At 63.2% G+C, this 55,337-nt stretch carries 55 protein-coding genes, 1 tRNA gene and 1 riboswitch (2 of these 57 running past the window's edge); of the genes, 14 read left to right on the forward strand and 42 right to left on the reverse strand.

The annotated features are described in order from the left end of the window. On the forward strand, positions 1-259 hold the 3' portion of the coding sequence (locus tag TM49_RS09825) for a RibD family protein (protein ID WP_045680912.1). It extends 503 nt beyond the left edge of the window; only the last 259 of its 762 coding nucleotides appear in the window; its start codon lies off the left edge, out of view; it ends in the stop codon at positions 257-259. Here the strand turns inward: TM49_RS09825 and TM49_RS09830 are convergent. Genes TM49_RS09830 through TM49_RS09845 form a run of 4 tightly spaced genes read right to left on the reverse strand, consistent with a single transcriptional unit; the run spans position 239 to position 3,464 of the window. Beyond that, entirely contained in the window at positions 239-1,024 is a 786-nt protein-coding gene (locus tag TM49_RS09830; protein ID WP_045680914.1) for a methyltransferase domain-containing protein, read from the reverse strand. The two genes, TM49_RS09825 and TM49_RS09830, sit on opposite strands and share 21 nt — an antisense overlap. Next, positions 1,021-2,058, reverse strand: a complete 1,038-nt coding sequence (locus TM49_RS09835) for a glycosyltransferase family 4 protein (protein WP_045680915.1) — start codon at positions 2,056-2,058, stop codon at positions 1,021-1,023. The genes TM49_RS09830 and TM49_RS09835 overlap by 4 nt, the downstream gene beginning before the upstream one ends. Continuing rightward, complete coding sequence (locus tag TM49_RS09840) at positions 2,055-2,453, reverse strand: 6-pyruvoyl trahydropterin synthase family protein (RefSeq protein ID WP_045680916.1); 399 nt, start codon at positions 2,451-2,453, stop codon at positions 2,055-2,057. Before TM49_RS09840 ends, TM49_RS09835 begins: the two co-directional genes overlap by 4 nt. A 12-nt stretch (positions 2,454-2,465) precedes the next feature. After that, on the reverse strand, positions 2,466-3,464 hold the full coding sequence (locus tag TM49_RS09845) for a zinc-dependent alcohol dehydrogenase (RefSeq protein ID WP_244464835.1): 999 nt from the start codon (positions 3,462-3,464) through the stop codon (positions 2,466-2,468). A 226-nt stretch (positions 3,465-3,690) separates the two neighbouring features. On the opposite strand from TM49_RS09845, the gene ribA reads away from it, so the two are divergent. Together ribA and TM49_RS09855 are read left to right on the forward strand one after the other, a co-directional pair. Further along, entirely contained in the window at positions 3,691-4,797 is a 1,107-nt protein-coding gene (gene ribA, locus TM49_RS09850; RefSeq protein WP_045680921.1) for a GTP cyclohydrolase II RibA, read from the forward strand. A 6-nt stretch (positions 4,798-4,803) separates the two neighbouring features. Next, complete coding sequence (locus tag TM49_RS09855; protein ID WP_082074694.1) at positions 4,804-5,619, forward strand: CDP-alcohol phosphatidyltransferase family protein; 816 nt, start codon at positions 4,804-4,806, stop codon at positions 5,617-5,619. Here TM49_RS09855 and TM49_RS09860 read toward each other — a convergent pair. Further along, complete coding sequence (locus TM49_RS09860; RefSeq protein ID WP_244464836.1) at positions 5,604-6,527, reverse strand: lysylphosphatidylglycerol synthase transmembrane domain-containing protein; 924 nt, start codon at positions 6,525-6,527, stop codon at positions 5,604-5,606. The two genes, TM49_RS09855 and TM49_RS09860, sit on opposite strands and share 16 nt — an antisense overlap. 55 nt (positions 6,528-6,582) lie before the next feature. On the opposite strand from TM49_RS09860, the gene TM49_RS09865 reads away from it, so the two are divergent. Then, positions 6,583-8,244 (forward strand): alkaline phosphatase family protein, encoded by a 1,662-nt coding sequence (locus tag TM49_RS09865; protein WP_244464837.1) that lies wholly within the window; start codon positions 6,583-6,585, stop codon positions 8,242-8,244. A gap of 53 nt (positions 8,245-8,297) precedes the next feature. Here TM49_RS09865 and TM49_RS09870 read toward each other — a convergent pair whose 3' ends face one another. From TM49_RS09870 to TM49_RS09885, 4 genes are all read right to left on the reverse strand, one after another. Beyond that, complete coding sequence (locus TM49_RS09870; RefSeq protein WP_244464862.1) at positions 8,298-9,110, reverse strand: carbohydrate ABC transporter permease; 813 nt, start codon at positions 9,108-9,110, stop codon at positions 8,298-8,300. Between the two features lie 79 nt (positions 9,111-9,189). After that, a complete protein-coding gene (locus TM49_RS09875) occupies positions 9,190-10,113 on the reverse strand; it encodes a carbohydrate ABC transporter permease (protein WP_045685081.1) in 924 nt (307 codons plus the stop codon). Between the two features lie 154 nt (positions 10,114-10,267). Next, positions 10,268-11,488 carry an ABC transporter substrate-binding protein gene (locus tag TM49_RS09880; protein WP_045680925.1) on the reverse strand — a complete coding sequence of 407 codons (1,221 nt, stop codon included), beginning with the start codon at positions 11,486-11,488 and terminating at the stop codon, positions 10,268-10,270. A 59-nt stretch (positions 11,489-11,547) separates the two neighbouring features. Beyond that, positions 11,548-12,864, reverse strand: a complete 1,317-nt coding sequence (locus TM49_RS09885) for an alpha-L-fucosidase (protein WP_045685082.1) — start codon at positions 12,862-12,864, stop codon at positions 11,548-11,550. Between the two features lie 284 nt (positions 12,865-13,148). Between TM49_RS09885 and TM49_RS09890 the strand changes: the two genes are divergently transcribed. Continuing rightward, positions 13,149-13,841 carry a FadR/GntR family transcriptional regulator gene (locus tag TM49_RS09890; RefSeq protein ID WP_045680926.1) on the forward strand — a complete coding sequence of 231 codons (693 nt, stop codon included), beginning with the start codon at positions 13,149-13,151 and terminating at the stop codon, positions 13,839-13,841. Between the two features lie 19 nt (positions 13,842-13,860). Here the strand turns inward: TM49_RS09890 and TM49_RS09895 are convergent, their stop codons facing one another. The 6 genes from TM49_RS09895 to TM49_RS09920 form a co-directional block, all read right to left on the reverse strand. Then, a complete protein-coding gene (locus TM49_RS09895; protein WP_045680929.1) occupies positions 13,861-14,886 on the reverse strand; it encodes a LacI family DNA-binding transcriptional regulator in 1,026 nt (341 codons plus the stop codon). Positions 14,887-14,897: 11 nt separating this feature from the next. After that, complete coding sequence (locus TM49_RS09900; protein ID WP_045680931.1) at positions 14,898-16,196, reverse strand: sulfatase family protein; 1,299 nt, start codon at positions 16,194-16,196, stop codon at positions 14,898-14,900. 16 nt (positions 16,197-16,212) lie between these two features. Next, on the reverse strand, positions 16,213-17,046 hold the full coding sequence (locus TM49_RS09905; RefSeq protein ID WP_045680934.1) for a carbohydrate ABC transporter permease: 834 nt from the start codon (positions 17,044-17,046) through the stop codon (positions 16,213-16,215). 7 nt (positions 17,047-17,053) lie between these two features. After that, the gene (locus TM49_RS09910; RefSeq protein WP_045680936.1) at positions 17,054-17,932 is read right to left on the reverse strand and encodes a carbohydrate ABC transporter permease; all 879 of its coding nucleotides are present in this window, start codon (positions 17,930-17,932) and stop codon (positions 17,054-17,056) included. Positions 17,933-18,016: 84 nt separating this feature from the next. Further along, complete coding sequence (locus TM49_RS09915; RefSeq protein ID WP_045680938.1) at positions 18,017-19,261, reverse strand: ABC transporter substrate-binding protein; 1,245 nt, start codon at positions 19,259-19,261, stop codon at positions 18,017-18,019. A gap of 26 nt (positions 19,262-19,287) precedes the next feature. Further along, a complete protein-coding gene (locus TM49_RS09920; RefSeq protein ID WP_045680940.1) occupies positions 19,288-20,349 on the reverse strand; it encodes an ABC transporter ATP-binding protein in 1,062 nt (353 codons plus the stop codon). Positions 20,350-20,618: 269 nt separating this feature from the next. On the opposite strand from TM49_RS09920, the gene TM49_RS09925 reads away from it, so the two are divergent. From TM49_RS09925 to TM49_RS09935, 3 genes are read left to right on the forward strand one after another with little or no spacing between them, the layout of a single operon-like run. Then, complete coding sequence (locus tag TM49_RS09925; protein ID WP_045680942.1) at positions 20,619-21,221, forward strand: superoxide dismutase; 603 nt, start codon at positions 20,619-20,621, stop codon at positions 21,219-21,221. A gap of 49 nt (positions 21,222-21,270) precedes the next feature. Next, positions 21,271-21,612 carry a ferredoxin FdxA gene (gene fdxA, locus TM49_RS09930; RefSeq protein WP_045685083.1) on the forward strand — a complete coding sequence of 114 codons (342 nt, stop codon included), beginning with the start codon at positions 21,271-21,273 and terminating at the stop codon, positions 21,610-21,612. Further along, positions 21,609-22,202, forward strand: coding sequence for a flavin reductase family protein (locus TM49_RS09935; RefSeq protein WP_052699798.1), 594 nt, complete (start codon positions 21,609-21,611; stop codon positions 22,200-22,202). Before fdxA ends, TM49_RS09935 begins: the two co-directional genes overlap by 4 nt. Before the next feature lie 7 nt (positions 22,203-22,209). Here the strand turns inward: TM49_RS09935 and TM49_RS09940 are convergent, their stop codons facing one another. Together TM49_RS09940 and TM49_RS09945 are read right to left on the reverse strand one after the other, a co-directional pair. Next, a complete protein-coding gene (locus tag TM49_RS09940) occupies positions 22,210-22,524 on the reverse strand; it encodes a tetratricopeptide repeat protein (protein WP_052699799.1) in 315 nt (104 codons plus the stop codon). A 4-nt stretch (positions 22,525-22,528) separates the two neighbouring features. Next, positions 22,529-23,185 carry a helix-turn-helix transcriptional regulator gene (locus tag TM49_RS09945; protein ID WP_045680943.1) on the reverse strand — a complete coding sequence of 219 codons (657 nt, stop codon included), beginning with the start codon at positions 23,183-23,185 and terminating at the stop codon, positions 22,529-22,531. A 157-nt stretch (positions 23,186-23,342) separates the two neighbouring features. Here TM49_RS09945 and TM49_RS09950 point away from each other — a divergent pair, with 157 nt between their 5' ends. Further along, entirely contained in the window at positions 23,343-24,518 is a 1,176-nt protein-coding gene (locus TM49_RS09950; protein ID WP_158498622.1) for an aminotransferase class V-fold PLP-dependent enzyme, read from the forward strand. Between the two features lie 12 nt (positions 24,519-24,530). Here TM49_RS09950 and TM49_RS09955 read toward each other — a convergent pair whose 3' ends face one another. From TM49_RS09955 to TM49_RS10005, 11 genes are all read right to left on the reverse strand, one after another. Then, positions 24,531-25,568 (reverse strand): Ldh family oxidoreductase, encoded by a 1,038-nt coding sequence (locus TM49_RS09955; RefSeq protein WP_045680947.1) that lies wholly within the window; start codon positions 25,566-25,568, stop codon positions 24,531-24,533. A 59-nt stretch (positions 25,569-25,627) separates the two neighbouring features. After that, positions 25,628-26,761, reverse strand: a complete 1,134-nt coding sequence (locus TM49_RS09960) for a M24 family metallopeptidase (protein ID WP_045680950.1) — start codon at positions 26,759-26,761, stop codon at positions 25,628-25,630. A gap of 20 nt (positions 26,762-26,781) precedes the next feature. Beyond that, on the reverse strand, positions 26,782-28,026 hold the full coding sequence (locus tag TM49_RS09965) for an NAD(P)/FAD-dependent oxidoreductase (RefSeq protein ID WP_244464838.1): 1,245 nt from the start codon (positions 28,024-28,026) through the stop codon (positions 26,782-26,784). 46 nt (positions 28,027-28,072) lie between these two features. Further along, complete coding sequence (locus TM49_RS09970) at positions 28,073-28,777, reverse strand: GntR family transcriptional regulator (RefSeq protein WP_045680954.1); 705 nt, start codon at positions 28,775-28,777, stop codon at positions 28,073-28,075. A gap of 72 nt (positions 28,778-28,849) precedes the next feature. Next, positions 28,850-29,821 carry a bile acid:sodium symporter family protein gene (locus TM49_RS09975; protein WP_045680956.1) on the reverse strand — a complete coding sequence of 324 codons (972 nt, stop codon included), beginning with the start codon at positions 29,819-29,821 and terminating at the stop codon, positions 28,850-28,852. A gap of 23 nt (positions 29,822-29,844) precedes the next feature. Beyond that, positions 29,845-30,720 carry an ABC transporter permease gene (locus TM49_RS09980; protein WP_162484898.1) on the reverse strand — a complete coding sequence of 292 codons (876 nt, stop codon included), beginning with the start codon at positions 30,718-30,720 and terminating at the stop codon, positions 29,845-29,847. A 12-nt stretch (positions 30,721-30,732) separates the two neighbouring features. Continuing rightward, entirely contained in the window at positions 30,733-31,674 is a 942-nt protein-coding gene (locus tag TM49_RS09985; protein ID WP_045680958.1) for an ABC transporter permease, read from the reverse strand. Beyond that, complete coding sequence (locus TM49_RS09990) at positions 31,671-32,759, reverse strand: ABC transporter ATP-binding protein (protein ID WP_045680960.1); 1,089 nt, start codon at positions 32,757-32,759, stop codon at positions 31,671-31,673. The genes TM49_RS09985 and TM49_RS09990 overlap by 4 nt, the downstream gene beginning before the upstream one ends. Further along, positions 32,756-33,781 carry an ABC transporter ATP-binding protein gene (locus TM49_RS09995; protein WP_045685090.1) on the reverse strand — a complete coding sequence of 342 codons (1,026 nt, stop codon included), beginning with the start codon at positions 33,779-33,781 and terminating at the stop codon, positions 32,756-32,758. Before TM49_RS09995 ends, TM49_RS09990 begins: the two co-directional genes overlap by 4 nt. Before the next feature lie 11 nt (positions 33,782-33,792). Continuing rightward, positions 33,793-35,307 (reverse strand): ABC transporter substrate-binding protein, encoded by a 1,515-nt coding sequence (locus tag TM49_RS10000; RefSeq protein WP_082074697.1) that lies wholly within the window; start codon positions 35,305-35,307, stop codon positions 33,793-33,795. Between the two features lie 88 nt (positions 35,308-35,395). Continuing rightward, positions 35,396-37,228 carry a gamma-glutamyltransferase family protein gene (locus tag TM49_RS10005; RefSeq protein WP_045680963.1) on the reverse strand — a complete coding sequence of 611 codons (1,833 nt, stop codon included), beginning with the start codon at positions 37,226-37,228 and terminating at the stop codon, positions 35,396-35,398. Positions 37,229-37,491: 263 nt separating this feature from the next. On the opposite strand from TM49_RS10005, the gene TM49_RS10010 reads away from it, so the two are divergent. Both TM49_RS10010 and TM49_RS10015 read left to right on the forward strand, forming a co-directional pair. Beyond that, positions 37,492-38,154 (forward strand): GntR family transcriptional regulator, encoded by a 663-nt coding sequence (locus TM49_RS10010; RefSeq protein ID WP_244464839.1) that lies wholly within the window; start codon positions 37,492-37,494, stop codon positions 38,152-38,154. Continuing rightward, on the forward strand, positions 38,151-38,525 hold the full coding sequence (locus TM49_RS10015) for a YybH family protein (RefSeq protein WP_045680966.1): 375 nt from the start codon (positions 38,151-38,153) through the stop codon (positions 38,523-38,525). The genes TM49_RS10010 and TM49_RS10015 overlap by 4 nt, the downstream gene beginning before the upstream one ends. 24 nt (positions 38,526-38,549) lie before the next feature. On the opposite strand, the gene TM49_RS10020 is transcribed toward TM49_RS10015, so the two are convergent. The 7 genes from TM49_RS10020 to TM49_RS10050 form a co-directional block, all read right to left on the reverse strand. Then, positions 38,550-41,177 (reverse strand): cation:proton antiporter domain-containing protein, encoded by a 2,628-nt coding sequence (locus tag TM49_RS10020; protein ID WP_082074698.1) that lies wholly within the window; start codon positions 41,175-41,177, stop codon positions 38,550-38,552. A 222-nt stretch (positions 41,178-41,399) separates the two neighbouring features. Beyond that, positions 41,400-42,095, reverse strand: a complete 696-nt coding sequence (locus TM49_RS10025; protein WP_045680968.1) for a TenA family protein — start codon at positions 42,093-42,095, stop codon at positions 41,400-41,402. A 6-nt stretch (positions 42,096-42,101) separates the two neighbouring features. Further along, a complete protein-coding gene (locus TM49_RS10030) occupies positions 42,102-43,076 on the reverse strand; it encodes an ABC transporter substrate-binding protein (RefSeq protein WP_425283288.1) in 975 nt (324 codons plus the stop codon). Between the two features lie 30 nt (positions 43,077-43,106). Continuing rightward, the gene (locus tag TM49_RS10035) at positions 43,107-43,865 is read right to left on the reverse strand and encodes an ABC transporter ATP-binding protein (RefSeq protein WP_045680972.1); all 759 of its coding nucleotides are present in this window, start codon (positions 43,863-43,865) and stop codon (positions 43,107-43,109) included. After that, positions 43,858-44,640: an ABC transporter permease gene (locus tag TM49_RS10040; RefSeq protein ID WP_425283281.1), complete on the reverse strand. Its 783-nt coding sequence runs from the start codon at positions 44,638-44,640 to the stop codon at positions 43,858-43,860. Before TM49_RS10040 ends, TM49_RS10035 begins: the two co-directional genes overlap by 8 nt. 19 nt (positions 44,641-44,659) lie before the next feature. Further along, positions 44,660-45,265, reverse strand: coding sequence for a YkoF family thiamine/hydroxymethylpyrimidine-binding protein (locus TM49_RS10045; RefSeq protein WP_045680975.1), 606 nt, complete (start codon positions 45,263-45,265; stop codon positions 44,660-44,662). Next, a riboswitch (TPP riboswitch) is annotated at positions 45,254-45,367 on the reverse strand. (Overlaps the previous gene by 12 nt.) 7 nt (positions 45,368-45,374) lie before the next feature. Then, positions 45,375-46,301: a helix-turn-helix domain-containing protein gene (locus TM49_RS10050; RefSeq protein WP_244464841.1), complete on the reverse strand. Its 927-nt coding sequence runs from the start codon at positions 46,299-46,301 to the stop codon at positions 45,375-45,377. A 100-nt stretch (positions 46,302-46,401) separates the two neighbouring features. Here TM49_RS10050 and TM49_RS10055 point away from each other — a divergent pair, with 100 nt between their 5' ends. After that, positions 46,402-48,402, forward strand: coding sequence for an aldo/keto reductase (locus TM49_RS10055; RefSeq protein WP_045680977.1), 2,001 nt, complete (start codon positions 46,402-46,404; stop codon positions 48,400-48,402). A gap of 59 nt (positions 48,403-48,461) precedes the next feature. On the opposite strand, the gene TM49_RS10060 is transcribed toward TM49_RS10055, so the two are convergent. Both TM49_RS10060 and TM49_RS10065 read right to left on the reverse strand, forming a co-directional pair. Beyond that, a complete protein-coding gene (locus TM49_RS10060; protein ID WP_045680981.1) occupies positions 48,462-49,145 on the reverse strand; it encodes an HAD family hydrolase in 684 nt (227 codons plus the stop codon). Then, a complete protein-coding gene (locus tag TM49_RS10065; RefSeq protein ID WP_045680982.1) occupies positions 49,142-50,098 on the reverse strand; it encodes a sugar-binding transcriptional regulator in 957 nt (318 codons plus the stop codon). Before TM49_RS10065 ends, TM49_RS10060 begins: the two co-directional genes overlap by 4 nt. 150 nt (positions 50,099-50,248) lie before the next feature. On the opposite strand from TM49_RS10065, the gene TM49_RS10070 reads away from it, so the two are divergent. Then, the gene (locus tag TM49_RS10070) at positions 50,249-51,343 is read left to right on the forward strand and encodes an alcohol dehydrogenase catalytic domain-containing protein (protein WP_045685096.1); all 1,095 of its coding nucleotides are present in this window, start codon (positions 50,249-50,251) and stop codon (positions 51,341-51,343) included. A 315-nt stretch (positions 51,344-51,658) separates the two neighbouring features. Here TM49_RS10070 and TM49_RS10075 read toward each other — a convergent pair whose 3' ends face one another. Next, positions 51,659-52,723: a porin gene (locus TM49_RS10075; protein WP_045680983.1), complete on the reverse strand. Its 1,065-nt coding sequence runs from the start codon at positions 52,721-52,723 to the stop codon at positions 51,659-51,661. A 578-nt stretch (positions 52,724-53,301) separates the two neighbouring features. Here TM49_RS10075 and TM49_RS10080 point away from each other — a divergent pair. Continuing rightward, positions 53,302-53,377: transfer RNA gene (locus TM49_RS10080), tRNA-Ala, on the forward strand. Positions 53,378-53,399: 22 nt separating this feature from the next. Here the strand turns inward: TM49_RS10080 and TM49_RS10085 are convergent. The 4 genes in view from TM49_RS10085 to TM49_RS10100 are tightly spaced (at most 36 nt apart) and all read right to left on the reverse strand, a layout consistent with a single transcriptional unit that may run on beyond the window. Then, positions 53,400-53,828, reverse strand: coding sequence for a DUF1178 family protein (locus tag TM49_RS10085; RefSeq protein WP_045680984.1), 429 nt, complete (start codon positions 53,826-53,828; stop codon positions 53,400-53,402). Between the two features lie 22 nt (positions 53,829-53,850). Then, positions 53,851-54,687 (reverse strand): carbon-nitrogen hydrolase family protein, encoded by an 837-nt coding sequence (locus tag TM49_RS10090; protein ID WP_045680986.1) that lies wholly within the window; start codon positions 54,685-54,687, stop codon positions 53,851-53,853. A 9-nt stretch (positions 54,688-54,696) separates the two neighbouring features. Next, the gene (grxC, locus tag TM49_RS10095) at positions 54,697-54,954 is read right to left on the reverse strand and encodes a glutaredoxin 3 (protein ID WP_045680987.1); all 258 of its coding nucleotides are present in this window, start codon (positions 54,952-54,954) and stop codon (positions 54,697-54,699) included. 36 nt (positions 54,955-54,990) lie between these two features. Continuing rightward, positions 54,991-55,337 carry the final stretch of a ComF family protein gene (locus TM49_RS10100; RefSeq protein WP_045680990.1) on the reverse strand. The gene runs 433 nt beyond the window's last position, so 347 of the gene's 780 nt are visible here — the last part of the coding sequence; the start codon falls outside the window, past its right edge; the stop codon is at positions 54,991-54,993.

Here is a 55,337-nt window from a genome sequence, read left to right on the forward strand (position 1 = left end):
CAAGGCGCTCACCTGTCGTGGCCTCAACCGTATTCTCGTGGAAGGTGGATCGCGCACCATTGCCCGTTTCATCGAGGAGGATGAGGTTGACCGGCTGCATGTCGCAATCTCGCCGCTGATCATCGGTGCGGGCCCGGCCGGTCTCAATCTTTCCCCGGTCTCACGGCTTGTCGAGGCACGGCGTCCATCGGCCGACATCTACAGTCTCGGCAGCGATATCCTTTTCGATTGCGCACTTTCAGGCGGGAAGCGCCAGTAGGTCGACATGGCCGACCGTGCAATGGCTGTCGGGCCTGTCGATCGCCGCAAGTCGAAAGGCGATCCAGTCCTCGATATCGACGGGCTCGCCGATCTCTAGCAATGGCTGGCGGAAACCCTCGATGAAGGCTTTCTGTAGCGCTTTATCTCGCCGGGATAGCTGCCAGGGACTGATCGCAGTTTCAACCTGGAAGCCATGGCCTCCGAAGAGTGTCGCAAGCCGCCCCGTCGCCGCCGGACCGAGCGCCACGCCGAACCCCTTGTCGGTCTGCTGGTGCCGGTTGAAGGCGGCGAGAATTGCGTCGTCAGCCGGGTGGGGCAGCGTCCATTCGATCCGACCGTCGTAGTTCAGCGCGGCATAAAGCCCGACGGACCGGTCGGCGAGCGTTTCGGCAAAGGCTCTCGCAAAGGCTTCCGAACAGAGATCGAAGAGCGCTGATGCGGTGACCATGGCGGCATTGTCGAGCGGCAGTTCGCCGAGATCATTGAGGTCGTGCTGCCGGAAGGTCACGGGCTCACCGGCGCCGCAGAGCCGCGCTGCCTCTTCAAGAAGAAGCGGATCATTGTCGAGCAGCAGCCATTCTGTAACGGAGCCGACGTCGCCCGAAAGGCTTCGAAGTGTCGATCCTGTTCCGCAACCGATGTCGATGATCAGCGGCGCGGCGTTTGCCGCAACACGCCGGGCGAATTTGTCGACCAGACCCCGGTCGCGTGCGGCTCGGTCGGCCGGTTCGCGCAGGGTCAGCCAGTCGGCGGCGAAGCTCATGCGATCCGTTCCAGCATTTGCGACACGATTTTTCCGGTCTCGCGCCAGTCGGGAAGCCTGGCGCCTGCGGCTCTCGCGCCTGCCGCCTTGCTTCGGCGCAAGTCATGGTCCGACAGAAGGCTTCTCAGCGCATCGGCGAAGGCTGAGACGTCATCCACTGGCACCAGCGTTCCGGCCGTCTGCGGAACAACGTCGGGCACGGCTCCTGCACGGCAGGCAACAATGGGCAGACCGCGGGCAAGTGCCTCGGCGAAGACCATGCCGTAACCCTCGTAACGGCTTGCAAGCGCGAAGACATCGGCGCCGGCATAAAGCGCGTCGGTATCTTCAACGGCGCCGACGAGCCTGACACGGCCGGAAAGACCTGCTTCCCCGATCTGTCGATCGAGCGCGGCGGCGGCTTTTGGATCGAGATCACGACTGCCGGCGATTGTTGCGGTCCAGTCGAGATCCTCGATCTGTTTCAATGCGGCAATGAGGATGTCATGGCCCTTGCGCCGGGTTAACGAGCCGATGGACAGGATGTGCGGCACTCCGCCCGATCCTGCGGCCTGCGGTGCGGGATCGGTCCCCGGTACGGCGACCGTGATCCTGTCACGGCCGACCCCGAAGCCGGTCTCAAGCTCACGGGCCGTCTCCGGCGAGGTCACGACGATATGGCGGACATGTTCGAGCGCGCGGGTCTCGCTCCTGCGCAGCGCCATCGCCTCGTCCGGGCCGAGCCCGGTCTCAAGCGCCAGCGGATGATGAACCAGGGCGACCAGTCTCAACCGTCCGGCTTCGCGCGCGGCGAAGTCGTCGAGCACGCCGAAGGCCAAGCCGTCGATCATCACGAGTTGGCCATCGGCAAGCGAGGAGAGGGCCTCTTCCGCCGCACGCCTTGTGGCATCGGTGGGGGCTGGAAAACCATCGCCGAGCGGCAGGAGGCGCACCTGCCAGCCCTCGGCCTCGAAGGTAGCGATCAAGCGCCGGTCATAGCCATAACCACCGGTGCGAAGCGAAAGATCGCCGGGATAGGCGAAAACGAGGTTCAAAGCTCGGCCTCATACCAGCCGCGGGCGGCGTGGGATTCGTGCAGGGTGACGCGGATCTTGCGAATCCTGCCGCTGCCTGGGCCCAGTCGGCTTTCGGATACGGCCCTAGCCAGTTGGTCGAAGATATATTTTGCAATCACCTCCGTCGTCGTCACCTTGCCCTTGAGGGCCTCGAGCTCATCGAGGTTCTGATAGTTGAGCGGTTTCAGGACCTCGCCCAGAACAGTGGTTGCCGCGCCGATATCGACTGCCAGCCCATCTTCATCCAGATCATTGGTGAAGAAGGCAGCATCGGTAACAAAGGTCGCGCCGTGCATGGCCTGCGCTGGGCCAAAGACCGGACGGGGAAGCGAATGGGCGATCATGATGTGATCGCGAACCTCGACTGCAAACATAAGTGTTTTTCCTCAGTAGCGTATGCGATGGCAGAGCGTGCCGGGAGACGACAGGATGCCGGGATAGGCCGTTTCAATTTCCTCGAACGAAGTGTCGCCCGAGATCAGTGCGTCAAGACGGGCATCGGCAAGAAGTTGCAGTGCCTTGGCCAGGCGCTTTGCGAAGGTCCAGCGGGCGCGGTGCGACGGCGGCAGCGAGCCGACCTGGGAACTGACGATCGAAAGCCGCATGGAATGAAACCGCCCGCCAAGCGGGATCGCGGTTTCTCCCGCCCCATGCCAGCTTGCTTCGACGATCCGCGCTTCCTTGCCGGCTGCCCCAATCGCGCTGGCAAGAGCCTGGTCCGATCCGGACGCATTCACCGCGACATCGAAGGGGCCTTCGTATCCGCCCCTGCTGAAGGCAAGCCCGAGCTTTTCAGCAAGGGCCGCACGACGATCATTGGGATCGATGAGCGTCGTTTCGGTTGCCGGTATCGAGGCTGCAAGAAAGGCGACCAGTGCACCGACCGTTCCTGCACCGAAGACGGCAACCCTATCGCCTGGCTGGATACCAGCATCCCAGACGATGTTGAGCGCAGTTTCCATGTTGGCCGCGAGAACGGCGCGCTCGGGCGGCAGGCCGTCGGGCAGCGGTGACAGCATTGCGGCGGGCACCACGAACCGGTCCTGATGGGGGTGGAGGCAGAAGACATGCCGGCCGATCAGGTCGTCCGGGCCTTCCGCAACCCGCCCGACAGCCGCATAGCCGTATTTCACGGGGAAGGAGAAATCTCCTGCCATGTTCGGCCCGCGCATCCGCTCCTGCTCGCTGTCCGGCACCTTGCCATGGAAGACAAGGTTCTCGGTGCCTCGGCTGATGCCGGAAAACAGCATCTCGACAAGCGCTTCGTCTTCCTGAGGACGATCGAGCATTTCGCTGCGCACGGCGCACCGGCCCGCCTCGGGAAACCACAATGCTCTTGCTTGAAGGCGCGCGCCCGAATCCGTCAACGGTGCTCGATCAGACACTCTTCTCTCCCCTGGCGCAGTGATCCGTGCATTCCTGAGACGCCAACGTTGCGACCTTTGTTCCGGATCACGCGAAGTTGCACTTCAATTCCTGTTTTTTCTGCAGCACACTGAACCACTTGGGAAGAGGAAACGTTCTCATTTGCAGAAACTAAAATGACCCGGATCGCCTTCTACCGCCGTTTAACGGCCTCAGAAGGGGTGCGCGCCGAGGAGGGATACCAACATGAAGAACGACGCTTCTTTCGACTTTCAATCCATTTCGCCGGAGATCGCTGTGGAGCGCGCAGTGGCCGAACTGCGTTTCGGCCGGCCTGTGGTGCTGCGTGAAGGCGGCCGACAGATCGTGACACTTGCGCTCGATTGCGTTTCACCCAGTGTTTTTGATCAGTTCGCCCGCGCTTGCGACGACCGCCACGGCCTCTACCTCACCGAGGAGCGCGCCGACCGCCTCGGTATCGACTCCAGCGGCGGCATAGCGGTGCCGCTTGCCGGCAGGAGCTTCGAAGAAGCGTCGCATCTTGCCTATACGCTTGGCGCGCAAAAGCCTGAGAGCTGGGCGCCGGCCGATCCGCTTGTGGCGGCCTCCACCGAAATTGCGCGGCTGGCGCTGCTGCTTCCCGCCATGGTCGCCTGTGAGATCGAAAGCGGAAACGGGCGTTTTTCGGCCTGCCAGGCCCTCGATATGGCGCAGCTGAAGGCGAGCAATGCCGCCCGCCAGCATTTTCGGCAGGTCGTGAGCACCCGTGTGCCGCTGAAGCAAATCGGTGATGCCGATTTCGCTGTCTTCCGTGGCGGCCTGGCGCAGAAGGATCAGATCGCCATCATCGTCGGCAAGCCGGACACGAGTGCGCCCGTACCCGTGCGGATCCATTCCTCCTGCCTGACCGGCGATCTTTGCGGTTCGCTCAAATGCGACTGCGGCGACCAGCTTCGCAACGGCCTGAAGCAATTGCAGGCTGCCGGAGGCGGCGTGCTTGTCTATCTCGACCAGGAAGGCCGTGGCACGGGGATCGGCGCGAAAATGCGCGCCTATGGTTATCAGCATCAGGGTCTCGATACCATCGACGCCGATGCGGAACTGGGCCTTGCCAGCGACCACCGACGCTACGAGGCCGCCGCCGCGATGCTGCGTCACCTCGGCATCGAGCAGGTGATTCTGCACACCAATAATCCGACAAAGATTGACGGGCTGCGCGTAAATGGCATTGATGTGACAGGACAGGTCGGCGTTACCGGCACGGTCACGCGCGAGAATGTCGATTATCTCCGGACCAAAACACTGAAGGCCGGTCACACCTTGGCGCTTGAGAACCTGATTGCGGCAGAATAGGACGAGATGAGCACGCTTGAACCGCCGACGACGGAGCGACGGCAACTAAAGCATATCGGTCTGCCCGCCGGCAGCGGCAGCGCAGGCCGGGATATCGCATGGCAGCGGCTGAGGAGCACGCTCTTCGTGCTCGCCGCGATCTACATCGTCTCGCTTGCGGCCTATGCCGCGCTTGCACGGAAGTTTGCCACGGGACCGACGACCCCGATCGTGGCAGCGCTCATGCTCATCGCGATTTTTGGGATTGTCGTTCGCGCCCTCGATGGCCACGAGCACCCGCGTTTCGGCTCCGCCAACGCGATCACCGCCGTTCGCGCGGCCATGGTCAGTTTCTTCGCAGGCGCGGTTCTCCTTGCCGAACTTGAAGGCGCGAATGGTTCGCTCCTGCCGGTGCTGATCATTCTCGTCGTCATCGCGCTGGTGCTTGATGGGTTGGACGGCCATCTTGCCCGGCGCACGGGGCTGCAGTCGTCGCTCGGGACGCGTTTCGACATGGAGGTCGACGCGTTGCTGATCCTGATGCTGTCGCTCGCCGCCTTTCTTTTCGGCAAGGCCGGGGGCTGGGTCCTGGCGATCGGGCTGATGCGCTACGGTTTCGTTCTCGCGCAGATCGTCCTGCCTTTTCTGAATGCGCCCCTGCCGCCATCCTTCCGGCGCAAGCTCATCTGCGTCGTTCAGGTGGGGGCCCTATGCCTGATACTGGCACCGATGATTGCGCCACCCGTCTCGACGACGATCGCCGCATCGGCCCTTCTCCTCATCACCTATTCATTCGGCGTTGATGTCATTTATCTCTTCCGAGAGCGTCACCGCTCCGCATGACCCCGACGGCGCGTCATGGCGGTTGCCAGGAACAGGAGGCCCTGCGGCGCCACGCCGCAAAGGCAAAGCATGCCGTAAAGCAGGCTTGCCGAAAGTCCTTCGGCGCTTGTGAGCCCGAGCAGTGGCCAAAGCGCCGCTGCAGCAGCCTCGCGCGTGCCCCAGCCGCCAATACCGGCCGGGATCAGCATCGTCATCAGGCAGAGCGGGATCACGGTGATGAGGGCAACCGCTGGCAAGGGTGCTCCTGTGGCATAGGCCGCGATCATGAATACGGCGATATAGGAAAGCACCGTGAACATGCTGAGCCCGAACTGGACGGCGAACGCACCGCGTCGCCAGAAGACGGCCGCCAGATCCGGCTTGAGGTTTTCAAATCGCGCCATCAGGCGCGTGCGGGCGACAATAAGGCCAAGAGAGGCGATGACCACCACTATGCCCACGCCGATGAGGACAAGCCCGGCGAAGCCGGGTGGCAGGTTTTCGGACAGCAGAAGCGGCCAGACGAAGAGCCCGGCGCCGGCCAGAAGGAAAAAGGCAAGCTGGCCGGAGAGCCGCTCCAGCACGATCGCCGCGGCCGGCCGTTTCCAGCCATCCTCCGCGCGGGCCCGATAGGCCCTGATCGCATCACCGGCCATGCCGCCCGGAAGGATCTGGTTGACGAAGCTGGCGATGTAATATTCCCGGATCGCAAGTCCGGCGGGTATCGTCTGGCCAAGGCGATCCGCAGTGAACCGCCACCGAAGCGCCGAAAGCACGACCTGAAGCTGGACGATGGCGAGGCCGGTGAGAACGGGACCCAAAGACACGTTCTCGAAGGCCGCCACGACATCGGCTGGGTCGACAACGGTGACCAGTGCGGCAATGATCGCCACACAGAAAGCCACCGTAAGGATACCATATGCCGACAACCGTTGCTCCTTCCAAGGCCACGCGGTCTGCGCAAGGCAGAAAAGGCAAGTCATGATGGCTGAGGAACTGTCTGGCAAGCGAAACCAGCGGGCAAGAACGTTTGGCGCGGCGCTGACCTTCTTCGTCATCGCCTTGTTCGTGCTCAACCTGCCCGACCATCCGCATGCCTTTTCCCTGAAGGCCTTCCTGCACCTGCCGGTGGAGATCCCGCTGCTTGGTCTTGCGCTTGTGCTTTTGCGGCCCCGGATCGCGCGCATTCTGGCGGCGCTCGCAACACTTGCGCTCGGCATCGTTCTGTTTCTGAGGCTTGGCGATATCGGGGTGCAATCGGCCTTTCAGCGGCCTTTCAATCCCTATCTCGACGTCAGGATCTTCGCTGATGGATGGAACGTCTTTTCCGGTGCTGTCGGTCCTGTTGCGGCAGCGCTGGCGGTAGCCTGCGCCATTCTTCTGTTCTGCGGCGTGCTCGCTCTTTTCTTCCTCGCAGCATCCAGTCTTGCGCGCGTCTCGGGCAAATCGGCAAACGGCGCTTTGCTCGGTTTCTCCGGCCTGCTGGCGGTGGGGCTTTTCCTCTGGCTCGCAGGCGCGGCGACGGGAACGCGGGTCTATGCGGATGCGGGCGGCTCCACCTATATCGTTGCCCGGGTGCGGGCGGTGGCCGCGGCGGTCAAGGACATGCAGGGCTTCGACCGGCAGCTTGTCGAAAACGATACCCGATCCGACACGGACGGGCTGTTTCAGGCAGTGCAGGGCCGCGATATCGTACTGATCTTCATCGAATCCTACGGCCGTAGCGCCATCGAGGATCCCCGCTACGCGCCGCTGATCGGCCCTCGGCTTGCGGATGTCCGAGACGAGCTCTCCAGGGCCGGCTTTGCTTCCGCCAGCGGCTGGAGCCGGTCACCGACCATGGGCGGGTTGAGCTGGCTTGCGCATGGCACATTCCTTTCGGGCCTCTGGGTCGACAACCAGGCCCGCTACGACAGGCTGATGATGAGCGATCGCAAGAGCCTGAACCGGCTGTTCCGGGAGAATGGCTGGCGCACGGCCGCCATCATGCCGGCGATCACCATGGATTGGCCCGAAGGCGCCTATTACGGCTATGACACGATCTTCGCCTCTGATGATCTCGGCTATCAGGGTAAGCCGTTCAACTGGGTGACCATGCCTGATCAATACACGCTGGCTGCCTTCGACAGGCTGGTCCGCCATGCCGATGACGAACGCCCGGTGATGGCCGAGATCGCCCTGATTTCCAGCCATGCACCCTGGATCCCGGTGCCGACGCTGATCGACTGGGCCGATGTCGGCAATGGCCGTGTTTTCGACGAGCAGGCAACAAGCGGCGATCCGCCCGCCGTGGTCTGGGCCGACAGGGAAAGGGTGCAGCGGCAATATATCGGGACGATCGATTATGCGCTGCAGACGGTCGGCGATTATATCGCCCATTTCGGTGAAGATGCGGTCTTCATCGTGCTCGGCGATCACCAGCCCGCACCGCTGATTACCGGGCCGGATGCCTCGCGCGATGTCCCCGTCCATGTCATCAGCCGCGACGCGGACCTGGTTGCGCGTTTCGAGGCCGAAGGGTTCACGTCGGGCATGATCCCCGCCACCGATGCGCCCGAGCGATCTATGGACGCCATGCGAGGCGAACTGATCCGGTTATTCTCGGGGGCCGACGGTGTATCTGAGCAAGTCAGCTACCCGCGTTGACCGTCAGGCAAAGAGCCATGTTTCCGCTGGCTCCGGCTGCAGGTCTCCTCGGTTCACCGGCCGCCGAAGCCGGAACTCATGGCGATGCCGCGATAGATGAGCTGCTGCAGGCCGATCGCGAGGATGATGCCGGGGATCATCGATAACGTCGCGCCGGCCATGATGAAATTCCAGGCGGTGCCCTGCTGGGTCTGGAACATGGTGAGGCCAAGCGGCAGCGTGGCATGGGCGGTGTCGTCGACCACGATCAGCGGCCAGAGAAAGTTGTTCCACTGACCGATGAAGGTGAACAGCGACAACAGCCCGATCGCCGGAAGCGAGACCGGGACGATGATGCTGACGAGAACTCGCAACCGCGAGGCGCCATCGATCAACGCTGCCTCCTCGAGTTCCTTCGGGATCGACAGGAAGAATTGCCGGAGCAGGAAGGCCCCGAAGGAGCTGAATGCCATGGGCAGGATCATGCCGAGATAGGTGTTGGTCAGCCCGGCGCGGCTGACGATCAGAAACAGGGGTATCACCAGCATGACCTGCGGGATCATCAGCGTGGCGAGATAGGTCGTCAGCAGGCCGCCACGGCCGGGAAAGCGCAACCGCGCAAAGGCATAGGCCGAAAGCGTGGACACCAGCACGGTGATGACTGTCACCGAGCCCGCGACGACGAAGCTGTTGATGAAGAAACGACCGAAGGGCAGCTCGTTCCAGGCTTTCGCGAAGGTGTCCCAGGCGTATTCCTCAGGCAGAAGCCGTGGCGGAACGGCCAGCACTTCCGCATTGGGGCGGATGGTGTTGGTGATCATCCAGAAGAACGGGAAGAGGAAGGCGAGGGCGACCAGTGTCAGCCCGCAGTAACTCACCACCGTCATGATGCGGTGGACCCGCTTGCGCCTGCGGCTTGTCTTCAGCCGCGCGGCCCTGTCTTTCTGGTGCGGGATCGTGGCCGGGCTAGCTATCATAGTGCACCCATTTGCGTTGCAGCCAGAATTGCAGGGCCGTCAGCGCCATGATGATGATGAACATCACCCAGGCGAGCGCGGAGGCATAACCCATCTGGTAGTTGGTAAATCCGTACTGGTAGATTGCGAAGCCGAGCGTGGCCGTCGCCGAGCCGGGGCCGCCGCGCGTGAGCACGAAGATCTGGTCGAAGACCTGAAGCGAGGTGATCGCGGTCATCACGACGCCGAAGAACAATGTCGGCGATATCAGCGGCAGCCTGATCTTCCAGAACCGTTGCCAGGGACCGGCGCCATCGATCTCGGCGGCATCGAGATAGCTTTGCGGCACAAGGTCGAGCGCCGCGTTGAACAGGATCAGGTTGTAGCCGACATTGCCCCAGAGCGTGACGATGACGATGACCTGCATGGCAAGATGCGGGTTGATCAGCAGGTTCGGAAAATGGACGCCAAGCGTCCTGAAGACCGCGTCGACCAGCCCGCCCGGCGTGAACATCAGCAGCCAGACCATCGAGACGGCAATGCTCGGCGTGAAGGTCGGCAGGAAGAAGACCACTCGGAACCAGCGCTGGGCGCGTTTCAGGCTGGCAATCCAGGTGGCGAGCCCGAGCGCCACCACGAGGTTTAGAATGACGTATTCGACCGTGAAGAACAGCGTGTTGCCCAGCACGTTGAAGAATGCCGGATCGACCGTCAGCAGCCTGATGTAGTTCGACAGTCCGACGAAGCGCGGTTCCGACAGAAGCGACCAGTTGGAAAAGCTGAGCGCCAGCGAGGCCGCAATCGGCAGGATCAGGAAGATCAGCAGGCCGAGGAAACTCGGCAGCAGGAACACCAGGGCGGTGTGCGCCTCGGTGTTGAAAAGCCGGTGCCTGCGCCGCCCGGCCGGACGGGTTCTAATCTCAGTCTGGGACATGAAGCTCCGCTCGCGTGGATCGCCCTTGCGCATTGCCGCACGAATGGCGATCGCGCATTCCGAAATTCGCTATCGTCAGGGCGATCGCCGGTTGTGGCCACGCCCTGCCGCAGGCCCGCCGACGAATGAACCACCGGCGGGCATGGGACGGCGCCTATTGCGCGGCCAGGCTCTGGATCGTCTGCATCACCTGTTCCGGCGACTGGTTGCCGGAGAAGGCGAGTGGGAAGTACTGGTTGAACAGGTTCTCGACCGCGTTGAAATTCGAGGTGATTTCGTAGGTCACGGAATGATCGAGCGCATAGGTGAGCGCGTCGCGTGCGCCATCAACATCGGCCGCGGCGACGTCGTACCAGTATTGCTGCTGTTCGGTGCGGGAGGGCAGGGCGCGGCCTTCCTTGCCGAGATAGGTCAGCGCTTCCGGACCGGTCAGCACCTCGATTGCCTTCAGTGCCTCCGCCTTGTGCTCGCTCTTTGCCGAGATGCCGAAGCCGGAACCGGCGGTGACGGCCTCAAGTTCGCCCTCGCCGCGCGGTAGCGAGGTCATGCCGAGGTTGAACTTGACGTTGGTCTTCTTCGTCAGCATCACCCACGGTCCGTCGACATACATGCCGAGATTGCCGGCATCGAACCGGCCCGAAATGAGCGAGCCCGGATCGCCGGACGAGGCGACGAGCGGTGCGACCTTGTCCGTGGTGACAAGATTCGTCAGCTTGGTCGCCGCGTCGATTGCTTCGGGGCTGACAAGGTCGAGCTTGCCATCGGCGTCGAGATAATGGTCGCCGAGGGCAGCGGCCATCACAGAATAGTTCTGCGGGAACACGCCGGCGCCGTAATTGTCGCCCGAGGTCATCTTCTTGGCCGCTTCGACAAACTGATCCCAGGTCCAGCCGGGTTCGGGCAGGTCGGCGCCAGCGGCCTCGAACATGTCCTTGTTGTAGTAGATCATCCACGGCCCGACGTCATAGGGAAGCGCGAACAGCGTTCCATCATAGGAGAGCCCGCCGAGAATCGATTGATCGAAAACGGAGAGGTCGAAGCCCTCGCTCGTCAGCATATCGTCGAGTGGTTCGAGCACTGTCGGGAAGTTCGGCATGCGCAGCGACTGCATGGCGATGATGTCGCCAGCCTGGCCGGAGGCCACGCGCACCGGCAGTTTCGTCCAGTAGTCGCCCCAGGACGAGGTTTTCAGCTCGACGGTGATGTCCGGATATTTTTCATGTACCATGTCGGCAAGGTGTTGCCAGATGGCGGTTTCAGCATCGTTGCTCGACCACATGTTCCAGGTGAGCGTGACGGGGTCGGCGGCAAGCGTCGAACCGGCGGAAACGGTCACAAGCGCTGCGCCGGCGATCATTGATCTCAGGCTGAACATCGTATTCTCCTCCCATGACGATGTTCCGGACAGGGCCTCCCAACCCCGGCCGGTTCGGTTTAGTCCTTCAAGATGAGTTCGACCACGGGAACCGTGACGTTCGGCTTCTTGACCGGCAGTTCCAGGGTGATCATGCCTTCGGGTACGGTGACGCCGACATTGGAATCGACATCCTTCGAATGCGTCAGCCACTTCACTTCGCTACCGTCATGCAGGAAGCGGGCGAATTCGAGTTTGCCGTCCATAGCGTCGATATGGATGTGCCGGAACGGCCAGCTGAAGATGTGGAGGAACAGGCGATTGCCCTTCTGGGTGTAGCGGCAGTCGCGCGGCGGTTCGATGTCGGCAACCCCGGCACCGTGGATCGCCTCGCCGTTCAGCGTCATCCAGTCTTCGTAGACCTTCAGCGCGTCCACAGCCCGGTCATCGAACAGGCCGCGCGCGGTCGGGCCGACATTCATCAGCAGGTTGCCGCCGAGCGATACCGTGCCGACGAGCAGCTTGATCAGCTGTTCGGCGTCCTTCCAGGTTTCTTCGTCGCGGTCATAGCCCCAGGAGCCGCTGAAGGTATGGCAGGCCTCCCAGGTCACGGGCTCGCCCTTGACCGTCGGTGCGACCCGTGGCGTGTACTGTTCCGGCGTCATGATGTCGGGCACGAAGCCGGGCAGGTCGAGGAGGTCGAGACGGTTGTTGATGATGATGCCGGGCTGCAGGCGGCGGGTGGTGGCGAGAAGCTTCTCGCTGTTCCAGTCGTTACGGCCCTTGCCGGCGAGCCCCTTGTAGCTGCGGCCCGGATAGCTGAAGTCGTACCACATGATGTCGATCTTGCCGTAGCGGGTCAGCAGTTCCTCCACCTGCGCATGCAGATAATCCGCATAGCGGCGGACGTCGCGGCTCTCGTTGAGGCGGGCGGCATCGGGATGGTTGCGCAAGGGATGGAAGATATCGATGGGGAAGTCCGGATGATGCCAGTCGATCAGCGAATGGTAGAAGCCGATCTTCAGCCCCTCGGCCCGGAAGGCTTCCACATATTCGGCGACGAGGTCACGGCCGGATGGCGTGTTGGTCGCCTTGTAGTCGGTGACGGCGCTGTCCCACAGGCAGAAGCCCTCATGGTGCTTGGTGGTGAGCACGGCATATTTCATGCCCGCCGCGCGTGCCCGTTTGGCCCAGAGACGCGGATCGTAGGCATCGGGATCGAACAGTTCGAAATAACGTTCGTAGACCTCAGGAGCGATTTCTTCCCGGCTCATCAGCCATTCATGGCGGGCGCCTATGGCATAGAGCCCCCAGTGAATGAAGAGCCCGAAGCGGCTTTCGACAAACCACTGTTTTTCGGCGTCACCGAGAGCGAGGTCCTTGAGGGACTGGTCCATGTTTTCCTCCTCTTGAAAGACCGGCAGCCGGTCTCCGAAACATCCCCTCCGCAGCGGCCGCGCGCAATGGCGCACGACATGCCGGCCTCTCGCGAGGCCGGTCATCATCTTCCTTCAGCCGGTGGAAACGGGTGATCTCTCAAGTGCTCCTCCCAAAGCACAGGATGTGATTTCAGGCTAGGCTCGACTTTGATAGCTGTCAAGTGGTAAGACCACCTGACCAAAACACACGAATAATCATCGTCGTTTTGTGCGCCATGACTGAGCAGCGGGTGGAATTTGCCATGAAATTCAAAGCGGTCACGCAAAACAAGCTCTACACGCAGATCGCCAGCCAGATCAGCGCGAGCATCGAGGACGGGTCGTTGCGGCCGGGCGAGCAGCTGCCGAACGAGCGCGATCTCGCCCAGCAGCTCAATGTCAGCCGGCCGAGCCTGCGCGAGGCGCTGGTGGCGCTGGAGGTTGCCGGCCTGATCGATATCCGCGTGGGCGTCGGCGCCTTCGTGCGCACCCAGCGGGAAACGCCGGCCTTCCTGCCGGAGTATCATCGTTCGCCCGTCGAGATCATCGAGGCACGGCTGCTCATCGAGCCGGAGGTCGCCGCGCTGGCCGCTGCCGCCATCGACGATGCCTCGATTGCGGAGCTCGACGAGGTTCTGGCGCTGATGGAGCAAGACACGGACCGCGCCGAATGGTCGCCGACCCATGACAGGGCGCTGCATTCGATCGTGGTTCGAAACTGTCCAAACGCAGTGCTGCGCGAGATCGCGATGGGCCTCTGGTCGGCGCGGGATTCGGAGATCGACAAGAAGATGCATGGCCACCTCGCCGAGCTCGAGAGCGTGCGCAGCCGCATCTTGCAGGATCATCGCGGGATCGGGGCCGCAATGCGGCGTCGCGATGCGGAGGCGGCGCGCAAGGTCATGCGCGACCACATGCTGTTCGTATCGGAAACAATGTCGGCAGCCTGGGACTGAGACTTGAGCGGGGTGCCGGTCAGACCTTGCGGGTGCTGCCGCGCTCGATGATGGTCGGCAGGATCTCGACGTGCTTGACGGCCTTGCGGCCGCCGTGGCGTTCCATCAGGAGGTCGACGGCGGTCTCGCCGATGACGCCGGCCTCGAGCCTGAGCGTCGTCAGTTTCGGTGCCACCATACGGGCGATCGAGCTATCGTTGAAGGCGACGACCTGGACATCGCCGGGGATCGACATCCTGGCCTCGGCAAGCGCCCGGTAAACTTCGACGGCAACGCGGTCGGCATAGACCACGATCGCGTCCGGTCGCGGTTTGCCGGCCGCATCGAGGCGGGCCAGCAGGTGGTCGACGTGAATGTCGCTATCGACACGGACATTGTTGCCATAGCCGATATAGTCGGCATCGAACTTGCCGGCCTCCGTCATCACCTTGCGGAAGGCGCGAAGTCGTTTGGATTCCGGTGAGGAGACGCCGATGAAAGCGGGTCTCTCGACGCCGCGCGCCAGAAGCCATGTGCTCAGCCGCGCGGACGCGGCCTCGAGGTCGACATAGGCAACGTCGGTGTCGTGAGGCCGTTCGTGCGGATGGGCGAGCGATAGCGGTATGCCGAGCTTCTCGATCGCCGCCCGCTGTTCGGCCGGCAGGTCGCCGACGGAGATGACGCCGACATTGCGCAGCCGGTGCAGCATGGCGGGATCGAACTCGCCGGCGAAAAGCCGAGTGGTTGCCAGGCCATAGGCCTCGCAGCGCGCTTCGATGCCCTGCCTGAGGCCGACATAGAACGGTTGCGAGAGTTCATCGGCGCTTGACAGGAAATGGACGATCATCACCGTCTTGAGATCGGCGGGCCGCCTCAATGTCACCGATGCATCGTCATCCGGCCCGCTGCGGGCCCGGCGCATGACATATTGCAGCGCCTCGGCCGTCTCAACCACGCGCCGCCGCTTCTCATCGGAGATCGAAAGCGACGGGTCGCGGTTGAGGATGCGGGAAATGGTGGATTCGGCAACGCCTGTTCGTTTCGCGATCTCCTTCAGCGTTACCATTCGTCCTCACTTCATGTCGCCTGCGCCGCGGGAACGATCTCCGCAGCCTTTTCGCCAGCTTCGATTATACGTGCGCCGAGCCGTTTTGAAAGCGCTGCCCGGATGTCGGCATGCGCCGGGGAAAGAACCAGATTGTCAAGCTCGTAGGGGTCGTTCTCAAGGTCGTAAAGATGGCTTTCCACATAGCGCAGGCTTGCCGACTGGTTCCAGCCGTCGCCGTCCGGATCGGTGACGCTGTATTTCCACTTTCGGGTCCTGAGCGCGCGCCCGACCAGGCTTTCGCTGATCTGAACGAAGATCTCGTCCTCCTCGTCAGCCGTGGCCCGCAGGATCGAGCGGCCCTGCATGGTTTCGGGAACGGCGACGCCAGCGGCGTCGAGCAAGGTGGGGGGCAGATCGACGAGCGAGCAGTAGCGCTCGATTGGCCCCCTGCCGTTCAATCCCGGACCGGCGATCAGGCTCGGCACCCGGATCGAGGCCTCGTGGCAGGAGCGCTTGTATTCGCCGTTGCGGGTCTTGAAATGGCAACCATGGTCGGAGGTGAAAAGGATGATGGTGTTGTCGAGCTCGCCGCGCGAGATCAGCGCATCGATGACCCGTCCGAAGGCTTCGTCGAGCCGGGCGACCATGCCCATATAGCCGCTGTAATGGACCTCCGTCGTGCCACCAAGGGCCTCAAGGTCCGGCGGATAGTTTTCGATCCGTTTCGCGATGCGATCGGCATAGCCGACGGGTGCCGGATAGTTGTCGTTCTGGTTCTGATGGTGTGGCTCCAGGAAGGAAAGGAACAGGAAGAACGGGTCGTCGCGCTCCTGGTCTATGAACTGGATCGCGGCATCGGCAAGCGCGTCGACGCGGTAGCCGGGCAGGCTGTGGCGTTCGCCGTCGCGGTCGAACAGGTTGGTCTCGTAGGGCCAGGAGGCGAATTCGAGGATGTTGGCGGCGAGCCAGTCGTCGTAGCCGCCCTGCTGGTCGCGCGGCACGGGCTCGCGGTCGGCGAGGTGCCACTTGCCGATATAGCCTGTGTCATAGCCGGCCTCGCCGAAATAGTGGGCGAGCGTCTTTTCGCTCTTCGGCAGCGGAATATCGTTGCGATAGCAGCCGGTCTCGGTGGCGTATTTGCCGGTCTGGAACACCGAACGGGCCGGGCCGCAAACAGGCTGGCAGGTGAAGGAATTGCGGATCAGCCGCCCCTGCTCGGCCATCCTGTCGAAATTCGGGGTCAGGTCGAGCGGGTTGCCATGGATGCCGACCGTGTCGAAGCGCTGCTGGTCGGTGAAGAAGACGAGGACGTTTGGTCTTTTTGTCATTGGTGTTTACCCGGGGTCATTTCATGCCCGAGAGCATGACGCTCTGGACGAAGTAGCGCTGCATGGCGACGAACAGGATGAAGCAGGGCAGGAACAGCAGCATGCCGCCCACCGCAGTGAGGTTCCATTGGGTGAAGAATTCCTGGTTGAACAGTGTCAGCCCGGTGGTGATCGGCCGCATCTTCTCCGTCGAGACGACGACCAGCGGCCAGATGAATTCGTTGAACTGGAAGACAAAGGTCAGAAGCGCAAGCGTGGCGATGGCCGGTTTGAGCTGCGGCAGGATGATATCGATGAATATCCGGAACTCGCCGGCGCCGTCGAGACGGGCGGCGGCGACCAGATCATCGGGGATCGGCAGGATGAACTGACGCATCAGGAAGATGCCGAAGGCGCTCATCGCAAACGGCAGGATCAGGCCGGGATAGGTGTTGAGCAGACCCATTTCCGCCGTCATCACATAGAGCGGGATGAGGCGGATGAAGAACGGGATCATCAGCGTCGCCAGAAGGGCGACGAACATGAAGCGGCGGCCCGGAAAATCCATCTTGGCGAAGACATAGCCGATCAGCGGATCGAACAGCACGTGCAGCACGGTGATCGTTCCGGCGATGATCGCGGAGTTCAGCATGAAGCGCGCGAACGGCGCCTTTTCCCAGATCGTAACGTAATTGGAAAACTGCAGCACCTCCGGAATGACGATCACCCGGCCGGAGAACATGTCGGCATCGCTCTGCAGCGACAGCGAGATCATGTATAGGAAGGGTAGCACCGCCAGAATGACGAAGATCGCCAGAAGCGGATAGATCACCAGTTTCGATGCAGTCGTGTGGGTGTCCTTGTGGGCCATGATGTCCTCAGACGTGCTTGATGTCGCGGTGAAGCAGCTTGAACTGCACCCAGGTGATGAACAGGATCAGCATGAACATCGCGAAGGAGAGCGCCGACGCGTAGCCGATATCGAGCCCCTGGAATGCCGTCTCGAAGACATGCAGCGAATAGAGCCGCGTCGCGTTCGCCGGCCCGCCCTGGGTCAGGAGATAGGGCAGCGCCATTTCCTGCAGCGAGCCGATCATGATGACGACGGCGAGGAACAGCGTGGTCGGCATCAGCAGCGGCAGGGTGATGTCGCGGAAGAGGTGGTGGCGTCTGGCGCCATCCATGCGTGCGGCCTCGTAGAGATGGGCGGGAATGCCCTGGATCGCGGCGATATAGATCAGCACCGCATAGCCGATGTCCTTCCACACAGAGACGCCGACAAGCGTCCAGATCGCGGTATCGGGGTTCACCAGCCAGAACTGCTGCGGCAGGCCAAGGCTCACGAGTGCGGCGTTCAGCAGGCCGGTATAGGGATCGAGGATCGCTCGCCACATCAGCGCCGAGATGACGAAGGAGATGATGTAGGGGAAGAACAGGATGGCGCGGATCGTGTTCTTCGCCCGCACCGGCCCGACCAGCAAAGCGGAGAGGCCGAGCGCGATCACCAGGGTGAACACGACGCTGCCGATGGCATAGATGAGTGTCGCCTTGATCGCCTTGATCGCAAGCTGGTCACTCAGGATGCGGGCGTAGTTCCTGAAGCCGATGAAGGTTGATTCGCCGATCAGAGGTTGGCCGTCACGAAAACTCGCCCAGAATTCCACGGCGATCGGCCAGAAGAAATAGACGATGAAGTAGATGATGGCCGGCGACAGAAAGGCATAGGCGATCAGCGTGCGCTTGGTTTTGTAGGTCATCCGGTCAATCCCCGATCAGACTTTGAAACCGGCATTGGGACATGCCGGAAGAGGGGCGTCGCGCCGTCGCGACGCCCTTGCTTTTCATTCGTTGTCGATAAGGGCGTTGGCCTCGTCCTGGGCCTTCGCCATCACCTCGGCGGCGGGCTTGTTCGAATAGAGCACCTCATCGATGGCACCGTTGATGACCTCGTCGATGGCGGGCTTGTATTTGCCGGCCTGCCGCATGGCGAGCGTCGCATCGCGTGAATAGGGCAGGCAGGCGCCGAACTGGCCGAGGATCGGATCGGCCTGCACCTCCGGGCTTTCAAGCCACGATTTGCGCGGCATGGTCATCGAATACTGAAGCGAGGTTGCCACCTCGACATCGACGGCGGTCAGGCGCTTGATTAAGTCCCAGGCCTGCTCGGGATGCTTGGCATCCTTCGGAACCATCAGGCTGACGCCGCCCTGGAGCGTGCCCTGCTCGACTTCCTTGAGAGAGGGTGCAACGGCCCAGTTGAGGTTCGGATTGCCGGTGCGGATGGGATTGATGTCCCAAGGGCCGGTGATGATCATGGCGGCGCGGCCGGCCGTGAAGAGCCGCTGCGGTCCCTCGTAGTCGGCGCCCGTGACGGGAACCGGCGCGGAGTGGTCCTTGTGGATCAGGTCGGCGACGAACTGGATGGCGCCGGCCGCCGCGTCGCTGCCCATCGCGATCTTGCCGGTCTCCGCGTCGTAAAACTGGCCGCCGTTCTGGTAGATCCACGGCATGATGTAGCCGCCGGCCGCATTCGGGGCGAAGCCGAAGACACCGTTCTTGGTGGTCGCTTTCGCGACCTCGCGGAATTCCTCCCAGTTGGTCGGCGGCTTGTCGTAGCCGGCAGCCTTCAGCATATCGACGTTATAAAGCAGCGTCGCACATGTCAGGTGGATCTGGACGCCATAGTAGGAACCGTCGACGGTGTTCTTCTCGACCGACACATCCTGCCAGTCGCCCGGATAGTCGAATTCGGCCTGATCGCGGGCAACATAGTCGTTGAGATTGTAGAGTAGGCCCTGCTGGGCGAATTCCGGAACCCAGGCGCCTGGCTCGGCGACGAGGTCCGGCGGATTGCCGGCGGCGAAATCGGCGACCAGCTTGGTCCTGAGGTCCGGCCACTGATAGCGCTCGAAGGCAACGTGGAAGCCGGGATTGGCCTCTTCGAATTCCTCGAACACCTTGAGATAGGTGTCATAGCCGTGGCCGGCGTTGAAATAGACCCTTATATCCTCGGCGCTCGCCGATGTGGCGATCACGCCCGCCGCAAGAAAAGTCGCGGCACTGCATTTCAGTATCGATTTCAGCATTTGTTCCTCCCGTGCTGAACTCCCAATCAGCGGAGACGTATCTCCGTCCTCTCATCGAAGAAAAAAGCGCATTCCGGCGGGATCGAAAGGGCGATCGTGTCGCCTGCGCCGGGTTCGCGCCGACCTTCAAGATCGACGCAGATGCCGGTGCCTGCCGAAAGCGTCGCATAGCCGTATGTGACGCCGCCGAGATGTTCGACGGCGCGCAGCCGGACTTCGGTGCCGCCGGCCGCATTGATGACGAAATGCTCGGGCCTGACCCCGACGAGCCCGCTCCAGCCTTCCGGCACAAAGTCCGGCCGCGGCAGGATCAGGCCCGGAAGCTCAGTGATCGCGATTGCGTTGCCGTCAGCCGTCGCCCGGAAAAAGTTCATCGATGGCGATCCGATGAAGCGGGCGACGAACAGGTTCGCGGGATTGTCGTAGAGTTCGAGCGGCGAGCCGACCTGCTCGATGCGGCCGCCACGCAGCACCACGATCCGGTCGGCGAGCGTCATCGCCTCCACCTGGTCGTGGGTGACGTAGACCATGGTGACGCCGAGGCTGCGGTGCAGGTCGGCGAGTTCGAGGCGCATGCGGGTCCGAAGCTCCGCATCGAGATTGGAAAGCGGTTCGTCGAACAGGAACACTTTCGGATCGCGCACGATGGCGCGGCCGATGGCGACGCGCTGGCGCTGGCCGCCGGAAAGCTGCGAGGGCTTTCGATCGAGCAGTTCCTCGAGCCCGAGCGTACGGGCGGCGCGCTCGACCGTCTCCTCGATCTCGGCCTTCGGCTTCTTCGCGAGCTTCAGCGCATAGCCCATGTTCTGGCGCACGGTCATGTGCGGATAGAGCGCGTAGTTCTGGAACACCATGGCAGCACCCCGTTCGCCGGGATGGCGCTGGCTGACATCGGTGCCGTCAATCCGGATTTCGCCCGCGGTGACATCCTCGAGGCCTGCAATCGTGCGCAGCAATGTCGACTTTCCGCAGCCGGAGGGACCGACAAAAATGCAGAACTCGCCATCCTCGATCATCAGGTCGAGCGGTGGGATTGCCTCGAACGCACCATAGGATTTGCGGAGCTTCCTGAGCTCGATCTCGGCCATGAATTTTCTCTCCCATCAATCCCGCCGTTACCGACGAGCTCCTCTAGTAAGCTTTAGTAAAGTTTTCCTAACCGGGAGTCAAGTGATCACGACCGCCGGCCCATCGCCCCGGATTGCGTGTTGAAACCCCTGGCCCGCGGGTCGCCCGCGCCGCACAGCCATCGCGGATTTACCAAGTGAACTCTTGACATAATCGTGGTTTGGGTTTTCAAAGAAATGACTTGTTTAATTGCTGGCCAACCGGACCGGCGAACAGAGGAGACTTCACCATGGCTTTCGAACTTCCCGCTTTGCCCTATGCCCATTCCGCCCTTGCCGAGCGTGGCATGGGCCAGGAAACGCTGGAGCTGCACCATGACAAGCACCACCAGACCTATGTCACCACGCTGAACGGGCTCGTGGAGAAGAACGCCGATCTGCAGGGCAAGTCGCTCGAAGAGATCATCGCCTTCTCCAAGGACAAGGCCGAGCTCGCGCCAGTCTTCAACAATGCCGGCCAGCACTGGAACCACATCCATTTCTGGAACGCGCTTTCGCCTGCCGGCGGTGGCCTTCCCGGCAAACTGGAAGCCAAGCTGAAGGAAGACTTCGGCTCCGTCGAGGCTTTCAAGGATGCCTTCAAGGCAGCGGCGGTCGGCCAGTTCGGTTCGGGCTGGGCCTGGCTCATCCAGGATGCCGAGGGCAAGCTGAAGACGACCAAGACCCCGAATGGCTCCAATCCGCTCGCCACCGGCGAAGGCAAGGTGCTGCTCGGCATCGACGTCTGGGAGCACAGCTACTATCTCGATTTCCGCAACCGTCGTCCCGACTATGTCGGCAATTTCCTCGACCGGCTTGCCAACTACGAATTCGCCGAAGCCAACCTCGGCTGATGCCCTTCGGATGCCGGCGCGCCGGCATCCGTCCATTCATGGACATGACATGACCTATGTAGTGACCGAGAACTGCATCGCCTGCAAACACATGGATTGCGTCGAGGTGTGCCCCGTCGACTGTTTCTATGAGGGCGAGAACTTCCTCGTCATCCATCCCGACGAATGCATCGATTGCGGCGTCTGCGAGCCCGAATGTCCGGCCGATGCGATCGTGCCGGATATCGGCGATCCGAACCTTGGCTTCTGGCTGGAGATAAACCGGAAATACGCCGAGCTCTGGCCGAATATCATCGTCAAGGGCACGCCGCCGGACAATGCCGAGGCGATGCAGGACGTGCCGAACAAGTATCGTGATCTCTTTTCCGAAAAGCCGGGTGACGGCTCGTGAGCGTAAGCGTAAGCGCAGACGATTGCTTCCAGGAACGGCCGCTGACGGCGGCGGAAGCCGGTGCGGTCGGCTTCATGCCGCTTGCTGCGCCGCGCCGCCCCCTCATCGAAAGCCATGACTTCCGAAATGCCATGGCCGCCCACGCCGCGACCGTCACCGTGGTGACGGCGGCAGAGGGCGAGGACCGCGCCGGCCGCACCGCGACCGCGGTGTTTTCTCTGTCCGCCACGCCGCCGTCGATTCTCGTTTCGATCGACAGCGACAGTCTGCTCGCCGGCATCATGCGCCGTCGGGGATCATTCTCGCTCGCCATGCTGGAGCGCAGCCAGTGGACGATTGCCAACGCCTTTGCCGGCCGTACAATGCCTGAACATCGTTTCAAGGTTGGGCAATGGGAGACATGGGCCTCGGGCAATCCCAAGCTTCAGGGACCGGTGGTGGCGATGGATTGCGATGTCATCGGCATCATCGAGACGGCCGGCCATCTGCTCTTTGCCGGCGGCATCGTCGCCGTCGAGACGGTCACCGGCCGCACGCCGCTCGTCTGGCATGATCGCGGTTACGCCGCGCCTGCGGGCCGGGAGAAATAGGGCGGTCTTAGCGCGACAGCTTCTTCAGAAATACCCGCATCTGCTTTGCGGCCTGCAGATCGCCCTTTTTCTCGGCGATCTCGGCGCCATCGGTATAGGTTTTCACCGCCGCCGCCGTGTCGCCGGCCTGCTGGTGGGCCTTGCCGAGCAGGGCGAAGGCGGCCGAATAGCTGCCGTCGAGCGCGATGGCGCGTTTGAGATGGGTGATCGCGGTCTCCGCGTCGCCATCGGCAAGCGCCATGCGGCCGAGCGTGAAGCGGCCGAGGGCGTTTTCCTGCCCGGCCTCGATCTGTTTCAGCAATGCTTCGCGGATATCCGGCATGGTCTCAGGCCCGCTCGCGGATCACGTAGGTGCAGCGCCGGCCGCCGCTGACGATGTGCTCGGCGCGGCGGATGTCGACATCGGGACCGAGCTGGCTGCGGAACACGTCCATCTCGGCGCGACAGAAGCCCTGGCAGGCCGTGGCGGCAGCACAGATCGGGCAGTGGTTCTCGATGAGCAGCAGGGCGCCGTCGTCCGCCTCCCGCCATTCGGCCATGTAGCCTTCGGCCGAGCGCAGTGCGGAAAGCGTCGCCACCCTCTGCTTCAGCCCCGTCTTGCCGGCAAGGACCTCCGCATAGGTCCGCTTCGTCTTGCTCTCGCGCGCGGCAATCAGCGTGTCGAGGGCTTCCTCGCCGAGTTCGCTGCGAATGCTGTCGAGCAGTTCGAGCGTCAGCTGCGCGTGGGTGTCGGGAAAACGCGCCTGGCCGGCAGCCGTCAGCGCCCATTCCTGGCGCGGCCGGCCGACGCCGCCGGCCTTGCTCGTCGCCGTCACCAGCCCATCCTCGCCAAGCCGCATCAATTGCTGGCGGGCCGCTTCACCGGTGGTGCCGAGCAGCTTGCCGAACTCGGCCGATGTCAGCGGGCCGCGCATCTTAAGCTGCATCAGAATGCGTTCTGCGGCGCTGCGCGGTGTCCAGGGCGTGATGTCTGCGGTTTCCATCGGCGAGGGTATTGGTGTCTTTCATCGAAATTGTCTCAGCAAGGATACCAGTCCCACTTTTTCAAAGCAATGGCTTTGAAATTCGGCTGCATTGCCAAACCGCAACCGATTTGCCAGACAAGGGGCAATGGATCCTCATGCCGAAAGGGCGTTTCCCGTGTCCGAAAATCTCGCCCCTCTCTTCCTCCTCGATCGTGAAGCGGTCTTCCTCAATCACGGCTCCTATGGCGCTTGTCCGCGTCCGGTCTTCGAGGCCTATCAGCGCTGGCAGCGCAAGCTCGAAAGCCAGCCCGTCGCCTTCTTCGATCCGAAGCGTGGTTACACCGATAACCTGCGCAACGCCCGTGTGGCGCTCGCCGGCGCGCTCGGCACGACGGCGGAGAACATCGTCGGCGTCACCAACGCCACCACCGGCCTCAACATCGTCATTCAGGCGCTGAAACTTGCGCCGGGCGACGAAATCCTGACCACCGATCATGAATATTCGGCGCTTGAGAAGACCTGGTCCTATGTCGCTGCGAGAACCGGGGCCGTGGTGAAGACGGTCACGGTGCCACTGCCGCTGATGCGCGAAGCCGATTTCACCAAGGCTGTTATCGCCGGCATGACCGAGCGCACGCGCGTCTTGTTCCTCAGCCACATCACCTCGCCGACCGCGCTTCTGTTTCCGATCGAGCAGGCCGTCGCGGAGGCGCGCCGGCGCGGCATCATGACCGTCATCGATGGCGCCCACACGCCCGGCCATGTGCCGCTGGCGCTGGACGCAATGGGCGTCGATTTCTATTCCGGCAACTGCCACAAATGGCTGATGGCGCCCAAGGGCTCGGCCTTTCTCTATGTGCGGCCGGAGATGCAGCATCTGGTCGATCCGCTGGTGATCAGCCATGGCTGGACGGCGGATGGCAAGGAGACCGGGGCAGGGCCGTTCGGTAATTCACATTTCGTCGACAGCCTCGAAATGCAGGGCACGCGCGATCCCTCGGCCTGGCTGGCCGTGCCGGATGCGATCGCCTTCCGCGCCGCGCATGACTGGACGGAGGTTGCCGAGCGCTGCCGGGAGCTTGCCTGGCGCACGGCGATGCGGGTTGCCGCGCTGACCGGGCTTGCTCCGCTCAGCGCAGCGGAATTCAGCGCGCCGCAGATGGTGGCGATCCCGGTGCCGCCGGTCGATACGATGTGGCTTCACACCGAACTCTGGAAACGGTTCAACATCGAAATCCCCGTCCATCGGTTTCAGAATCATCACCTCGTTCGCCTTTCGGTGCAGGGTTATAACACCGAGGCCGAGATGGACCTGCTGGTCGACGCGCTGAAGACGCTGCTGAAGCTGTAGGCCTGCCCGAGATCAGCCGGCCGTCACGCCGTAGCGGCGGGCGAGGGCGTGGAGATCGTCGAGAACGGCGCGTCGCACCGGCATGTCGCGGCCCTGGTTACGCCTGCGGGCGGCATAGCGGCGCGCGGAGGGCAGGCGGGCGTTCTGGCCGGAAATGGCGTCGAAAAGGGCCTCTCCGCCGGTAATTTCCGCCGCGGCGGCAGCCCCGAGGAAGGATTTCGGGTCGAGGGCGATGACGAGCTCTCCATGGCAGGGCGTGACCTTGGCACCCTCATCGAAGGCGAGCGATTGCGCGCTGGTCATGTCGCCGATCAGCGGTCCGGCCAGAAGCTCGATCATTGCGGAAAGCGCCGAGCCCTTGTGACCACCGAAGGTCAGCATCGCGCCATCGCTTGCAGCTTCTGGATCTGTCGTCGGCCTGCCGTCCCGATCGATGGCAACGCCGGCGGGCAGCGGCGTGTTGGAACGCCGGTGCAGTTCGATATCGCCGCGGGCGATGGCCGATGTGGCGAAATCGAAGACGAAGGGATGCTTGTCGCCGCGCGGCCAGCCGAAAGCGAAGGGATTAGTGCCGAAGACTGGTTTCGAGCCGCCGGCCGGCGCCACCCAGGCATGGCTCACAGTCATGGCGATGGCGACGAGGCCCCGCTCTGCGATGGCTTCCACCTCGGGCCACAGCGCCGAGAAGTGAAAGCAGTTGTTGATCGCAAGCGCCGCGATGCCTGCCGTTTTCGCCTTTTCCTCGAGCACCGGCAGGCCGGCATCGAAGCCAAGAAGCGAAATGCCGCGCCGGGCATCGACCCGCACGATGGCCGGAGCGCGATCCTCGAGGACGGGCGTCGCCTTCGGATCGACCTTGCCGCGCTCGATCAGATCCAGGCAGGAAATGATCCTGTAGAGCCCGTGGGAATGGCACTCGTCGCCCTGGGCCTTGACCACGATGGCGGTAATGGCCCTGGCATGGTCGTCGCTGTAGCCGGCCGCCGTCAGCAGTCGGAACCCGAGGTCGAAAGCGGCTTCGGCCGAGATCGTGGCAGTGTCGCCGGACATGGTCTCTCCTGTTTGATGCTTGAGCTTTGTATGCAAATTGCCGACAAAGGACAAGTTCGTCAGGCGAATGGCTCTGTCGGGCTTTTGCCGGGATGGGTGAACCATGCCGGGCCATCGTCTTCCATATGAATGATGTCTTCGAGGCGGACGCCGTAGCGGCCGGGGATCACCAGCATCGGTTCATTGGAGAAGCACATGCCGGGCAGAAGCGGCGCCCGGTTGCCACGTACGATATAGGGCTCTTCGTGGGTATCCATACCCAGCCCGTGACCGGCGCGGTGCGGCAGGCCCGGCAGGCGGTAGTCGGGGCCAAGCCCTTCGGCCTCGAACAGCCGGCGGGCGACATGGTCGAGTTCTTCGGCGGCAACGCCTGGCTTCGCGGCCTCGAAGATTGCCTGCTGTGCGGCGCGCTCCAGGTGCCAGATGCGGGCGAACTCGGCTTCCGGTTCGGCCTTCACATAGGTGCGTGTCATGTCCGACTGATAGCCGTCGACGATCGTGCCGGTATCGATCAGGATAATATCACCCTCCTGATAGGTCTGGTCATAGTCCACGCCATGCGGCAGTGCGGTCGCCGTTCCGAAGGAGCAGATGGCAAAGGTGGTGCCGGAGTTCCGCAGTTCGCGGTGTCCGTCCTTGATGAAGCTGATCACCTCCGAGGCGCGCACGCCGGGTTCGATCATGGCGTGGACACGCTTGTGGACCTCGAGCGTCGCATCCATCGCATACTGGATCAGGGCGATTTCAGCCGAAGACTTGATGGCGCGTAGGCTGGCGATCAGCGGCCCGCCGTTCACCAGACGCTCCGGCGAAAAGACCGGCGCCAGCGCGGCGTAGATGCCGTAGGGCAGGCCGGCGTCCAGCGCCAGCCTCTTGTCGTTGCCGACAATCCTGCCGACCAGTTCGGTCGGGCTCTCATGCTCTTCCCAGGCGGCGATGTCGCCGTCGAGGCGCGGCATGGTTTCCAGCCGAGAGACCTCAAAGCCGGGGGCGATATAGGTCAGGCCGTCGCGGGTGACCAGCGCACCCATGAGGCGTTCGCTCGGATGCCAGGTGATGCCGGTGAAATAGGTCAGGCTCATCGTCGAGCCGAGCAGAATGGCGTCGGCGCCGATGCCGGAAAGCCCTTCGCGCAGTCGCGCGATCCGCGCTTCGCGTTCGGCGGTGGTGATGGGGGCGGGGCGGTTGCTCATGATCGGGACTTTCAGTGGTATCAGAAACGGTCGAAACGGAGATTGGCGAGGTCCGTCGATGGGGGCGTGTTGCCGGCGAGTTCGGCAACGATCCGGCCGGTCGCTGCCGACTGGGTGAGGCCGAGATGGCCGTGGCCGAAGGCATAGAGCACGGCGGGGGCCTTCTTCGAGCGGTCGATCACCGGCAGGCAGTCGGGCATGGACGGGCGGAAGCCCATCCACTGCTCGCCGCCTTCGGCCTTCAGGCCCGGCAGGAAGCGCGTTGCGAGCTTCATCAGCGCATCGGAGCGCTTGAAGTTCGGTTTCAGCTCCAGCCCGCCGAACTCGACGGCGCCGCCGACACGGATCCTGTCCTTCAATGGTGTGACGACGAAGGAGTGATCGTTGAAATAGAGCTGACGCCGGATGTCGAAGGCCGCGGCAGGAAGCGTGGTGTTGTAGCCGCGCTCGGTGTCGAGCAGCACCCGCTCGCCGAGGCTCGCCGCCAGCCGCTTCGACCATGCGCCGCAGGCAACGACAACTGTCGCCGCTTCGATGGTGGTACCGTCGGCAAGGCGGATGCGGGCACCGTTCTCCATGGCCTCAAGCGCCGTTGCCTCGCCTTTCAGGATGGTGGCGCCCTCCTGCTCGGCAAGGGCCGCCACGGCTTGCGTGAAGGCCGCGGGATCATTCACCTGCAGGCCGGCCTCCGAATAGATCGCATGCTGGAACTCAGGCGCAAGACCCGGCTGGAGCTCCTCAATCTCGGCCCGGCCGACGCGGTGGAACTCGAAGCCTGCGGCCTTCTTGTGGGCCCAGTCTTCCGCCGCAGCCTTGAAGGTCGTGGCGCTGTCGTAGAGATCGAGCGTGCCGGTATTGTCGATGAAGGGGGAGAGCGACGGCTCGACGCGGAGCTTTTCGTATTCTTCGACGGAGAGTTTCATCAGCGCCTTCTGGACGCCGAGGCTGCGCTCGAAATAGCGGCGGGTGCTGGCGCGGGTGAAATTCCAGAACCAGGGCGCGAGCTTCGGCGCATAGGCCGGCCGGATCGCCAGCGGCCCGAGCGGGTCCATCAGCCAGCCCGGCGCCTTGAAGGTCACGCCGGGGGCCGGGATCGGCACGATTTCCGGAAAGGCGAGGATACCGGCATTGCCGGCGCTCGCGCCAGCGGCGACGTGTTCCCGCTCGATGATTTTGACAGCGCGGCCGCTCCGCAACAGATAGAGCGCCGCCATTGAGCCGATAATCCCGCCGCCAATGACGACAGCATCCGCCCGATTTTCCATGTTCATGGTCCTTCTCGCCCGGTTTCTACGGGGCCATCAGCCAGGGTTAGCCGAGTTTCAGCGCACGTGCCTGGCTGGTGTCGCGTGCGAGATATTCCTGGATCTGCCGGACGATCTGGTCGGCATGGGCGATCGCGAGGCGGTCGGCCGTCTCGACATCGCCCGCAGCGATCGCAGCGATCATAAGTTCGTGTTCCTCGACATACTGGCGCGGCAGCCGGTCGTCGAAGGTGGAGTAATAGAGTCTCAGAATGCGCCGCCCCTCGTCGAGGAGCCGGGCGAAGAAATGGGTGTAATAACCGTTGCCCGCGACCTCGGCGATGGCGACGTGGAACTCGCGGTTTGCTTCGATCATGGCGAATGCGTCCTGCGCCTCGACGGCGGCAATGAAGGCCTCCTGCCGCTCCCTGACGCGGACCATCTTTTCCTCGCTGTGATGAAGCGCGGCATTGCGGGTGGTGACGCGGTACATCAGCGTCAGCGCGTCGAAATAGTTCGGCAGGTCGGCGAAGTTGATCGTGGACACGATGGTGTTGCGGTTCGGTAGCGTGGTCACGAGACCGTCGCCGGAAAGCCTGAGCAGCGCCTCGCGCACCGGCGTGCGCGACATGCCGAAGCGTTCGGAAAGCCGCACCTCGTCGAGCGGGCTGCCTGGCGGCAGCGTCATCGACAGGATTTCCTTTCGCAGCAGGTCATAAACCTTCTGCGTGCCCGATCCACGGGTTTTCGTCTTGTCTCCGTTCGCCGCCATGATTCTCGCTTTCCCCGATTTTCCTTTTTTACGAGAGAGACCGCATTTTTACGGATGTTGCAACCGTAGCCGTCAAGCCTCCTGCGGTTCGAGCGCAGTTCGGGCATAATGTTGCGCGATCACCGCGCAAATCATCAATTGCATCTGATGGAAAAGCATCAGCGGCAGCACCACGGCACCGACGCCCTGGCTCGCGAAGATGGCGCCGGCCATCGGTACACCGCTTGCAAGGCTCTTCTTGGAGCCGCAGAAGACGATGGCGATTTCATCTGCACGCGAGAAGCCAAGCGCCCGGCTTCCGAACATGGTCAGAGTCAGCACCACGGCGAGCATGAAGGCGTTGATGATCACGAGTTCACCGAGATCGGTGAGCGAAAGCTGGTGCCAAAGCCCCTCTGCGACGGCGGACGAAAAGGCGAGATAGACCACCATCAGGATCGAACCGCGATCGACGGGCGAGAGGATCTTCTTGTGGCTGCGTACCCAGTCGCCGATCCACGGCATCAGCAGCTGCCCGACGACGAAGGGCAGGAGGAGCTGCAGCAGGATTTCGAACAGCACGTCGAAGGAGAACCCACCGCCGCTCGCAGAAAGCAGGATACCGATCAGCAGCGGGGTGGCGAACATGCCGATGATGTTGGAGGCGGTGGCGGCGCAGATCGCCGCCGGCACGTTGCCGCCCGCCATCGAGGTGAAGGCGATCGAGGACTGCACGGTTGATGGCAGCACCGCGATGAACAGTATGCCGGCCATCATGCCGTCAGGCAAGTCAAACGGCAGCAGATGGGCGATGCCGTAGCCGAGAAGCGGGAACACGCCGAAGGTGGTCGCCAGGATGGTAAGGTGCAGGCGCCAGTGTAACAGGCCGCCGATCACCACCTGCCGCGAAAGCCGGGCACCCTGCAGGAAGAACAGCAGCGCAATCGCACATTTTGTGGCGACCGAAAACCAGCCGGCCGCAACGCCGGTGACGGGCAGAAGCGAGGCCAGCACGACGGTGGCAACGAGAAGAAGCGTGAACTGATCGGGCAGAAAACGACGCATGTCGGTCCTTGGGTATGTGTGGCTCAGCGGGCGCGCGGGTCGAGCGCGTCGCGCAGGCCGTCGCCGAGCAGATTGAAGGCAAGCACGGTGGCGAAGATCGCGATCCCCGGCCACATGGCCATCCACGGTGCATTGGAAATGAAGCGCTGGGCGGTGTTCAGCATCGAGCCCCAAGAGGGATTCGGTGGCTGCAGACCAAGACCGAGGAAGGAAAGGCTCGCTTCGGAGATGATCGCCGAGGCGATGGTGAGCGTTGCCTGCACGGTGAGCTGCGGCAGGATATTGGGCAGGATGTGCCGTGCGGCGATGCGCCAGCGCGGATTGCCGACGACGCTCGCGGCTTCCACATATTCCTCGTTCTTGATCGACAGGACCTGGCCGCGCGACAGCCGGATGAAGATCGGCGTCGCGGTGATGCCGATGGCGATCATCGCATTGGTCAGGCTCGGCCCGAGGAAGGAGGCGAGCGCGATGGCGAGGATCAGCGACGGGCAGGCCAGCAGCGCGTCGGTGAACCGGCTGATGAGGCCATCGACGACCCCACCGAGAAACCCGGCGGCAAGGCCGAGCGGCACGCCGATGGCAATCGCGATCGCGACCGATGTCAGGCCCGCCAGAAGCGAGGCGCGCGTGCCCCAGATGATGCGCGAGAGAATGTCGCGGCCGACCTCGTCGGTGCCCATCCAGTGGGCGAGCGACGGCGCCTGGCGCACGGCCGTCCAGCTCTGCGCCGTCGGATCATAGGGCGCGAGCAGCGGCGCGAAGATGGCGACGAACAGCATGAACAGCACGACGCCGAGGCCGACCAGCGCGCTCTTGCGCTTGCGCAACCGCCGCCAGACGCGGCTCCGGAAGATGCCGAGGAGCGGCAGGCGCGTGGCAGTCTCTGTTTCAGGGATCGCTGACACGGGTTAGCCTCGCAGTCTCGGATTGACGAGTATGTACCCGATATCCGCCAGAAGGTTGAGAAGGATGTAGAAGACGGCCGTGACCAGCACCACGCCCTGAACCACCGGATAGTCGCGGGTAAACACCGCATCGACGATCAGCTTGCCGAAGCCGGGGATGGTGAAGATCTGCTCGGTCAGCACCGCGCCGGCAAGCAGCGTGCCGAATTCGAGCGCGCCGAGCGTGATGATCGGCGTCAGCGCGTTGCGCATCGCGTGCTTGAACACGACCTTCCATTCGCTCAGCCCCTTGGCGCGGGCGGTGCGCACATAGTCGCTTTCCAGCGCCTGCAACATGGCGGAGCGGGTGTGGCGCATGATGATGCCGGCAATCGCGGTGCCGAGCACGAAGGCCGGCATGATCGTGGTCGCAAGATTCATCCTCAGGTCCTGGAACGGGCTGACATAACCCGACGCAGGCAGCCAGCCGAGTTTGACCGAGAAGAACAGGATGAGCAGGATACCCAGCCAGAAGTTCGGAACCGAGATGCCGGCCAGCGAAACGACATTGGCCGAATAGTCGACGGCGGTATTCGGCCTCAGCGCCGAAATAATGCCACCGGTAATGCCGAGCACCAGTGCCACGACGATACCCATCACGGCAAGCTGCAGCGTCACCGGCAGCTTCAGCAGGATCAGGTCGAGCACCGGCAGGTTATGGCGCATGGACATGCCGAGATCGCCGGAGAGCACGCCCTTGACCCAGAACAGATATTGCACTGGGATCGGCTGGTCGAGGTGATACTGCGCCCGGATCGCGGCAATCATGTCGTCGGTCGGGTTTTCGCCGGCAAGCATCAGCGCCGGGTCGCCGGGGAGCAGATGCTGCAGCGAGAAGATGATCATCGACAGGATGATCAGCGTCGGGATGAGCTGCAAAAGGCGACGGACAAGAAGCGATGTCATGGCGTGGCCCTCCCTTGTTCCGCAAAGCGCTCGAAGGCGGCAAACAGCGCTTCCAGTCGCGGATCGCGGCCCTCGCGTCCGGAAAGGCCGAGATCGGCAAGAGGCAGTTCGCGCCAGAACGGGCAGGCATTGGCGTGGCCATCCTCCGTTGCCTCCAGCACCATCGGCACGGACTTGCAGTCTTCGCGGGCATGCGGGCACCTGGTATGGAGCCGGCATCCTGACGGCGGCGCGATCGGGCTCGGCAGGTCGCCCTCGAGCCGTTCGGTTGCCGGCGGCCTGACGGTGCGGGCGGCGGCAACCGGGATCGAGGAGAGCAGCGCGCGGGTATAAGGGTGGCGGGGTTCGGCGAAGATCTGCTCCGCCGTACCGAGTTCCACCAGCTTGCCGAGATACATGACCGCGATGCGGTCGCTGATGTGCTTCACCACGCTTAGATCATGCGAGATGAAGATGAAGGCAAGACCGAGCCGCGCCTGCAGGTCCTTCAGCAGGTTCAGGATCTGCGACTGGATCGACACGTCGAGTGCGGAGACTGCCTCGTCGCAGACGATCGCCTTAGGCTCGGAAGCGAGTGCGCGGGCAATGACGACGCGCTGGCGCTGGCCGCCGGAGAATTCGTTCGGATAGCGGTTGGCCTGCTCGGGGCGGAGGCCGACGAGCTTCAGCAATTCATTCACCCGGGCCCGGCGTTTGGAGGCCGGCAGGATGTTGTAGAGCTTCAGCGGCTCGGCGATCGTTTCGGCGATCGTCATGCGCGGGTTGAGCGAGGCGTATGGGTCCTGGAAGATCAGCTGGACATGCCGGCGACGGGCCCGCAGCTCGGCGTGGCTGAGCGCGGTAATGTCCTCGCCATCGAGGAAAACCTGGCCGGTGGTCGGCTCGATCAGCCGCATCATCAGCCGGCCGAGCGTCGACTTGCCGCAACCGGACTCACCGACGACGGCGAGCGTTTCGCCCGGCATCAGCCTGAGCGACACGTCATCGACGGCCTGCACCCTTGCCTTCGCGCGGCCAAGAAGGTCGCGCTTGACGACGAAATGACAGCTGAGGTCCTGGACTTCGAGGATCGGTTTGTCGGTCAAGGGGCAAGCTCCTCGAGCGGGGTGCGCCAGCAGCGGCTGAAATGGCCGTCGCGCACTTCGTAAAGAGGCTGAGCTTCGGCGCATTTTTCCATGCGGAACGGACAGCGTTCCGCGAAGCGACAGCCCGATGGCGGTGCTGACATGTCCGGGACCATGCCGGTGATGGTCGCAAGCCGGTCGCGCGTGGTGTCGAGCCGCGGCAGCGAGCCGAGCAGGCCCACGGTGTAGGGATGTTGCGGAAAGGCAAAGAGCTGTTCGACGGTGGCGCGCTCCACCACCTGGCCGGCATACATGACGATGACATCGTCGCAGCTTTCGGCAACCACGCCGAGATCGTGGGTGATGAGGATGATGGCTGTGCCGGTTTTCTGCTGCAGTTCGCGCATCAGTTCCAGCACCTGCGCTTGCACGGTCACATCAAGCGCGGTGGTCGGTTCATCGGCGATCAGCAGCTCGGGATCGCAGGCCAGTGCCATCGCGATCATCACCCGCTGGCGCATGCCGCCGGAAAGATTATGGGGATACTGGTCGAAACGGGTCTCGGGCGAGGGGATGCGCACCAGCCGCAGCATCTCGATCGCGCGTTCCTTCGCCTTGCGCTTGCCGATATCGTTATGGCGCAGGATGACTTCCATGACCTGGTCGCCGACCGTGTAGGACGGGTTCAGCGAGGTCATCGGCTCCTGGAAGATCATCGCCAGCCGGTTGCCGCGCAGGTTGCGGAGCGCGCTTTCCGGTTCATCAAGAAGATCGCGACCGCCGAAGCGGATATGGCCGGAAATCTCGGCGCTGTGCTTCGGCAAAAGGCGCAGGATCGAAAGCGAGGTGACGCTCTTGCCGCTGCCGGATTCGCCGACGACGGCCAGCGTGCGGCCCTTCTTCACGGCAAAGCTGACGCCGTCGACCGCCGTCACCGTGCGGTCGTCTCCGTGGAAGAGAACGCTCAGCCCGTCGACTTCGAGCACATTGTCGCGGGATGCACCGGCCGCGAGGGCCGATGCGCTGTTGTTTGTGACTGTCATGTCCGTCCGTGTCACTCGGCGGTCACGCCCGTCAGGCGGATGATGCCATCCGGATAGGCCTTGAAGCCTTCGACATTCGAGTCCATCGCGAAGATCCACTTGGAGTGGTAGAGATAGACGATCGGCAGGTCTTCCTGAAGGATCGAGATCACCTGGCTGTAGATCGCCTTGCGCTCATCCGGGTCCTTCAGAGCCCGGGCTTCGGCGAGAAGCTTGTCCATGTCCTCGTTGCAGTAGTGGGCGTCATTGCCGGCAGCACCGCAGGAGAGCATCGGGGTGATGTTGAGATCGGGATCGACGCGGCCGCTCCAGCCGACGAGATGCGCCTGGAACTTGCCCTGGCGGGCGATGTCGAGCAGCGTCATCAGTTCGGTCGGCTTGATCGAGATGTTGATGCCGATTTCGCCGACCATGGCCTGGACGAGCTGCATCACCTGCTGGCGCTCGGCATCGGTCGGCACCAGAACTTCGAGATCGACACTGTCGACACCGGCTTCGGCCATCTTGGCCTTGGCAGCCTCGACGTCACGGGCGGGGACGGGGAAGTCCTTGTCGTACCAGAAGCTCTGCGGCGGGAAGGGCTGGTTGCCGGTCGCGGCCTGGCCTTCGAAGACGACCTGGTTCAGGGCATCGCGGTCAATGGCGAGGCTGAAAGCCTGGCGCACCAGTTCCTTCTTGCCGGCATCGAGGTTGGCGCCTTCGCCGCCGATGTCGAAGGTGATGCCGTAGTAGCCGAGGCCGACGACGGGCAGGACACTGAACTTCGCATCGGCTTCGGTGGCTTCCACATCCGTGGCGGCCAGTCGTTCGATCAGATCAAGCTGGCCGGAACGCAGGTTGAGCAGGCGGACGTTGGAATCCGGCATGCCGCGGAAGACCAACTCGTCGAAGTGATAGTTATCGGCATCGTAGTAGTCGGCGAACTTTTCCAGCGTGATGTGGTCCTGGGCAATATGCTCGACGAACTTGTAGGGGCCAGAGCAGACCGGCGCATTGGTGAAGTTCTCGCCGAGTTCTTCACCGGCCTTCGGGCTGATCACCATACCGGCGCGGTCGGAAAGGGCCGCAAGCAGCGGAACCGAAGGTGCCGACAGGTTGATCTGGACGGTGGTGTCGTCAACGACGTCGATCGACGAGATCGCGCTGATCTCCGACTTGCGGCGCGAAGTCGGCATGTTGAGGTCGCGCTCGAGATTGTACTTGATCGCCTCGGCATTGATCGGCGTGCCGTCATGGAAGACGGCATCGTCGCGCAGATGCAGCGTCAGCTGGGTCGAATCGTCGTTCCATTCCCAGCTCGTCGCCAGCTTCGGCGCGATCTGGCCGTTCTGGTCGATATCAACGATCTTGTCGCAGAGCGACTGCAGCACGTGGCGGCCGACGAAGCTCCAGTTGGTGGCGGGGTCGAGCGTGTCAGGATCGTCCTGCAGGCCGATATTGAGGACGGATTGGGCAGCGGCCGGGCTCGCGGCCATGGCGCCGATGGCAAGACTTGCAAGAAGCGCAAGGTGAATAGGCGTTTTCATCGTTTCCCTCTGTTTTCGTTAGCGTCAAAAGAATTCGGATGGAATTTACGCAGCTCCGGACGGAAGGTCCGCCTGTCGTGGAACCGCGCTAGCGGGCGACCGCATAGCCCTGCACGCCGCGCGGGTTTGCCCCCGCCTTCAGCAGCAGCGATGTGCCGTCCATCTCTCGCGCCACCGCCGAAAGCCGGCCTTCCGACCAGTCGTCGCCGATGGTGAGCTTGTGACCGCGGCGGGCAAGTTCCGCGCGGGTTTCCGCGCCGTAGCGTCCTTCGATGGTGACGGCGCCGAGATTGATCTCGCGCGGCCAGAAGGAGCTCGGCAGGTGGTCTGTGTGGAAGGAGGGGGCGTCGATCGCCTCCTGCAGGTTCATGCCGGCATGGACATGGCGCAGGAACATGATCAGCTGCCACTGGTCCTGCTGGTCGCCACCCGGCGTGCCGAAGGCCATGTAGGGAAGGCCGTCACGGAAGACGGTCGAGGGCGTCAGCGTGGTGCGCGGGCGCACGCCAGGCTTCAGCGACGAGTTGAGCCCTTCTTCGAGCCAGAACATCTGCGCCCGTGTCGTCAGGCAGAAGCCAAGACCGGGGATCGTCGGGTTCGACTGCAGCCAACCGCCGGAAGGGGTCGCCGAAACCATGTTGCCCCAGCGGTCCACGGCCGAGACCTGCACGGTATCGCCGCGTTGGGCGCCCTCGCGCGTCAGCGTCGGCTCGCCGGCCGCATCGTTCGGCAGCTTTTTCTCCTTGGCAACGGTCGGTTCGCCGCCGCCGAGGCCCGGCTGGGCGATCGTGCCGACCTTGCGGTGCGGCGGCATCGGTGGATTGCGGCCGTCCGGCGTGCCGGGGCGGACCTCCATCGAGGCTTCGGTCCCGATCAGGGCGCGGCGGGCAGTGGCATAGTCGTCGGAAAGCAGCGTCGCGATCGGCACGTCGCCACCATCGCCATACCAGCTCTCGCGGTCGGCCATGGCAAGCTTCGCGGTCTCGACGACGAGGTGCACGAAATCCGGGCCCATCGGATCGACCGAGGCGATATCGGTGCCCTTGAGGATGTTCAGCATCTGCAGCAGGACGGGGCCCTGCGACCACGGACCGCATTTGAAGACTTCGTAGTCTTCATAGGTCGTGGAAACCGGTACCTCGATCTGCGGGATGAAATTAGCCATGTCGTCGGCGGTGATCAGGCCACGGTGATGCCGGCCGGAGACGTCCCAGACATCCTGGGTCGCACAGAAATCCGCAATCGTCTCGGCGACCGGGCCGCGATACCAGAAATCGAGTGCGGCCTGGATGCGGGCTTCGCGGGTCGGGGCCTTCTTCGCCTGCTTCAGAAGCTCGCCATAGAGCGCAGCAAGCTCCGGGTTGCGAAACAGCTTGCCGGCTTCCGGTGCCTTTCCGCCGGGGAGGTAGGTCTCCGCCGAGGTGGGCCAGTGGGTTTCGAACAGCGGCCGCATGGAGGCGATGGTGTTGGCGATGCGCGGCACCAGCGGGTGGCCGTGTTCGGCATAGTAGATCGCCGGCGACAGCACGTCTTCGAGCTCGGCCGTGCCATAGTCGCGCAGCAGCGTCAGCCAGGCGCCGAAGGCGCCGGGAACGCAGGCGGCGAGCATGCCGGTGCCCGGGATGATGTCGAGGCCGAGGCCGCGATAATGTTCGATCGTTGCCTTCGCCGGAACGGGGCCCTGACCGGAAATGACCACCGGCTTGTCGGCACCCGCCGGCGTGACGATGATCGGCACTTCGCCGCCGGGACCATTCAGATGCGGCTCCACCACCTGCAGCACGAAACCGGCAGCAACCGCCGCGTCAAAGGCTGTGTGGCCCTTTTCGAGGATCGACATCCCGACCGTGGCAGAAAGCCAGTGCGTGGACGAGACAGCACCGAAGGTGCCTCTGAGTTCAGGTCTGGTGGTAAATGCCATGGATGGCCTCTGGCTAATTTCTTGTGCGAATGCCACTATTGTCGACAATGGCGGTGGCAAGCGCGTATATTAAACACAAGAGATCGAATTTACCCCGTCAGATGTCGAAATCCCCAATCTCTTGTGTACATAGTGTATACTAATTTGTCATATGGCAAGCGTATTGTGTATTTTATCGTTCAAAGACCGGGGATGAACCGGCAGCCTCCGCCCAGTGCGGTCATAAAGGAATGAAAATGCTGGAAAATTCATCTGAACAGAAAATGAGCCTCGGGGACGTCATCGCCAGCCAGCTCGAGGAACAGGTGATCAATGGCAGCATTCCGGCGGGCGCGAAGCTCGATGAAACCGCCATCGCAACACGCTTCTCCGTATCCCGCACCCCGGTGCGCGAGGCGCTGCACATTCTCTGCGGTCGCGGTCTCGCCGACCGTGTCGCCTACAAGGGTGTTGTCGTCACCCGCATCTCGCCGGTGCGGATCGACGAGATGTTCGAAGCGATGGCCGAACTCGAGGCTGTCTGCGGGCGGCTTGCCTGCCACCGCATGACGATGAGCGAGCGGGCCGAACTCGAGGCGCTGCATCATGAAATGGAAGGTCTTGCCGAGGCCGATGACGGCAGCGCCTACGAGGCGCTGAACACCCGGTTCCACACGCTGATCTTCGCCGGCTGCCACAACACCGATATCATCGCCTCCGCCGAAGCGCTGCGGCTGAAGCTTGCGCCATTCCGCAAGTACCAGCTCAGCGAAGCCGGCCGACGCAAGCGGTCCTCGCTCGAGCACCGGCAGATCGTCGACGCCATTCTCGACCAGAACCCGGCCGCGACCGAAAGCGCGCTGCGCCGACATCTGATCTCGGCCGCGCGCGAGGTTGTTCTGAGACGGCAGCGTCTTGACGCCACGACCACGGGAGAGGTCGAATGAGCGACGAACAGGCCATCCGCGATGTCATCGCCGACATGCAGGCCGCGTGGAACCGCGGCGATTTCGCCAGCTATATGGAAGGTTTCGCCAATCCGGACGTGATCTTCGTCTCGCGCGGACGCATCCAGAAGGACTGGCAGGCGACGCTCGACCACTATATTGCCGATTACGGCGGTGCGCCGGGTTCGCAAGGCGCGCTCGCCTTTTCCGATATCCGCATCGAGATGTTGTCCGAAGACGCGGCCCAGCTCATCAGCAATTATGCGCTGACCCGGTCGGCGGGCAGCCAGCGCGGGGTCAACACGCGGCTGATGCGCAAGCGCTCCGGCCGCTGGGTGATCGCGCTCAACCACGTTTCGGCGCAGGAATAGAGCAGGGCTCAGGAAAAGAGGCCGCTATTCCGCTGCGGCCGATGATCCGGCATTCTCGTCGGCCGCGAGGGCCTTGTTCGCCTTCAGGTTCTTCAGCCGCAGCGAACCGGACTGGATGAGGATCGCGCGGACCGATGCGGTCATGTCCTCGGGTGGCATGTCGAAGATCTCCGGCGGCAGGATGACGCCGCGCTTGGCCGCACTTTCGATCACCGCCCTGCGGAAGGCGCCTTCACGGGAAAGAAAGCGGCGGAAGGTGTGTTCGTCGAGCGTCAGCAAGGTGCAGTCGGTGATCGCCGAAACCTGGATGGGGCGGCGCCGCTTCGCCAGAACCGAGAACTGACCGAAGATGTGGCCGTCGGTCATGCGAATGCGCACGCCATCGGTAATCACGTTCACCGTTCCCGACGCGATGTACCAGACTTCGCGGGCCGAGCTTTCCCGCCGCAGGATCTGCTGTCCGGGCGCCGCATAGACGGTGCGGACCCTCCGCCGCAGCAGCTTGCGCTCGCGATCGTCGAAGTCGGTGAAGGCGGGGAAATCCATGATGATGTCGGCAACCTGCCGCTTGAGGTCGAGCACAGGTCGGTTGTTGAGCTGCGCGCGCCGCTTCTCGATATCGGTGCCGAGGGTCGCGCGCAGTTCAGGGCCGATCAGACCGTCCTCGGTGAGCGCGTCATATTCGCGTTCCTCGAGCTGCAGCGTGGTGCGGCGGATAAGCCGGCGCTCGAGGTCTTCGGCATAGCCCGGAAACTGCAGGCGCAGTCGCTCGAGCTCCTGCCGGGTCTCGTCCAGGCGGCGGTTCAGCAGTTCGTGCAGCAGTTCGGCCACGCGACGGCCATGGATGCGCAGGATGCGGTCATCGATGAACATCGTCAGCTGCGGCAGGATCATCCCGTAGGAAACCAGCACCTCGAACCGGTCCTCGACCATGCGTGCCATCGGCCGGCCGATGCCGAGATAGTTGTGCAGCAGCGTCGCGGCCCGAAAGCCCTTGCCGGTGATGTATGTCCGGCGGCCGGCAGCGCGATAGCCGGCGCGGCCGCTCGTGCGCGTCGCTTCGATGATGTGGTCGGCGCCGATCACCAGACGCTCGGCCAGGTTCGCAGAAATGATCTGATCGTGGTAGGCCTCCAGCACCGTGTCGCGTTCGTGCGCGGCGAGCGCCACCAGGCCAAGGGTCACGCGATCGCGGTCCTGCAACTGCTCGGTGGTGTCGGTCTGTTCCACAGCCTTGTCCAGCCGCTCGGCGAAACGCTTGGCCTCGTCGCGGACGATCTCGCGGGTCAGCGCCAGATCGCGCGCGGTCTCGGCCACGCGTTCGCGCACGCTCTGCAGCGCGACCGCGATCACCTGATTGGAAAGCGCGATGTCGAGCGGGCTCAACTGGTCAAGTTTCAGCTTGGCGATGATCCAGCGCAGCGTCGTTCCCTGAACGATCAGCGTGAACAGCGTAAAGCCCGTGGCGAGCAGCCCCACCTGATGGCGGATGTCGCCCGGCACGTTGCTGTTTTCGGTGACTGCCAGCGCCAGCGCCAGCGTGACGGCGCCCCTGAGCCCGCCCCAGAGGATTGCGGCGCAATAGGGCGCCTCGATCTTCGGCGACAGCTTCAACAGCGTCAGCAGCGGCAGCAGGCCGAACAGGATGACCGCGCGCGCGACGAGAGCCGCGCCCACGACAAGACCGATCAGCAGAAGATCGAAGGGCTCGAAATCCGAAAGGAGTTTCGGAATCAGGATCGCGGCGAGAATGAAGATCAGCGATCCGGCCCAGTGGGCGAGCAGGTCCCAGGTGTCGCGCAGAAGCGCGTTCAGCGCCGGCGTGAACCGCGCCGTCATGTGCAGGTTGATGGTCAGTCCCGCGGCCACCACGGCGATGACGCCGGACGCCGACAGATATTCGGCCAGAATATAGGTGAGCGGCGGAATGGCGATCGAGATCGACATCTGCCCGCGCGGAAAGGTGGGCATGCGGGCGATGATCTCCACGGCGGCACGGCCGATCAGGATGCCGGCGAGTGCACCTGCGCCGGCGATCCAGGGAAAGGAGCCGAGCGCCTCGCCGATCTTCGGATCGGCCTCGTTGACGGTGACGAAGCCGAGAAACAGCGCGAACAGGGCGATCGCCGCGGCATCGTTCAGAAGGCTTTCGCCCTCGACGATGCGCGCAAGCCGCTGCGGCGAGGGGGTGGCCTTGAAGATCGAGACGACCGCGGACGGATCCGTGGTCGAAACGATCGCGCCGATCAGCAGGCAGGCGGCAAGTGGCAGGTGGGCAACCGGATAGAGGGCGAACCCGACGGCAAGCATCGCCACCACCACGGCGAGCACGGCCAGCACCAGAATCGGAACCCAGTCGTCAAGCATTCGCCGGATATCGATATTGAGGGCCACCTGGAACACCAGGAGCGGCAGCAGAACGTTCAGGAAGAAGCTCGCCCGGATCGGCAGGTTGAGGATCGCAAGCGCCAGCGGATTCAGCGCATTGGTGAGGTTCGTCTGCCACAGGAAGGTGGCGCCAACACCGATGGCGATGCCCATGGCGGCAAGGATCACGGTGTAAGGCAGGTTAAGACGGCCCGCGAGCGGCTCGCTGAGGCCGATCACGGCAATAATTCCGGCAGAGATTGCGATCAGAATCGCAAGGTCCATGGTGTCTTCCCTCGCCCGCGCGGCTGTCCCCGATAGGGGAATCGGCTTCTGCGCCGCCACTCAATCCATACAGAGCGGCAGCTTACCAATTGTTAAAGCCCATCCGGGGTTTAGGCCAGCGGTGGCGGCAAATTTATGGCGTTTTGCCTTACTCTCCGCCACCGCGGTCCATAATTTTGCCGCGCAGGTGAGACGGGAGAGAGGGAGAGGGTGCGGCCCCTCTCACACGCGCCAGGTCTCGCGCTCTGTCGCCGACTGCCAGAACATCCACTCATATTGCGCGGCGCGGGTGAAGACGTCGAGCATCTGCTGATATTCGGCCGCCGAGGCAAGCGTCGCCGCCTCGTCAGCGAAAGCGATGACGGCGCGGGCGCCCTCGGCGAATTCCGGATCGCCATAGGTGTCGATCCAGGCCTGATAGGGGTTGCCCGGGGTCTTCTCCATCGCCTTGATGCGGACACCGACGTCCCAGTAGATCCAGAAGCATGGCAGGATCGCGGCGACGCCGACGGCATAGGACGACGATTGCACCACATTCATCAGGAAGTTGATGTAGGCAAACCCGCTCGGCGAGGCGGCTGCGCCATCGAGGTCTTCCGGGGATATGCCGAAGGTCTTCAGAAAATCCGAATGCAGACCCTGTTCGACGAGGATCGCCCGCTTCGAGGAGTCGAGGAAGCGCAGCATCTGCTCGCTCTCCGGCGCCTTCGCGGCGATGATCGCCAGCGCGCGGGAATATTCCTTCAGATACAGCATGTCCTGCTGGATGTAGTGCAGGAAGACGTCACCCGAGAGGCTGCCATCGGCCAGTTCCTTCAGGAGCGGCAGTTCGTCGATCGCCTTGCGGATCGGGGCGATCACCTCCCAGACGTGGGCACTGAACGGGCCGTCGGTGACCTTGATATCCGGTTTTGCCATGGTCGCTTACTCCGGCAGAGAGTCGTTGGTGAAATAGGCCGAGAGGTCCGGCTTTTCGGAGAGCGTGTCGCCGTTCTCGTCGATCAGCGTGCCGGATTGCATCAGGTAGGCGCCGAGCTTGTCGAATTTCTCGGCATCGATGGTGCCGATCGTGCCGTCCTCGGCGACCAGGTAATGGCCGTCGACCAGCGTTTTCATCGAACCGTGGACGAGGTCGGCATTGGTCAGCACCGAGGGATTGGCTTCGATCAGGATATCGGCGGCCTCATCCGGGTGGTCGGCCGCGAACTGGAAACCCTTCAGCGTGGCGGCGAGGAAGGCCCTGGCGGTCTCGGGATTGGCATCGAGATAGTCGTCGGAAGAGACGAGCATGGTCGTCTGCTGGTCCGGAACGCCGTAATCGGCATAGCGGAAGGCGCGCTGCTCAAGGCCCTCGAGTTCGGCGGCAACGCCCTCCCAGGTTTCGATATCGAGGGTGAAATCCACCTGGCCGTTGGCGAGCGCCTCATAGGACGAAGTGCCGAGCGTCACGGTCTCGAACTCGCCCTTGCCGCCGTCATTTTTGATCATGTCGGAGACGATCTGGTTCCAGATCCCGCCGAAGCCCGCGAAGATCATGCCGTCGAGATCCTTCGGCGACTGGATGTCATCGCGGTCGGCGTTGAACACCAGGCGGCCGGTTTCGTGCTGGACGATGGCATAGACGCCCTTGACGTCGGCGCCGGCGCTGCGCTGGGTGATCAGTTCGATCGGCCCGGTGACACCGAAGCCGGCAACGCCATTGGCGACCAGCGTGCCGGCACTGGTATCCGAATAGGGCAGTATGGTCACGTCGAGGCCGGCATCGTCGTAATAGCCTTGCGCCTCAGCGACATAGAGGCCGACATGGTTGGTGTTCGGCGTCCAGTCGAGCGCGACGGTGACGGGCTCGGCGGCGATTGCCTGGCCTGCGAGCGTCAGGCCGATGGCGGAGAGGATCATGCGCATGGTCGTTCCTTCCATTTCGGGTGCCTACCGGTCTTCTTCGGCAAGCAATGTTTCAAGGATCTGGTTTTCGATTTCGCGGGCCCGTGCGCCTGCCAGATCGGCAAGGTGGCGCGGACGCGGCAGGTCGACGTCGAAGGCTTCGATCACCTTCGCCGGGCGGCGCGAAAGCACGTAGATCCGGTCGGAGAGGTAAACGGCCTCGCGAACGTCATGGGTGATCAGCAGCGCGGTCCAGCGCTCCTTTTCCCAGACGCCTTCGAGAAAGCGTTGCATGGCGGTGCGGGTCAGCGCATCAAGCGCGCCGAAGGGCTCGTCGAGCAGCAGCATGTCGCGTTGCTGCACAACGGTACGCATCAGCGCCGCACGCTGGCGCATGCCGCCGGAAAGCGCTTGCGGGTAGTGGCGCTCGAAGCCTGCAAGGCCGAAGGTTTCGAACAGCGGTTCGACCTTTTCGCGGGCCTCCCGCCGCTTCATGCCCTGCACTTCGAGGCCGAGCGTGACATTGTCGATCAGCCGGCGCCATGGCATCAGCGCGTCGCGCTGGGGCATGAAGGCGAAGTGGGTGTTGGGGAAGGAAAGCGGCGCGCCGTCGAAACGGACCGCGCCGCCATCCCCCTTCTCGGCGCCGGTCAAGATCTTGAAAAGGGTCGATTTGCCGGCGCCGGAAGGGCCGAGAAGGCTGACGAAGGAACCGGGCGCGACGTCGAGCGAAAGCCCGTCGAGCACGTTCAGCCCGTCGAAGGATTTGGTCAGGCCTGAGACGGAAAGGCGCATGTCAGTCATTGACCGGCCTCCAGCGCACGAGAAGCCGTTCCACCAGCACCGTCGCGCCAAAGAGGACGAGTGTCAGTCCGGCCGAGATGAAAACGGCGGCGAGCACGAGATCCGGACGGAACGAGTTCTTGGCGTTCAGGATGTAGATGCCGAGACCCTTCGCGGCGCCCGCATATTCGGCAAAGATCGCGCCGACCACGGCATAGGTGATCGAGATGCGGAAGCCGGCGAAGAAATAGGGGAGCGCTGCGGGAAGCCGGGCGCGGTGGAACACGCCGAACCGGGTGGCGCCCATCGAATAGAGCAGGTCCTCGATCTCCGGCTCGCTGGCGCCGAAGCCGCGCAACCAGGCGACCAGCATCGGAAAGAAGGTGACGAGGGCGACGAGCAGGATCTTCGGCAGCAGACCGAAGCCCAACCAGAGCACCACCAGCGGTGCAATCGCCACCAGCGGCAGCGTCTGGCTGATGATGAACAGCGGGATCAGCGCCTGCCGCATCAGCTTCGAGAAATCGAGCAGCACGGAAAGCACGAAGGCCGCGGCAAGCGACAGCGAAAAGCCGATGAGCGTCGCCTTGATCGTCGGAATGGTGTTGTCAATAAGCGTTGCGCGGTTCGCCCAGGCCTGCACGGCGATGCGGCTTGGCGCGGGCAGCGTCGTCGGGCGGATGCCGGAGAGCCGGGCATAAAGTTCCCAGAGCACGAGCAACACCAGCACCGCCGCAATGGCGGGCAGGGCACGCGCTACAGTCTGCCGCCACGCGGGGCGGCGTCCATTCGTCATGGTCATCGCTCCACAGGTATCAGGCTTTGAGGCTCGGGCTGTTGGCCGAGATGGTGACGTCGAGCGCCACATGGCCGGCCGGGGTGCCGAAGCGGACAAAGGCCTGGTGCAGCGCTTCGAACACGGCGGCGCTGTCACCGGAAAGCTTGGTGCAGAAGTTCTTCGGCTTGGCGAAGACGCCTGCCTGCTTCAGGAAGTCGATGCAGCCATAAACCTCGTCCATGTGGATCGAGGCGCCCGGCACATAAAGCGAGAACTGGCCATCGGCGCGCTGGCCGGAGGTGGGCTTTGCCTTGACCGATTCAACGGCTTCAGCCTGTCGTTCGGCAAGCGGGCCGAACAGGCCGGCATCGAGCGGACCCTCGCAGATCGGATCGTCCGGCTCGCCGGGGCAGCCGCGCGAGACGGTGGCGTGTAGCACGGTGTGGTGCCCGGTCTTCGCGGCCGTTTCGAACAGCGCCTGCATGGCGGCAAACAGCTCCTCATGCGGGCCGACGAGAAGCGTCGAGACATCGTCGGTCTCGACCCTGAGCTTCTCCGTGTCCATCGCCTTGACAGCATCGAGGATGACATCGACGAAACCGTCGGTCATCGGATAAAGGGAAATTTGTGCACCGGAAAACATTTTACCTCGCTCCGCTGGCATTACCCAGATCAGCTAAAGGGTCAGAAGACATGGCGTCTTCAATCTCAGCCCCGGCGATACGGAGCACCCCTGTGAATGTGGCCGGACGCTAGCACCGCCCGTGAGCGGTTGCAAGGGGCGGCGACAGCGTTGTGAAGCTTTTGTTACCGTCCTCGAACGGCGCCGTCCGGGTGCGGCGGAAATCGCTCGGTGACATGCCGGAGATCTCGCGGAAGCACTTGTTGAAGGCGCTGAGCGAGCCGAAGCCGGCGCGCATCGCCGCATCGGTGACGTTGGCGCCGTCCTCCAGCAGCAGTGCCTGCGTGTAGGACACGCGCAGGAGGTTGACGTAGCGGTTGATGGTGAGCCCGGTGCATTTGCGAAACAGGCTCATCGCATATTTCGGATGCAGGCCGACGGCTGCGGCAATGGCGGCCGAATCGATATCCTCCTGGAACCGCGCCGAGATGTAGTCGCACATCCGCGCCACCTTCGACTGCGACTGGAAGGCATCATCGACGCTGTGCGCTTCGGGCTCCGTTGTCGTGCCGGTCAGGGCATAGGCGTCAAAGCGGATGCGCTGCAGCCGGAGCAGCAGCTCATTGACGGCGTGGTCACGGCGTTCCGGATCGGCGGTGGCGATCATCCGGTTCCAGCGCTCGAAATTGGCGGGGTCGGCGGCATCCGTCGCCGCGGTCACCAGGCATCCGCCGCGCATCAGGGCGGCGGCGATGCCCTGCGGCAGGTTGAGGCGGAAGAAGTGGAAAAGCGGCAGGTGCACCACGGCGTAGCGCGAATCGGGCGAGGACACGTCCATCCGGTGCGCCCGGCCGCCCCAGAACAGGCAGAGGTCGCCGGCGCCAAGGCGCATGTCGCAGCCCTCCATAAGGTAGCGCACATGGCCTTCGAAAACGTAGTTCACCTCCACCTGTGCATGCCAGTGAGGGGCCGCCATCGGCTGCGGATGCGAGATCGCGAACTGCAGTTCCGTCGGCGTTCGTTCGACCCCTGTGATGCCGATCTTACTATTCGCCAAGCCTGTCTTCCCTCCCGATGAGACAAATGCCCGAGGATGCGATCTTATCCATTGTCAGAAAAAAGACCATCGTGATCGTCTACGCATCGGGAGGAGTTGCATGAAAGATCATCTCAACTGGGGCATCATCGGGCCGGGCACCATCGCACGCGCCTTTGCCGGCGGGCTTGCCCATTCGAAGACCGGCAGGCTCGTGGCCATCGCCTCGCGCAATCCCCGGCCGGAGCTTGCCGCGCACTTTCCCGGCATTCGCTGCCTGACGGGATATGAAGCCCTGCTCGCCGATCCCGAGATCGACGCCGTCTATATCGCGACGCCGCATACCGAGCATGCCGAATGGGCGATCAAGGCGGCACGCGCGGGCAAGCATGCGCTGGTCGAAAAGCCGATCACGCTGTCGGCCATGGAGGCGGATGCGCTCTATCACGAGGCCGCAAAGGCCGGCGTGTTCATGGGCGAGGCCTATATGTACCGCCTTCACCCGCTGACGCAGAAGCTCATCGACATGGTGAAGGAGGGGGCGGTCGGCGAAGTGCGGATGATCCGCTCCTCCTTCGGTTTCGACATGGGAGAGGTCGTCCCCGGCCATCGGCTGTTCAGCGCTGACCTTGCCGGCGGCGGCATCCTCGATGTCGGCGGCTATCCGGTTTCGATGGCGCGATTGATTGCGGGTGCTGCGGCCGGCAGGGACTATCTCGATCCGGTCAGAATCTCGGGGTCGGCCAGGATCGGCGAGACCGGGGCCGATGAATGGGCGGCGGCCATCCTCACCTTCGAAAACGGCATCGTCGCCGAGGTTGCCTGCTCTATCCGGGTGCAACAGGACAATGTGCTGTGGATCATGGGCAGCAAGGGGCGCATCGCGGTCAAGGACTTCTGGTTCGCCACCGGCCGCGAGGGCGGCACGATGACCATCGAGCTTTATGACGGCAAGGCGGGGCGCACTGAAATCCCGTTCAGCGACGATGGCTGGCTTTATGCCTATGAGGCCGACGCGGTGCATGCAGCACTCGCCGCCGGCCGCACCGGCTTTGCCGCCCCCGGCATGAGCCAGGCCGAAAGCGTCGCCAACATGCGGGTGCTCGATCACTGGCGCGATGCCGCGGGTCTGGTCTACCCGTTCGAAAAGGCTGCTCCGAAGAGCGTCAATATCCGGGGCGAAAAGGTGGTTGCCGGAAACGGGCTCGAAAAGCGGACCATTCCCGGCCTCTCGAAACCGGTCTCCGGCGTTGCGCTCGGCTTCGAATATTTCGAGACGCTGCCATCGGCGAGCGTCCTCCTCGATGCCTTCTACGAAGCCGGCGGCAATCTCTTCGATACCGCCTATATCTACGGCGGCGGCCTGACCGAGGCGATCTTTGGCGGCTGGCTGAAGAGCCGCGGCATCGACCGGGAGAGCGTCGCCGTCATCGGCAAGGGCGTCCACAGCCCACTCTGCTATCCGGATGTCATCGCCAGCCAACTCGAACAGTCGCTGGAGCGGATGGGAACCGACTATGTCGATGTCTATTTCATGCATCGCGACAATCCGGATATCCCGGTGGACGAGTTCGTCGATGCCATGGATGAACAGGCGAAGGCCGGGCGCATCCGCGGCATCTTCGGTGGTTCGAACTGGACGAAGGAGCGGCTTTCCGCGGCCGTTGACTATGCCCGCAGGAACGGGCGCACGGCACCTTCAGCCGTCTCCAACAACTTCGCGCTGGCCGAAATGGTCGACCCGGTCTGGGCCGGCTGCGTCACGTCGTCGACGCCCGACTGGCGGGCGTGGCTGGAGACGGAACAGATGCCGGTGTTTTCCTGGTCGAGCCAGGGACGTGGCTTCTTTGTGCCGGATGACGAGCTCGATCCGGCTAACGCCGCCGAAGTCCGCCGCTGCTGGCATTCGCCGAAGAACCTCGCCCGACGCGAACGCGCCTTCGCGCTTGCCCGCGAACTCGGTTGCCATCCGGTGCAGGTGGCGTTCGCCTATCTGAAGACGCTGCCCTTCCCGGTGGTCCCGCTCATCGGCCCCCGCCGCGTGAGCGAGCTTGAGAGCAGCCTTGCGGCAACGGAAATCCGGTTGACTCCGGAGCAGGGCCGCTGGCTGGAAGAAGGTTGAGGTTGGACGAAAGCAACCTCCCCCTCAAAGGGGGGAGATCGCGGTTGTGAGGCCTCGTATCACGCCGGCAGTTCTTCGAATGCGGCAAGGTCGAAGTCAGCGAGCGATGTCAGGACGCCGGCGGCGCCGGTTGCGATGAGGCGTTGCGCATGCTCGTCGCGGATGCCTTTCAGGTGGTCACCGCCGACGAAGCCGAGGACGCGGATCTCTGCCCGCTTTGCCGCCAGCACACCGGCGGTCGCATCCTCGATGACGAGGCAGTGTCCGGGCTCGACGCCGAGCTTTTTTGCGGCAAAGAGGAAGAGGTCCGGAGCCGGTTTGCCATGGGCGACGGAATCGGCGCTGAAGGCGCGTCCGGTAAAGCGCTCGGCAAGTCCGATGCAGTTGAGCGCAATGCCGAGCCGCTCGTACGAACCGCCGGAGGCGATGCAATAGTTGATGCCTGCGGCATCCAGCCGGTCCAGCAGGGCGCTTGCGCCGGCAATCGGCTGCAGCTCGCGCTCGTAGCGTTCGAACAGGCGGCGATACCATTCGCGCTGAAATTCGTCATGGACGTCGCGGCCGGTGCGCTCGGTGATATGGCCGGTGATCTGCTTCAGCGAGGCGCCGAGGAAGATGGCGACGAGATCGTTCCAGTCGTAATCGACGCCGTAATCGGCAAGGCAGGCCTGCAGCTCGGCGAGCGCGATGATTTCACTGTTGGCGAGAACGCCGTCGAAGTCGAAGATGATGGTTCTGTTCATGGCTCACGTTTCAGGATGCATTCGGCGGTGACGTCATCGGTGATGAGCGTCGTGACTAGGCCGCGTTTCAGGGCGGCGACGATGACGTCGACCTTGTGGTTACCTGCCGCCGCGAGAATCCGCTCCGGAACCTTTTCGAGCGCCGGAAGGCTCATGCCGATGACGGTGCGGTTGAGAGGGTGATCGACCTCGCGGCCTCTCGCATCGATGAAGTGGCCGAGAATATCGCCGACCGCGCCGGCCGCGGCGAGATCGGCCGCGCTCACATCGGACGGCACGCCGTAGGTCATCAGGAACGAGCGCTCGGAGAGGTCGCCGGCCACCAGCACGGCGAGGTCGAGCGCTTCGAGCTTGTCGAGGTGCTGGCGAAAGACGGTATCCGACAGGAAGGCCTCGGTGTCGGCGCCGCGCGAAAGGTAGATCGGCGCGGCAAACAGCGAGTAGCGGGCGCCGAGACGATCGGCGAAGCCGGAGGCGATACCGAAGGAATTGAAGGCAGCGCCCTGCGACATGCCGCCGATCATCGAAACGATCTCGAGGGAAGGCCGCTCCATGCGCGGCAGCTGCTGGATCGCGCTGTTGAGCGTCATGCCCCAGGAAACGCCGATCGTCTGCCAGCGGGCCGCGGCAAGCCCGCTCGCCAGATGGAAGGCAAGAGCTGCGCCGGCGGGGCGGTGGTAATCATGATGGACCGGGTCGGCGGGGGCGACGATCGCCTCGTCAAGGCCGTAGCGGGCGACGAGCTCTGCCTGCATGTCGAGCCGGGCAACATGCGGCGACTGGATCTCGACGCGGACAAACCCCTTCGCCCGGGCTTCCTTGATCGCCTGGTTGACCCTGAGCCGGGTAACGCCGAGCCGGGTGGCCACCTCGGACTGGGTCAATCCGTTGACGAAATAGTGCCAGCACACCTCTGTCAAAAATACATCAGGATCGTCGTTGCTGGCCGTCATGTCTTTCGCCCACGGTTTCGTCCGGATTTCTATGACAATTTTTCACCTGATTTGCAAATTTGACATTTGTAAATTTACACTTGTACTGCTGGTGTTGCAATTGTAATAGGTAGGTGTCCGGCGGGAGGGGCGGGCGTGGAGGAGAAAGACATGACGACGATTCCAGAGGAAATGCGCGCCGTGGTTTGCCACGGCCCGGAGGACTACAGGCTCGAGACCCGGCCGGTGCCGAAGCCCGGGCCAGGCGAGGTGCTGGTGAGGGTCGTTGCCACCGGCGTCTGCGCCAGCGACGTCAAATGCTTTTCCGGCGCGCCCATGTTCTGGGGCGACGAGGGGCGGTCGGGCTATTGCGAAAGCGGTGTCACGGCCGGCCACGAGTTCGTTGGTCAGGTGGTGGCGCTCGGCGAGGGCGCGGGCGAGAAATATGGGCTTGCTGTCGGCGATCACGCCGTTTCGGAGCAGATCGTGCCCTGCGGAACCTGCCGCTATTGCCGCTCCGGCCATTACTGGATGTGCCAGCCGCATGACATCTACGGCTTCCATCACGCCACCCAAGGTTCCTGGGCGGAGTACATGCTGTTTCCGGCCAAGGCGCTGAATTACAAGCTGCCGGAAACCCTCAATCCCCGATACGGCGTCTTCGTCGAGCCGCTCGGTTGCTCGATCCATGCCGTCGAGCGCGGCAATATCGGGCTTTCGGATGTGGTGGTGATTTCCGGCTGCGGCGCGCTGGGCCTCGGCATGGTGGCGGCCGCGCGCATGAAAAGCCCCGCCAGGCTGATCGCGCTCGACCTCAACCCGCACCGGCTGGAATTGGCAAGGAAATGCGGTGCCGATATCGTCATCAATCCGGCGGAAACCGATGCCGTTGCCGAAATCAGGGCGCTGACGGACGGCTATGGCTGCGATGTCTATATCGAGGCGACCGGCGCGGCGAAGTCGGTCGAACAGGGGCTGCTGGCGATCCGCAAGCTTGGCACCTTCGTCGAGTTTTCCGTATTTCGCGAAAAGGTCACGGTCGACTGGACGATCATTGGCGATAGCAAGGAACTCAATCTCCACGGCTCGCACCTGAGCCCGGGCACCTATCCGACCGCGATCCGCATGCTGGAGCAAGGCCTCCTGCCGATGGAAGACATTCTCACCCACACGCTGCCGCTTGAAGATTTCCGCAAGGGCATTGCGATTGCAGCCGACGGCTCGCAATCGCTGAAGGTGGTGCTGGAGCCGGGCAGGGCGGGCTGAGGGTGTTTCCTAGGGACGCCGCGATGGCGGAGGCCCAAACGGAAATGCCCGCCAGCCGGCGGGCACTCGATTGTGGACAGGCCCTTGGATGCGCAAGTTTACACCTTCGCTGGCATTCTCCCACAGGTGTCATGGTCGGACCTGATCCGAGCATCCAGGCGACTTGAGCATTGAATTTCAGCGGACTTATTGCGAGCCCGTGTCGCGTTGCCTGGATCCTCGTGTCAAGCACGAGAATGACGCCGAGTTTAAGGGCAGGTTTGTCAGCACCCTGATGCCCGCCAGCCGGCGGGCATTTCCGTTGCCAGTCGGATGTCAGAAGTCGCGTTCGAGGCGGAACCAGCCGAACCAGTTCTGCTGGTTCCAGTCGTCGTCGATGAAGGCATAGTTGGCATTGAGCCTGGCGTGGAAGTTGTCGACGATTTCCCAGTCGGCCACCGCGCCGGCCTCCCAGAAGGCCTTGTCGTTGCTGGCGACGTTATATTGGGTCTGCGGCGCCAGAACCAACTTGTCGGTCACGTTGAAATAGTAGTTCGCGGCCACCGCATATTTCAGATAGGTGCCGGCGATCGGGGAATCGTCCCAGTTGGCGGCGGTGAAGTCCGGCGCATAGGAAATGAAGCCGCTTTCGTATAGGCCGGCGATTTCGAAGGTGCCGGGTCCGATGCCAAAGCCCGCCCACGGGCGGATGGCGTAGTTCTCGTTGTAGCTGTCATAGGCCGCATCGAGTTTCAGATACTGGCTGTCGGAAACGACGTAGCCGAGGCGACCGGAGAGCGCGAGCTTGTTCGAACCGGCGGGGAAGCCGCCAGCTCCGGCCTCGCTCGGGTCAAGCGCGTCGATCTGCAGTGCGGCCTCGAAATGGTCGACATGCACACCGAGACGGATCGAATTGTACTTGGTGGTATTGTCGATATTGTCGAGTTCGCCGTAGAGATCCTGGTCCCAGAAAGACTTGAAATAGCCGGCGCGGACATAAACGTCGTCGCCGAGATTGAGGTAGACGTCGTCGAGTGTGATCGAGCTGCTGCCGTTGGAATAGAGCTCGATCTCGGGCGCGATCACAGAGGTCAGCGTCCCGAGCTCGGTGTCCGTTTTTGCCCAGACCTCGAAGACCGTCTTGGTCAGCGTCGTCCAGTCCGCATCAAGCGGACCGCCGGTCTGGATGCCGCCGGCGTCAACCTCGAAACGGACATAGCCATCGAAGGAAAGGCAGGTCTCGGTGCCGGGAATGTAGAAGAAGCCCGAACCGAAGGCATCGCAGATTTCAACATAGTTCGCCGCGACGGGCTCGATCACGACGACCGGATCGGCGGCCTTTGCACCACCGGCTGCTGCCAGAAGTGATGCCGAAGCGATAAGTAGTTCCCTGGTTTTCATTTTTCCCTCCAACTGACGGGTCACAAACACAAATCCGGCAGAGCCGGCCTTCAGTGGCGCTTATTCTTTCGTCGTTCGGTTGTCGGCGATTGTAGTGGGACTATACGCGCCTCGGCGATGAACTCAATTCGCGGCTGTGCATCTGCGGTGAAGGAAGGGCCACTCGACCTGCTTTTCGACAATCGGTGTGCTGAATCGGCAACGTGCAGGCGTCACTTTTTACACTGATAGGTACCAGTGTAGAAAAGTAGCTGCGATTTCAACAGAGAAAAGGTCGAACTTATTCCTGCTAAAACAAAGCGTTAGCGTTTGCCGAAATTGACGTCACGGATGCCGCGATCCGAAGAATATCGGCAACTGGCCGCCACGCTGCTCAGTCTTCGGCCTTCCGGGCGCCTTTGGTTGCAACGCACGAACCGTGTTGAGCCGAAGCGCCTCCGGTGGCTCAACCGGACCAGCCGCGCCGCACGGTGCTGCCGATCGTCAAGCGCCGGCTGGCTTTGCAAATTTCTCCCGCGCCGCCGGCGGTTGGCGCTTGCCGAGGGCGCGGCTTTGGAGTATTTCCCATTCCCGGAAAAGGGGCCGTAGCTCAGCTGGGAGAGCGCTGCAATCGCACTGCAGAGGTCGGCGGTTCGATCCCGCTCGGCTCCACCATTTCCCCGACAATCGGAAGCTTTCAGTTCTTGTCGTCCGGCAGAACAGGCAGCGGCATGATCTCGATGCCTTCCTCCAGCAGGTCGCGCACGTCGTCGAGGTTGGCCTCGCCGATGATGCCGCGCTCCTCGGCTTCGCCATAATGGATCCTGCGGGCTTCCTCGGGAAATCGTTCTCCGACATCCTCGGCGTTCGACCGGATCTCGGCGACGGCCTTGCGCAGCTTTTCGACCGCCTCGCGCTGGGCGCGGTCGACCAGGGCTGCCTGGCGCTGTTCCTGCTTGCGGGCGGTCGAGACGGGCGGCGCCATCAGTCCCTTGGATACGGAAGCCGAGCCGCAGACCGGACAGGTCAGAAGTCCGCGTTGGACCTGGCTGTCGAAATCCGCACTGCCGGAAAACCATCCGTCAAAGGCATGTCCGTTGTCGCAGGAAAGGGAATAATGGATCACGGTGGTCTGTCTCTTGCTCGCCCTAAGCGCCGACTTCGGCGAGGGTGAAGGGCCGGATATTCTTCAGGTTCGGAACCTTGCCGCGCGCCGCAGCGACGGCATCCGTATCGATCTCGGCCACGATCACCGCCTCGCCGGTATCGCCCGCCTCGGCCAGCACACGGCCCCACGGGGCGATGATGATCGAATGGCCGAAGGTCTCCCGGCCGTCCTCGTGGGTGCCCGCCTGGGCCGCGGAGATCATGTAGGCGCCGTTTTCGATGGCGCGGGCGCGCTGCAGCATGTGCCAGTGGGCGAGACCCGTCTGGCGGGTGAAGGCGGCGGGCGCGGTCAGCACTTCGGCGCCGGCAAGCCCGTAGGCGCTGAAGAGATCGGGAAAGCGTACGTCGTAGCAGATTCCCATGCCGATCGCGGCAAAGGGCAGCCGGGCGATGACGGCGGTTTCGCCGGGGCGGTAGACCGCGCTCTCGCGCCAGCTCTCGCCATTGTCGAGGTCGACATCGAACATGTGGATCTTGTCGTAACGGGTAACGAGCCCGCCACCCGGACCAAACAGAAAGGCCCTGTTGGCAATCATGTCGCCCTCAAGCGCGATCGCCGTCGAGCCGATGTGCAGGTGAATGCCGAGTTCACCGGCAAGCGCGGCAGCGGTGCGCACGATGATGTCGTCAGCCTCACCCTTGAGCACGGCCCGAAGGCCGGCGCGGTCCTTCTGCACGGCGCCGGTCATCTCCGGAGTCTGGACATACTGGGCGCCCTTGCCGGCGGCCTTGCGGACGAGCCGGTCCAGGGTTTCGGCGTTCTTCTCGGGATTTGTGCCCGAGCACATCTGGATCGCGGCGGCGGTGAAGCGGGTCATGAACCTGTCCTAGGCAGCGAGCAGCGGATCGAGCTTGCCCTCGCGGTCTAGCGCGTAGAGGTCGTCGCAACCGCCGACATGCTGGTCGTCGATGAATATCTGGGGGAAAGTCGCAGCCCCCTTGGCCCGGTCGATCATCACCGCGCGCACATCCGGCGTCTCGGTGGCGTTGAATTCCTTATAGTCGACGCCCTTCTTTTCCAGAAGCGCCTTGGCGCGGGCGCAGAAACCACAGAACTCGCGGGTATAGATCTCGACTTTAGCCATCTCGGTTCCTTCCGTTGGTACGGTCTTTTCAGCGTTTCATATAGGTTCGTCAAGCACCCGTGCAAAGGTCAGAACGCTGACATCGGCGGCTCCCTTGCGCTTGAGCAGCCGTGCGACCGCCGAAACCGTGGCTCCGGTCGTGTAAACATCGTCAACCAGCACGATGCGCTTGCCGAACACCGCATCCTCCCGGTTCGGCGCAAGAGCGAAGGCGCCGCGCACATTGTCGGCGCGCGCCGCCCGCGTCAGCCCCACCTGGTGGGCGGTGGGCCGGGTGCGGCGCATCAGGCCCGGCAGGAACGGCTTGCCGGATTGGCGCGCCAGGTTGCGGGCCAGCTCCGCCGACTGGTTGAAGCGGCGGGCGAGCATACGGTTGCGGTGAA

The sequence above is a fragment of the Martelella endophytica genome (genome assembly GCF_000960975.1).
GTDB lineage: Bacteria > Pseudomonadota > Alphaproteobacteria > Rhizobiales > Rhizobiaceae > Martelella > Martelella endophytica.

Excerpts from the sequence above, each read along its gene's own strand:
- TM49_RS10020 (WP_082074698.1), bottom strand. The coding sequence starts at position 41,177 with ATGGACCTTGCGATTCTGATCGCAATCTCTGCCGGAATTATTGCCGTG.
- TM49_RS09900 (WP_045680931.1), bottom strand. The coding sequence starts at position 16,196 with ATGACAAAAAGACCAAACGTCCTCGTCTTCTTCACCGACCAGCAGCGC.
- TM49_RS09875 (WP_045685081.1), bottom strand. The coding sequence starts at position 10,113 with ATGTCCCAGACTGAGATTAGAACCCGTCCGGCCGGGCGGCGCAGGCAC.
- TM49_RS10055 (WP_045680977.1), top strand. The coding sequence starts at position 46,402 with ATGAAAGATCATCTCAACTGGGGCATCATCGGGCCGGGCACCATCGCA.
- TM49_RS10015 (WP_045680966.1), top strand. The coding sequence starts at position 38,151 with ATGAGCGACGAACAGGCCATCCGCGATGTCATCGCCGACATGCAGGCC.
- TM49_RS09865 (WP_244464837.1), top strand. The coding sequence starts at position 6,583 with ATGGCTGAGGAACTGTCTGGCAAGCGAAACCAGCGGGCAAGAACGTTT.
- TM49_RS09960 (WP_045680950.1), bottom strand. The coding sequence starts at position 26,761 with ATGAGCAACCGCCCCGCCCCCATCACCACCGCCGAACGCGAAGCGCGG.
- TM49_RS10010 (WP_244464839.1), top strand. The coding sequence starts at position 37,492 with ATGAGCCTCGGGGACGTCATCGCCAGCCAGCTCGAGGAACAGGTGATC.
- TM49_RS09840 (WP_045680916.1), bottom strand. The coding sequence starts at position 2,453 with ATGTTTGCAGTCGAGGTTCGCGATCACATCATGATCGCCCATTCGCTT.
- TM49_RS09870 (WP_244464862.1), bottom strand. The coding sequence starts at position 9,110 with ATGACGGTGGTGAGTTACTGCGGGCTGACACTGGTCGCCCTCGCCTTC.
- TM49_RS10070 (WP_045685096.1), top strand. The coding sequence starts at position 50,249 with ATGACGACGATTCCAGAGGAAATGCGCGCCGTGGTTTGCCACGGCCCG.
- TM49_RS09880 (WP_045680925.1), bottom strand. The coding sequence starts at position 11,488 with ATGTTCAGCCTGAGATCAATGATCGCCGGCGCAGCGCTTGTGACCGTT.
- TM49_RS10090 (WP_045680986.1), bottom strand. The coding sequence starts at position 54,687 with ATGACCCGCTTCACCGCCGCCGCGATCCAGATGTGCTCGGGCACAAAT.
- TM49_RS09905 (WP_045680934.1), bottom strand. The coding sequence starts at position 17,046 with ATGGCCCACAAGGACACCCACACGACTGCATCGAAACTGGTGATCTAT.
- TM49_RS09910 (WP_045680936.1), bottom strand. The coding sequence starts at position 17,932 with ATGACCTACAAAACCAAGCGCACGCTGATCGCCTATGCCTTTCTGTCG.
- TM49_RS09925 (WP_045680942.1), top strand. The coding sequence starts at position 20,619 with ATGGCTTTCGAACTTCCCGCTTTGCCCTATGCCCATTCCGCCCTTGCC.
- TM49_RS10075 (WP_045680983.1), bottom strand. The coding sequence starts at position 52,723 with ATGAAAACCAGGGAACTACTTATCGCTTCGGCATCACTTCTGGCAGCA.
- TM49_RS10000 (WP_082074697.1), bottom strand. The coding sequence starts at position 35,307 with ATGAAAACGCCTATTCACCTTGCGCTTCTTGCAAGTCTTGCCATCGGC.
- TM49_RS10005 (WP_045680963.1), bottom strand. The coding sequence starts at position 37,228 with ATGGCATTTACCACCAGACCTGAACTCAGAGGCACCTTCGGTGCTGTC.
- fdxA (WP_045685083.1), top strand. The coding sequence starts at position 21,271 with ATGACCTATGTAGTGACCGAGAACTGCATCGCCTGCAAACACATGGAT.
- TM49_RS09920 (WP_045680940.1), bottom strand. The coding sequence starts at position 20,349 with ATGGCCGAGATCGAGCTCAGGAAGCTCCGCAAATCCTATGGTGCGTTC.
- TM49_RS10060 (WP_045680981.1), bottom strand. The coding sequence starts at position 49,145 with ATGAACAGAACCATCATCTTCGACTTCGACGGCGTTCTCGCCAACAGT.
- TM49_RS09985 (WP_045680958.1), bottom strand. The coding sequence starts at position 31,674 with ATGACATCGCTTCTTGTCCGTCGCCTTTTGCAGCTCATCCCGACGCTG.
- TM49_RS10040 (WP_425283281.1), bottom strand. The coding sequence starts at position 44,640 with ATGACGAATGGACGCCGCCCCGCGTGGCGGCAGACTGTAGCGCGTGCC.
- TM49_RS09915 (WP_045680938.1), bottom strand. The coding sequence starts at position 19,261 with ATGCTGAAATCGATACTGAAATGCAGTGCCGCGACTTTTCTTGCGGCG.
- grxC (WP_045680987.1), bottom strand. The coding sequence starts at position 54,954 with ATGGCTAAAGTCGAGATCTATACCCGCGAGTTCTGTGGTTTCTGCGCC.
- TM49_RS10030 (WP_425283288.1), bottom strand. The coding sequence starts at position 43,076 with ATGATCCTCTCCGCCATCGGCCTGACGCTCGCAGGCCAGGCAATCGCC.
- TM49_RS10035 (WP_045680972.1), bottom strand. The coding sequence starts at position 43,865 with ATGACTGACATGCGCCTTTCCGTCTCAGGCCTGACCAAATCCTTCGAC.
- TM49_RS09945 (WP_045680943.1), bottom strand. The coding sequence starts at position 23,185 with ATGGAAACCGCAGACATCACGCCCTGGACACCGCGCAGCGCCGCAGAA.
- TM49_RS09830 (WP_045680914.1), bottom strand. The coding sequence starts at position 1,024 with ATGAGCTTCGCCGCCGACTGGCTGACCCTGCGCGAACCGGCCGACCGA.
- TM49_RS09965 (WP_244464838.1), bottom strand. The coding sequence starts at position 28,026 with ATGGAAAATCGGGCGGATGCTGTCGTCATTGGCGGCGGGATTATCGGC.
- TM49_RS09890 (WP_045680926.1), top strand. The coding sequence starts at position 13,149 with ATGAAATTCAAAGCGGTCACGCAAAACAAGCTCTACACGCAGATCGCC.
- TM49_RS09995 (WP_045685090.1), bottom strand. The coding sequence starts at position 33,781 with ATGACAGTCACAAACAACAGCGCATCGGCCCTCGCGGCCGGTGCATCC.
- ribA (WP_045680921.1), top strand. The coding sequence starts at position 3,691 with ATGAAGAACGACGCTTCTTTCGACTTTCAATCCATTTCGCCGGAGATC.
- TM49_RS09855 (WP_082074694.1), top strand. The coding sequence starts at position 4,804 with ATGAGCACGCTTGAACCGCCGACGACGGAGCGACGGCAACTAAAGCAT.
- TM49_RS10065 (WP_045680982.1), bottom strand. The coding sequence starts at position 50,098 with ATGACGGCCAGCAACGACGATCCTGATGTATTTTTGACAGAGGTGTGC.
- TM49_RS09975 (WP_045680956.1), bottom strand. The coding sequence starts at position 29,821 with ATGCGTCGTTTTCTGCCCGATCAGTTCACGCTTCTTCTCGTTGCCACC.
- TM49_RS10045 (WP_045680975.1), bottom strand. The coding sequence starts at position 45,265 with ATGTTTTCCGGTGCACAAATTTCCCTTTATCCGATGACCGACGGTTTC.
- TM49_RS09885 (WP_045685082.1), bottom strand. The coding sequence starts at position 12,864 with ATGGACCAGTCCCTCAAGGACCTCGCTCTCGGTGACGCCGAAAAACAG.
- TM49_RS09970 (WP_045680954.1), bottom strand. The coding sequence starts at position 28,777 with ATGGCGGCGAACGGAGACAAGACGAAAACCCGTGGATCGGGCACGCAG.
- TM49_RS09955 (WP_045680947.1), bottom strand. The coding sequence starts at position 25,568 with ATGTCCGGCGACACTGCCACGATCTCGGCCGAAGCCGCTTTCGACCTC.
- TM49_RS10025 (WP_045680968.1), bottom strand. The coding sequence starts at position 42,095 with ATGGCAAAACCGGATATCAAGGTCACCGACGGCCCGTTCAGTGCCCAC.
- TM49_RS09895 (WP_045680929.1), bottom strand. The coding sequence starts at position 14,886 with ATGGTAACGCTGAAGGAGATCGCGAAACGAACAGGCGTTGCCGAATCC.
- TM49_RS09940 (WP_052699799.1), bottom strand. The coding sequence starts at position 22,524 with ATGCCGGATATCCGCGAAGCATTGCTGAAACAGATCGAGGCCGGGCAG.